Here is a 57,671-nt window from a genome sequence, read left to right on the forward strand (position 1 = left end):
GCCCGGTGCCGCGCGGGCTGCGCGACGCGCACTACGCCGGTGCCCGCGGGCTGGGCCACGGCACCGGCTACCGCTACCCGCACGACGACCAGCGCGGCGTGGTCACCCAGCAGTACGTCCCGGACGACCTGGTGGGCACCGACTACTACCAGCCCAGCCCGCACGGCGCGGAACGGTCGGTGGCCACCCGGCTGCCAGTGCTGCGCCGGATCGTGCGTGGCCTGCCGGCCCCGGCCGCCCGCCCGGACACTGGAACAGCCGAGCCGCCGGTAACGACGCGGACCGCGTCGGCGCTACCCGGTGAGGTCGGTCGCCCGACGACGGGCACGGGCGCCCCCGGCACGACGCAGGACAGCGGCGCTGACGCCGCAGGAGAGGGTCAACAGTGAGATCGCGTGGTGGGGACCGCCCGGACGAGGGCCCGGACGAGCGGCGCGATCGGAGCGCCAAGACGCGCCGGTGGGGTCGAGGCCGGGCGGCCGAGGTCGAGCCGGAGGAGCCGGTCGCCGGCGAGGAGTTCGGCTGGATCGACGACCTGCGGTCGGCCAAGCAGCAGCGCGGCGAGCTGGGCCCGGACGGCGCACCGGCGGAGTCGGCCGGGCCTCGTCAGGCGATGCCGCCGGAAGCCGCGGTGCCGCCTGCCCCGCGCCAGAACGGCCCCGGTGGCACCGCCGCACGTCGACCGGTCGACACCCCCTGGCCGGGGGATTCGCCACCGACCGGCCGCCGCCCGGACGACCGGCCGCCCGTCGCCGGCGCCGCGGCCCCCGTCCAGGGCCAGCCCGTGCGTCGCGGCGTGCAGCCGGCAGCCGGTGCCCGTGCCGCCGTACCGCCGGCACCGCCCGCCGCCCGCCCGGCTGGCGGCGACCCGGCCAGCCCGCCCGTGCCTCGCCCGACTGCCGACGCACCCGGCGGCCCGGCCCGGTCCCGCCCGGCGACGGCTCCTCCCGGCCCACCCGCAGGCCCACCGACCTCGGGCGCCCCGACCGGTCGTCGCCCGGAGGCCGCTGTTCCGCCGGGTCGTCATCCGGAGGCCGCTGTTCCGCCGGGTCGTCATCCGGAGGCCGCTGTTCCGCCGGGTCGTCGCCCGGACGCCGCTGTTCCGCCGGGTCGTCGCCCGGAGGCCGCTGTTCCGCCGGGTCGTCGCCCGGACGCCGCCGCAGCCGGGGTGAACCCGGACGCGATGCCGCCGCTGCGCCGTCCGGACGCCGGCTCGCCGGGACGCCGGCCGGGCCCGGAGTCCGTCGAGCCCGGTCGTCCACTGCCGCCGGCCGACGGAATGTCCGCTGGCCGACGCGTCGCGGCGGCACCCGATCCGACCCGGGGCGCCGGGCCACCTGTCGCCTCCGGCGCGGCCCGGGTGGACGGCCCACCGACCGGTGCCGTGCCGCCGGCCGCGGAGGGCCTGCGACCCGACCCCGCCATCGACCGCGACCCACGTACCGCGCGGCGTCGCCCAGGCCCGGTCGACCCGGGAGCCCCGGAGCCCACCGACGGTCGTCCCGCCGACCGCTCCCGTCCGGCAGCCGGCGGACGCCGCCGTGCCGCCGAACCCGACGAGGTAGCGGTGCCCCGCTCGGGCAACGCGCCGCCGATGCCCGAGGCCTCCGGCGGTCACAGCGGTGCCACGCCCACCATCGGGCCGGCCGACGGCACCGGTCGCCGCCGGGCCGTCTCCGCTGAGCCCGAGCGCCGGCCGCCGGCCGCCGGTGAGGCCCGGACCGACCGCCCCGAACGGCCCGCCGACTGGCTGCGCCAGGCCGGCCGCCTGCCACACACCGACCCCGGCCTGCCGGTGGTCAACCGCCGCGGTGGCACCCCGCCGGCCACGGATCGGCGTCCGGCACCGGCCACCGGCACCGGCGAGCTCGTCGACCACGCGTCCGGTCGCCTCGGCGTGCCCGACCCGGCCGCGGAGCGCACCGCCGCCCGCCGGCCTGCCGGCCCGCCGGCTGACCCGGGTGCGGACGCACCGACCGGTCGCCGTGCCGCCCGACCCGACGCGCCGAGCACCACCGGAGAACAGGCTCTGCCCCCTCCGCCGACGTCCGGCGATCGGCGCCCCCGCGGCCGAGACGCCACGGGACCCGTTGGGGACCCCGCCGGCGGGCGCGCCCGCGGCCGAGATGCCGGGGCACCCGTTGGGGACGCCGCCGGCGGGCGCGCCCGTGCGGTGGCCGGGCCCGGTCCCGACGCCCCGCCCACGCCCGACCCGACCGGCCGACGACGCCGGCCACCAGCCGAACCTGGCCCGGACGGACCGGGTCGACCCGGGCCGGCGAACGACCGCGGCGACGGCCCCTACGCCGGCGGACGACCCGCGCCCGGCGCCGATCCCGCCGCTCCGGTTCGGGGCGCCGCCCGCCCCGCCCCGCCCGGCCGGGCCCGACCCGTCCCGGCCGGCGCACCGGTCCCGGACGCCGGGCGCCGTGGCGCCGACGGTCCGCCCCGCCCCGCCCCGGGTGCCGAGGCGGCCCCCCGGGGCGCCGCCCGTCCGGACGGTACGGCTCGTGCCGCCGGCGTGGACGGCCCGGTTCGTGCCGCCGCCGCAGCGGGTGTGGACGGCCCGCCGCGTTCGCGTCCGGATGGTCCGGCTCGTGCCGCCGTCCGGCCACCCGGCGGCGCGCAACCGCCCCTCGCCGACGATCGAACCCACGGTGAGCCGGGTGCCGGTCCCGGTTCCCCGGCGCGTGGTGGCGCCGCGTCCGGACGAGCCACCCCCGCCGACCGTGCCGCCGGGCGTGCCCAGCCTCCGCACCGGGAGCCCGGCCGCGCCGAGCCGAGCGGCATCGCCCCGGTGCCACCGCCCGGCCGCTCCGGCGAGCCCGTCGGTGTGGCCCGTGTCGCCGCCGCCGTGCCGCTCCCGTCCGGCCCGGTGGACCACCCGACACCGGAGCCGTCCGGCGGGCCCGCGCTGCGCTCGGCTGGGCAGGACACGCCCGACGACGCGCCCGGTGCCCGATCCGAGGTACGCCGGCAGTCGCGCGAACGCCGTCGCCTCCGGGCGGCGGTGCTGGTGCTGGTCAGCGTCGTGCTGCTCGGCGCGGTGCCGCTCTTCTTCGGCATCCGCACGCTGAGCCGTGACCCGGTCTTCGACAACCTGGATCAACTCAACGTGCCCGGCTGGGCCGCCGCGAAGACGGTCGACGACGTCAGTGGCAGCCGGTGGTGCCTGCTCGACTGCCGGCTGCGGGAGCGCACCGTCACCTCGGAGAAGTCGCCACAGGACACGGCGCAGGTCTACGAGGACGCGCTGCGCCAGGACGGCTGGCAGCCGTGGAAGGTGAGCCGCTGCCCGGAGCAGAAGACGAAGGGCAGCTACACCTGCTGGCGTCGCGACGAGTTGACCCTCGACCTGTGGGTCCGCGAGCCGACCTGCGTACCGCCGCCGGTCGACGGTGAGCCGGCCGTCGTGCCGTCCACCGAACCGTCGGCCGCTGCGACGGAGTGCACCGGCTCGTTGGTGTCGGTGAAGGTACGCAACGCGATCGACGACGAGCGGACCAGGCCGCAGCCGACCACCGACCCGTCACTGACCGGAGAGGACCCGTTCCCGACGGTCAGCGGGGACCCGCTGGGCGAGCTGACACCCTCACCGTCGTGAGCCGGTCTCCATCACGGACGGTAGGGTCTGGGGCTGGCGGGCTCGCCCGCCACCGGTGACCGCCGACGGCTCGGCGGCCGGCACGGGTGCCATGGTTCTGCGTTCCGAGGACGTCGGGTCCTGCGGAACTCTGCTTGAGGAGGACAGGCGTGGGCGACATTGCAGCCATCGCGGCGCTGATCGCGGCGAGCGCGTTCGCGGTGCTGGTGCTCATCCTGACGCTGCCCATCCTGCGGCTGCGGCACACGGTGGACGCCACCACCCGGATGATCAACGACCTGAACGATCGGACCGGGCCGCTGCTCGGTGACGTGAACACCACGGTGAAGAACGTCAACACCGCCCTGGAGCAGGTGCAGACCTCGCTCGACGGCGTGAACCTCCAGCTGGCGAAGGTCGACACGATGACCAGCCACGCGCAGAACGTCACCGCGAACGTCGCCAACCTGGCCACCGTGGTCTCCGCCGCGGCCGCGAACCCGCTGGTGAAGGTCGCCGCGTTCGGCTACGGCGTGCGCAAGGCCGCCGCCGGTCGCCGGCACGCCGAGACCGAGCGCGAGGTCCGCGACACCATCAAGCAGCAGCGACGGGCCGCGCGGCGCGGCAACAGCTGACCGGCCGGCGTACCAGGAGGTAGCGAGACATGAGGCGCTTGTTCTGGCTCGGCATCGGCGTGGCCGTCGGTGTCATCGTGGTCCGCAAGGCGACCCGGACCGCCCAGGCGTACACGCCGGCCGGCATCGCCAGCTCGCTGACGGAATCCGCTGGCGGGCTCGTCGAGTCGCTGCGTAGTTTCGTGGAGGACGTCCGGGTCGGGATGGCCGAACGCGAGCAGGAGATCCACCACGCGTTCGCCCAGGGCGAGGCGTTCGACGATCAGTTCGCCGACCTGCGGGAAGACCCGCGCATCGGCGATCGAGAAATCTTTCCGGAGGAACACCAGCGATGAAGACGGCGGAGATCAAGCGGCGGTACCTCGCGCACTTCGAGGCGAATGGCCACACCGTGGTGCCGTCCGCTCCGCTGCCCGCCATCAGCGACCCGAACCTGCTGTTCGTCAACGCCGGCATGGTGCAGTTCGTTCCGTACTTCCTCGGTCAGCAGACTCCCGCGTACCAGCGGGCGGTCAGCGTGCAGAAGTGCATCCGTACGCCGGACATCGACGAGGTCGGCAAGACCAGCCGGCACGGCACGTTCTTCCAGATGAACGGCAACTTCTCCTTCGGTGACTACTTCAAGGCGGGCGCGATTCCGCTCGCCTGGGACCTGGTCACCAAGTCGCAGGCCGACGGCGGGTTCGGGCTGGACCCGGAGCGGGTCTGGCCGACGGTGTACCTGGACGACGACGAGGCGTACGAGATCTGGCGGTCGGTGGGCGTGCCGGCCGAGCGGATCGTGCGCCGGGGCAAGGCGGACAACTTCTGGTCGATGGGCATTCCCGGGCCGTGCGGTCCGTGCTCCGAGCTGTTCTACGACCGGGGCCCGGAGTATGGCCGCGAGGGCGGCCCGGCGGTCGACGAGGACCGCTACATGGAGTTCTGGAACCTCGTCTTCATGCAGTTCGAGCGGGGCCCGGGCACGACGAAGGACGACTACCCGATCCTGGGTGACCTGCCGGCGAAGAACATCGACACCGGCATGGGCCTGGAGCGGATGGCCTCGATCCTGCAGGGCGTCGACAACCTGTACGAGATCGACGAGGTTCGGCCGATCCTGGCGCGGGCGGCGGAGCTGACCGGTAAGCGGTACGGCGCGCACTCCGGCCACGTGGCCAGCGAGTCGCACCCGGACGACGTGCGGCTGCGGGTGATCGCCGACCACGTGCGGACCGCGCTGATGCTGATCGGCGACGGTGTGACGCCGTCCAACGAGGGTCGCGGCTACGTGCTGCGCCGCATCATGCGCCGGGCGATCCGGTCGATCCGGCTGCTCGGCTGGCAGGACCGGGCGCTGCCCGAGCTGCTGCCGGTGGCCCGGGACTGCATGTCCCCGTCGTACCCGGAGTTGGCGACCGACTTCGACCGGATCGCGGACTACGCGTACGCGGAGGAGGAGGCGTTCCTGTCCACCCTGCGTGCCGGCACGACGATCCTGGACACCGCGATCGCCGAGACCCGCACGGCGGGCGGCTCCGCGCTGTCCGGGGCGAAGGCGTTCCAGCTGCACGACACGTACGGCTTCCCGATCGACCTGACCCTGGAGATCGCCGCCGAGCAGGGCCTCACCGTCGACGACGAGGGTTTCCGCCGGCTGATGGCCGACCAGCGCACCCGGGCGAAGGCGGACGCGCAGGCGCGCAAGACGGGGCACACCGACCTGTCGGCGTACCGGTCGGTGCTCGACGCGGGTGGCCCGGTGACGTTCACCGGGTACAGCGAGGTGGCCCGCGAGTCGACGGTGCGGGCGTTGCTCGGCGCGGACGGCCCACGGCAGGCGGCGACCGAGGGCGACACCATCGAGCTGGTGCTCGACACGACCCCGTTCTACGCCGAGGGTGGTGGGCAGCAGCCCGACCAGGGCATGATCACCGTTGGTGGCGGGCAGGTCGAGGTGCTCGACGTGCAGCAGCCGGTGCCCGGCCTGATCGTGCACCGGGCCCGGGTGATCCGGGGTGAGGTGCGTGCCGGCGAGGCGGGTTACGCCGAGATCGACACGACGCGGCGGCGAGCGATCTCCCGGTCGCACACCGCCACCCACCTGGTGCACCAGACCATGCGGAACTTCCTCGGTGAGTCGGCCACGCAGGCGGGTTCGCTGAACGCGCCCGGCCGGCTCCGGTTCGACTTCAACACCCCGACCGGGGTGTCGCCGAGCGTCCTGCGTGACGTGGAGCAGCAGGTCAACGAGGTGCTGCTGGCCGACCTGGAGGTGCACGCCTTCATCACCTCGCTGGACGAGGCGCGGCGGATCGGCGCGATGGCGCTCTTCGGCGAGAAGTACGGCGAGGAGGTGCGGGTCGTCGAGGTGGGCGACTACGCCCGGGAGCTGTGCGGCGGCACGCACGTGGCCCGCTCGGCCCAGCTCGGCCTCGTGAAGATCCTCTCCGAGTCGTCGATCGGTTCCGGTGTCCGCCGGGTCGAGGCGCTTGTCGGCATGGACGCCTTCGGCTTCCTGGCCAAGGAGCACCTGCTGGTCTCCCGGCTGGCCGAGCTGTACCGGGTGCCCAACGACCAGGTCGCCGACCGGGTGGAGCAGACCGTCACCCAGCTCCGGGACGCGGAGAAGGAGCTGGAGAAGCTGCGCGCCCAGCTGGTGCTGGGCGGGGCGTCGGCGCTCGCGGCGCAGGCCAAGGATGTGCGCGGGGTCGCGTACGTGGGCACCGAGGCGCCGGAGGGCGCGGCCGGTAACGACGTGCGGACCCTCGCCCAGGAGATCCGGGGCAAGATCGACCCGGCGCGGCCGGCGGTGGTCGCGGTGGCGGCCCGGTCGAACGGCAAGGCGTCCCTGGTGGTGGCGGTCAACGCGACCGCGCGCAGCCGGGGTCTGGCCGCGTCGGACCTGGTGAAGGCGGCGTTCTCCGGGCGTGGTGGTGGCAGTCCCGACCTGGCCCAGGGCGGTGGCCTGCCCGCGGCCGAGGCGCCGACCCTGCTGCTCACCGTCGAGAAGGCGATCTCCGAGGCGTGATGGACGAGCATTGTCGGCCAGGGCGGACCAGCTGGTCCGCCCTGGCTCGTTCGGCCTCGGTGGTGACAGTCGGTGTCTGAATTGACACGTGGTGTGCGGATCGGGGTGGACGTCGGTCAGGTGCGGGTGGGAATCTCCCGCTCCGACCCGGACGGAATCCTGGCCACGCCACTAGTCACCCTGGCCCGGGACCTCACGGCCGCGCCGGATGCGGTGCCCAGCGATCTCGCCGAGCTGGCCGCCCTGGTGGCCGAGCACGAGGCCGTGGGGGTCGTCGTCGGCCTTCCGGTCAATCTCGCCGGTAAGCACGGCCCGGCGGCTGTCCACGTGAAGGCGTACGCTGACCGACTGGTCGATGTGATAGCGCCCGTTCCGGTAACGCTCACCGACGAGAGGATGTCGACCGTGGTCGCCTCTCGTAGGCTTGCCGAGCGTGGCGTCCGAGGTAAACGTCAACGTGCGGTTGTCGACCAGGCGGCCGCAGTGGAGATCCTGCAGAGCTGGCTGGACGCGCAGCGGAGGCGGCAGTAATGATCGACGATCTGGACCTTGGGTTCGACGAGGCGGAGCGGGGGGAGAAGGGCCGGCACCGGCGCAGCTTCCGCAAGCGCAACGGCGGGTCCGGCGGTGGCCGGGGCAAGACGTTCCTGGCACTGCTGATGGCCCTGGTCCTGCTGGGTGCCATCGGCGGTGGTGCCTACTACGGCTTCGACCGCATCCAGAACTACTTCGTCACCCCCGACTACGACGGTGCCGGTTCCGGTGAGATCACCGTCGAGATCAAGAACGGCGCGCTGCTGGCCGACATGGCCGACGCCCTCGTCACGGCCGACGTGGTGAAGAGTCAGAAGGCGTTCATCGAGGCGGCCGAGGCCAACTCCCGCAGCAAGAACATCCAGCCGGGCACGTACAAGCTGCGTAAACAGATGAGCGGCGCCAGCGCCGTGACCGCGATGCTCGACCTGAAGAACAAGATCGTCAACGGGTTGACGATCCCCGAGGGTCGCACCAGCCTGAACATCTACAAGCTGCTGTCCGACAAGACCAAGATCCCGGTGAAGGACTTCCAGACCGCCGCGAAGGACCCGGAGGCGCTCGGCGTCCCGGACTGGTGGTTCAAGCGCGACGACGGCAAGAAGGTCGTCAAGTCCGTCGAGGGCTTCCTCTTTCCGGACACCTACGAGATCCCGCCGAAGTCCACCGCCGAGAGCATCCTCAAGCTGATGGTGAACCGCTTCCTCTCGGTGACCGGTGAGATGAAGTTCGCCGACACGGTGCAGGAGAAGCGCAAGGTCAGCCCGTACGAGGCGCTGATCGTGGCGTCGCTGGCCCAGGCCGAGGCGGGCAACGCCGACGACCTGGGCAAGGTCGCCCGGGTCGCCTACAACCGGGTGTACGGCGAGTTCTTCTGCAACTGCCTGGAGATGGACGTCACGGTCAACTACTACCTGGAGTCGATCGGCAAGCCGACCAAGTCGTCCAAGCAGATGACGGCGGCCGAGATGGACGACCCGAAGAACCCGTACAACCGCAAGCTGCCGGGAATGATCCCGACCCCGATCAACAGCCCCGGCAAGCAGGCCCTGGTCGGGGCGATGGACCCGCCGCCGGGCAAGTGGCTCTACTTCGTGGCGATCGACAAGCAGGGCCACTCGGCGTTCGCCGAGACGTACGAGCAGCACCAGCGCAACGAGGCCAAGGCCCGGGAGGCCGGCATCATCTGACGGCATCCGATCCGGCGCACACGCGAGAGGGCAGGGAGTGATGACAACCGGCGGTGGGCGTGTCGACCCGTAGGGCCGCGGTGCTGGGCAAGCCGATCACGCACTCCCTCTCCCCGGTGATCCACAACGCCGGGTACGCCGCCGCCGGGCTGACCGGGTGGTCGTACACCCGGATCGAGTGCGGGGCCGCGGAGCTGCCGGATCTGGTCGCCGGCCTGGGCCCGGAGTGGGCCGGTCTGTCGGTGACCATGCCGGGCAAGGAGGCGGCGCTCGCTGTGGCCGACACCGCGTCGCCGGTCGCCGTCGCCGTCGGTGCGGCCAACACGTTGGTACGCCGTCCGGGTGGCTCCTGGTACGCGGACAACACCGACGTCGCCGGCATGGTCCAGGTGCTCACCGACGCTGGGGTGCTTCCCGGTGCCGCCGTGACGGTGCTCGGCGCGGGTGGCACGGCCCGCGCCGCGCTGGCCGCCGCCGCGCGGCTGGCCGGCACCTCGGTCACCGTGGTGGCCCGTCGGGCGGCGGCGGTCGACGAGCTACGGCCGGTGGCCGACGCGCTCGGCGTCGCGCTGGTCCCCGCCGACTGGGCCGACGCCCGCCAACACCTCGCCGCCGCCGACGTGGCGGTCTCCACCGTGCCGAAGGGAGTCGCCGACCCGTTGGCCGACGCGGTGGCCTGGCGGTCGGGCGCGGTGTTCTTCGACGCGCTCTACGATCCGTGGCCCACCCCGCTGGCCGCCTCCGCCGCCGCGGCCGGCCTGCGGGTGGTGTCCGGTCTGGACCTCCTGCTGGCCCAGGCGGTCGGGCAGTTCGAGCAGTTCACCGGCGTGACCGCGCCGGTCGAGCCGATGCGGGAAGCGATGCGACGGGCGACCAGTGGCGGCGTTCTTTAGCTGACGGTTAAGACGCGCTTACGGGAAACTGTCCTCTCTGCGTTGTGCCCTGCTCATGGATACGCTGCTCACCGTTACGGCCGCAGACACAGGGAGTTTCCTTGACCAGGCACGGACTGCACCGCATCACCCGGTTCCGCTCCGGACCCCGGCGCAAGGCGATCGCCATCGGCGTGGTCGGCGGATCGGTGGTGGCCGGCATCGTGGCGACCATGATGCCGATCTTGGCCAGCGACGACCTGTCGATCCGGGCGGCGGCCGACACCACCGCGACCGCGGTGACGCAGGACGGCGACAACGCGACCAAGACGACGTTGGCGACCTGCCCGACGCGCTGCGACGGCAATCCGCGTGGTGGCCGCGAGGCGGTGATCGAGTTCGCGGTGACCACCGTGCCGGCCGCCGCGGTCAACGTCCGGGCGACGTTGCGGGTGCACGCCTGGCAGCAGTTTCCCGCCACGGTGACGGCGCACGCCTCACCGCTGAGCGCCCGCGAATCACGGCCGCCGCTGGCGACGGCCGGTGCCGTACTGGACAGCGTGTCCGGTGTGTCCAAGGGCTTCAACGAGTGGGACGTCTCCAAGCTGGTCACCGGCAACGGCACCTGGACTGTCGCGCTGGCCCAGAGCGGCCTGGAGAGTCGGGTCTACTGGGCGTCGGCCGACAACCGTAACGCGGACCTGCGTCCCAACCTGCTGATCAGCTACGACATCGGCAGCCGGCCGTCGCCGGTGACGACCACCAAACCCGCGCCGCCGCCGAGCGCCGCGCCGACCACCGCCGCGCCGAAGCCGTCGGCCACCATCGCTCCGAGCCGGACGGCGACGCCGAGTGCTAGCGGTACCCTGCCGTCCGGTCGGTGTGGGTCCGTGTCGGACAAGCTCGTGCCGTCCTGCGGCGCCTGGTGGGGCATGTACTCGCCGGCGGGGGCGGGCGGTGGCTGGGACCACGGCAAGGCCGTCACCAATGTGGAGGCGCAGGTCGGGCGCAAGTTCGACATCGTGCACCGCTACCACGACTTCTCCAACGCCGGCAGCAACGGTGCCTTCCCGGACGCGTACGAGACGCAGCAGATGCGTGAGGGCCGGTTGATGTTCTTCGCCTGGGAGTCCCGGGACTTCTCCGCCGGCACCACCCTGAAGTGGTCGGATGTCTACGGTGGTCGGCAGGACGCGACGATCGACGCGGTGGCGGGCCGCATCCGCGCGGCGGGCGTGCCGGTCTTCATGGGCTTCGACCACGAGCCGGAGGACGAGCCGAACAAGGGCAGCGACGCCGACTTCGTCCGTGCCTGGCGCTACGTCTACGAGCGGTTCGCCAAGGCCGGCGCGACCAACGCGGTCTGGGTCTGGACGATGATGGGCTGGTCCGGCCACTACTCCCGCTACGCCGGCCTGTACCCCGGTGACCGCTACGTCGACTGGGTCGCCTACGACCCGTACAACTTCCACGTCTGCAACGGCAGCACGGTGTGGAAGAGCCCGAGCACGACCGTGGGTGGCTTCTACGACTGGTTGGACGACAGCGGCATCGGCGCCGGCAAGCCCCGGATGCTCGCCGAGTTCGGCACCAACTTCAACGCCGCCGACCTGGGCGCCAAGCAGCGCTGGTTCCAGGAGTTCCCGGCCGCGCTGAAGGAACACCCGAAGATCAAGGCCGCCATCTACTTCAACTCGGCGGGCATGACCAGCCGCACGGCGACCTGCGACATGACGATGAACCACGACGCCGCGGCGGTGGCCGGCTTCGCGAAGGCGGGGCAGGACCCGTACCTGCGTCAGCCTACCGGGGGGAGCCGCTGACGACTGACGCACGCCAGACAGAACGCCGTGCGGCGGGGGTCGGACATCCGATCCGCCGGCGTTCTGTCGGCTAGCGGATTCATGCACCGCCCAATCGGCGGATTTCGTTGACCAAGCTGGACGAGGCACGCTACCTCGGGTTCTCATCCATCTTGGAGGCGCAGCGTGCCCAAACTCTCGCACTTGTGGCGTTTCGCAGGACGACGTCGTACCAGGGCGGGGATGGTCGCGTTGGCGATCGTCGCCGCAGTTCTAGGCGTACCCACCACCGCCTCGGCCGCGGTCGTGCCGGTCCCGACGACGGCGACCCTGGTGTCGGCCAACCCCGCCGATGTGACTCCGCACGCGCGAGACGGTGAGACCCGCGCTTTCGCCCAGGTGGGCAACACGGTCTTCGTCGGCGGCAGCTTCACCCAGGTCCGGCAGACCGCCAGCTCCGCGTGGGTCGTGCAGCGCTACCTCTTCGCGTACGACCGGATCACCGGCACCATGTCCACCACGTTCCTGCCGGTGCTCGACGGCGCGGTCAACACGCTCGTCGCCGGTCCCGGCGGCACGCTGATCGCCGGCGGCAGCTTCAAGACCGTCAACGGGGTCTCCCGCAGGAACCTGGTCGCGCTCGACCCGGCCACCGGCGCGATCATCGACAGCTGGGTGGGCCGTTCCGACGGCGGCACGGTCCGTGACCTGGCGCTGCACGGCAACTGGTTGTACGTGGCCGGCGCGTTCAACTGGCTCAACGGCACCGCACACGTCGGTCTTGGCCGGCTCAACGCGACCACCGGCGCGATCGACCCGAGCTTCGTCATCGACGCCACCGTGGGGCGGCACGGCACCACGTCGTACGTCTGGACCCTCGACGTCGCACCGGACGGCAACACGCTCGTCGTCGGTGGCAACTTCACGCTCGTCAACGGCCTGGCGCGTAACCAGATCGCGCTCGTGGACGTCTCCGCGACGCCCACCCTGCACGACTGGAGCACCGAGAAGTACGCCTCGCCCTGCGCGTCGCCGACGACCTTCGTGCACTACGTGCAGGACGTGAAGTTCGGCGAGGACGGCAGCTGGTTCGTCGTCGGCAGCAACGGCGGCGGTGGCTGGCCAACCGCGTACTGCGACGTCCTGGTCCGGTTCGAGACCGGGGCGCGGGGCAGCGGCCTCGTGGCCACCTGGGCCGACTTCACCGGCAACGACACCATCACCTCGGTCGAGGTGGCGGACAACGTGATCTATCTGGGCGGTCACTTCCGCTGGATGAACAACCCGAACGCCAGCGACGTCGCCGGCCCGGGTGCGGTGGACCGGCTCGGTATCGCCGCCGTCACCCCGGCCACCGGGATGCCGGTCAACTGGAATCCGCGCCGCAGCGGCGGCGCCTCGATGCCCGCGGGCACCAGCAGTTGGGGCTCGGCGGTGCCGGTGCTCTGGCGTGGCTCGGACGGCCTCTACTTCGGGCACAACTCCGACGGCATGGGTGAGGAGTACCACGGCCGGCTCGGCATGTTCCCGCTTGCCGGCGGACGTACCTTCGCCCCGATGAACCCGCCCACGGCCACCACCGGCAACCTCTACCTGAACACCGGCCCGGGCACGGTGGCGAAGGTGCCGTTCGACGGCACCGCGCTGGGCACCGCGACCACGGTCAGCCAGCCCGCCTACACCGAGGCCGGCGCGACGTGGCGGGTGAACGACCGGATCTACTGGGCGCACACGGTGGCCGGCACGCCGACCGGCAGTCGGATCGACGTCTCGCTGTACAACGGCGGTGCGATCGGTTCGCCGTGGGAGGCGTCCGGCTACAACGACTGGTACAACCCGGCGGTGTTGACCGGCGCCTTCTTCCTCGATGGCCGGCTTTACTACACCCGCACCGGGGCCAACAATCTCTACTACCGCTACTTCGAGATCGACGGCAACTGTCTCGGCGCCACCGAGTTCGTCCTGCCGACCACCGGGGTGACCTGGTCCGGAGTGCGTGGCATGGCCTGGGTGGGCGGTCGGATCGTCTACGGTGGCACCGACGGCACCCTGCGCAGTGCACCGTTCGACCCGACGTTCGCGGCGAGCATGGCGGTCGATGGCACGACGGCGACGGTCATCAGCGCCGCGACGCCCGAGTTGTCCTGGTCCACCCCATCGACGTTCTTCTCCGTACAGTGATGGTCAAGCGTTCGTAACGGAGCGTCGGTAGATTGTTCACGTTGGGTCGGTGGCGGGCAGCACCGCCACCGGCCCCGTGACGTGGGGGAGGCTCGTTGCTCGGCGCCGTTGGCATTCGGATGAGACGCGCCGTGCGTCTGGTCTTCGCGGTCAAACGTGGGTGGTACAGGGTCCGCTACCGGCGGTTGACGCTCGGTCGGGACGTGGAGATCCGTGGTCGGATCCGGCTGCGCCGTGGCGTGCGGGTGACCATCGGCGACCGCACCCGCATCAACAAGCTCGTCCGCTTCGCGGGTCCCGGTGAGGTACGCGTCGGCGCCGACTGTCTGCTCAACGCCACCTGGATCGGCACCTGGACATCGGTGACGGTGGGGGACCGGTGCCTCCTGTCGGATTGTGAACTTCTCGACAACGACTTTCACAACCTGCCGCCCGCGCAACGGCACGCACCGCCCGGCCCGGCCACCCGCGCCCCGATCGTCCTGGAGGACAACGTGTGGGTCGGTGCGCACGCCCTGGTGCTCAAGGGTGTGCGGGTCGGCCGGGACAGCGTCGTGGGCGCGGCGACGGTGGTCCGCTCGGACGTCCCACCCGGCGTCGTGGTCGTCGGCAATCCTCAACAGACGGTGAAGAAGTTCCATGACTGATACGACCCCCGGCTCCTGGCCCACGGGCGGCCCGTCCCCCGCGACCCCCGGCGCGGTGACACTGACCGACCTGCTGCGGGTGCCGATGCACCGGCTGCGGCTGGTCGGTGCGGTGGCCCTGGTCGGTCTGCTCGCCGCACTCGGCTACGTGCTGCTGGTACCGGCGGCGGTGACCGCGAACGCCGTGGTGGCGGTCCGGCCGGTGGTGACCGACGCGTTCACGCCCAGCGGTGCGGGTGCCGACCGGGCGGTCAACATGAACGTGGAGAGCGGCATCGCCACCGGCACCGAGGTCGTGCAGCGGCTCGCCGACGCGGCCGGCGGGCACCCACGGGACGTCCGTGGCGCGCTCGAGGTCGAGGTGCCCACCGGTGGGCAGATCCTGCGCTTCACCTACCAGGCGGGCGACGCGCAGCGGGCCGTGCAGAGCGCCAACCTGGCCGCCCAGGCCTACCTCGACGTGCGACGCACGATGTACGAGCAGCAGCGCGCCGAGATGCTGCGCTCCTACGACACCAGCATCACCAAGGTCGCCGCCCAGCAGGCCGCCCTGCAGAAGCGGGCCAGCACCGTCAAGGACACCGCTGCCGGCGACGCGGTGGTGGCCGAGCTGGCCGGGATCAACAACCAGCTCACCCAGCTCAACTCCGCCCGTACCGAGATCGCCGCGGTCGACGTCAACCCCGGCTGGGTGACCCAGACCGCCGAGAAGTCGCTTGCCACCTCCGCCGGGCACCGGCCGCTCTACCTGGTTGCCGGCCTGCTCGGTGGCGCGCTGATCGGCATCGTGCTCGCGTACGCCTGGGAGTCGGCCGACCGGAGGGTCCGCTCCGTCGCCGACGGCCGGGACGCCACCGGTCTGCCGCTGCTCGGCACCGTGCGTCGGCCGGCGTTCCGGGGCAGCCCCCGGGCGGTCGACGCCGACGTCCGGTACGTGGCGATGGCGGTCGCCGAGCGGGTCCGTCCGCCCGCCCGGGTGGCGCTGCTCAGCACCCGGGAAGACGCCACCGCGCTCACCGCCGGGCTCGCGGTGGCGCTCGCCGCCGACGGCCGCGAGGTCTTCGTCGCCGACGACAGCGGGCGCACCGAACGGCTGCGCGCCACAGTGCTCGCCGACCGGGGACGGCTGCCCATCGATCCGTCCCGACCGCTGGTGCCCAAGCCCCGCCCGGCCGGCAGCCCCGCGCCGGTCGCCGGCGGGGAAGCCGCGGCCCAGCGGCGACCCTCCCCGCATCCGCCCGGCGCCCGCCCGTCCACCGACGCGGACGCCACGCTGACGATTCCCCGGGTGTCGTCCGCCCGCCCGGACAACGGTCGGGTCGTCGACCCGGACGAGGTGAGCGTCGGGGTGGGCAGCGTCCGGTTCGGCACCTGGCGACAGGGCGCGGACCACGGCCTGGTGCTGTTCAACGCCCCGCCCGCGGAGTCCGACGAGCGCGGCGTCGCCGTCGCCCGGCAGGGCGGCGCGGTGGTGATCGTCGAGCGGGACCGCACCCGGCAGAGCGACCTGCGACGCCTGGTGGAGCGGCTGCGCGCCGCCGGGGTCACCCCGCTGGGCTTCGTGCTCACCCGAAACGGCCGGGCCTGAGCGTGTCGGTCACCCGCGCCCCGGCGACCGACCCGCCGCCCGGCGGCGCCCCCGTCGCCGTCGCCCCGGTGTCGCTGCCGGTGCCGCCCCGGCTGCCGCTCTGGCCCCTGTCCTTGATGTTCGGCCTGGTGCCGCTCTGGTGGCTGTTCGGTGCGTTCTACCTCGGTTGGCCGCTGCTGGGCGCTGTGCTGCTCGCGCTGCTGCTCACCCGGGGGCGGGTGCCGCTGCCGCCGGCGGCCGGGATCTGGCTGCTGTTCCTCGCCATCGTGGTGGTCAGCGCCACCCAACTGCCGTCGCCCGCCTCGCTGCTGACGTTCGCCCTGCGCCTGGCGTTCTACCTGACCGCGCTGGTGGTCGGCGTCTACGTCTACGTCGCCGCGCGGGAACGCACGAGCCTGGTGGCGGTGCTCAGCCCGCTGTGCGCGTTCTGGTTCGCGCTGGTGGCGCTCGGCTGGCTCGGGGTGCTGGTGCCCCGGCTGGCCATGGCCACCCCGATGGAGGTGCTGCTGCCCGCCGGGGTGGCCCGCACCCCGTTCATCCAGGACATGGTCCACCTGACCACGGCGGAGTACAGCGCCCGGTCGCTCAACCCGATCTACCGGCCGGCCGCGCCGTTCGCGTACACCAACAACTACGGCAGCGCGTACGCCATGACCCTGCCCTGCGTGGTGGCCTACACGATGCTGCGCCGGCGGGGTCTCCTGCGCTGGGCGCTCATCGCGTCGTTGCCGCTGTCGCTCGCGCCGGCGTTCCTCACGCTCAACCGGGCGATGTTCCTCAGCCTCGGCGCCGGGCTGGCGGTGCTCGGGCTGCGGGCCAGCCTGCGCGGCAACGTCCGGGTGGCCGCGTCCATCGTCGGCGTGGTGGTGATCGGCGCGTTGGCCACAGTGTTCATTCCCATCACCGAGCTGATCAACAAGCGGGTCGACTCCAGCGACACCAACACCGACCGGCTCTCGCTCTACAGCGAGGTGATCCGCCGGGTGCAGGAGTCGCCGTGGTTGGGCTACGGCGCGCCGGTGAACGTCGACACCGTGTCGGCGGACGCGCCGATCGGCACCCAGGGGCAGCTCTGGATGGTGCTGTTCAGTCATGGCGTACCAGCGCTCGTCTGTTTCCTCGCCTGGTTCGTCGCCGCCGCGGTGATCTGCGCGCGGGCGACCTCGGCGGCCGGGCAGTGGCTGTCGGTGGTGCCGGTGGTCTGCCTGGTGCAGGTCCCGTTCTACGGCATGGCGAACCAGAACCTGGCCGTCGCGTTCTTCGCGGTCGGGTTCGCGATGGCGCTCACCGAACGGGAACGCGCGACCGGGCCGCCCCGGGTGGCCGGGTGGCCGGCACCCGCCGTGGCGGTGCCGGCATGACCGCCGCGACCCGACCGCCGGCCGACCCGGAACACCCGACGCCGGTGCCCGCCGGTCCGGACCAGCCGGTCGCGGGCGCGACCGCGGGCGCGACCGAGACCCGACGCAGCGCGCGCAGTGGCGTGGCCGGGCTGCTCGGCGCGGCCACCAGCGGCCTGTTCGGCTTCGTGCTGGCCGTGGTGATCACCCGGGGGTACGGCACGGCTGGCGCGGGCGCGTTCTTCGCGGCGATCGGGGTGGTCACCGTGGCCACCGCGATCTGCACCCTCGGCGCGGAGACCGGCCTGATGTGGTCGCTGCCCCGCCGTACCACCGGCGCGCGCGGGGACGCGGCCCGGGTGCTTCCGGTGGCGCTGATCCCGCCGCTGCTGGCCGGGTTCGTGGTCGCCGGAGCCGGCGTGCTGGCCGCCGACGCGCTCGCGCCCCGGCTGTTGCGTGGCTCCGGTACGGCCGCCGAGGCGCTGCTCACCGTCACGTTCGCGGCGGTGCCGGTGGTGGTCGCCATGACCCTCCTGCTGGCCGCGTTGCGTTGTGTGCGGTCCATCCGGGCGTACGTCGGGGTGCAGTTCCTCCTGCTGCCGGTCGCCCGGCCGGTGCTGGTCGGCGCGGCCGCGCTGGCCGGCGGAGGTCTGCTCGCCGGCATGACCGGCTGGTTGGTGCCGGCGGCGTTGGCGCTGCTGGTCTGCCTCGTCCTCGTGGCCGGTCCGCTCGGGCTGCGCCGGGGCGCGGTGCTGCGGCCGAGCCCGAGCGACTGGTCGACGTTCTGGCGCTTCGCGTTGCCCCGGGCCGCGTCGGCGGCCATCGACGCGGGCAGCATGTGGGTGGGTGTGCTGCTCACCTCGGTGTTGGCCGGGCCGGCGGACGCCGGCGTGTTCGGCGCGGTCGGCCGGTACGTGCTGGCCGGCCAGCTCGCCATGCAGGGGTTGCGGGTGGCGGTGTCGCCGCAGTTGTCCCGGCTGCTCGGGCGCGGCGAGCGGGCCGCGGCGGCCGCCGTGCACCGGCAGCTGACCGTCTGGGGTCTGGTGCTGTCCTGGCCGGTGTACCTGCTGCTGGCGGTGTTCGCGTTGGCCTTCCTTCAGTTGTTCGGGCCGGAGTTCACCGCCGGTGTGCCGGCGATGACAGTGCTCGCGCTGGCGATGCTCGTCAACACCGGGGTCGGCAACGTGCAGAGCCTGCTGCTGATGGGCGGGCGCAGTGGTCTGCACCTGGTGGCCACCGTGGCCGGGTTGACGGTGACCGTCTCGCTGGGCCTGTGGCTGATCCCCGGTCACGGCGCCACGGGCGCGGCGGTGGCCTGGGCCGCGGGCATCGCCACCGAGAACCTCACCGCCGCCGGGTTCGCCCGGGCGGTGGTCCGGGAGCCACTGTTCGACGCCGCGACGGTGCGTGCCGCGGCGGCCACGGCCACCGGGGTGGGCCTGGCCGCCGGTGCCGGTGTGCTGGCGGGCGGACGCGGCCTACCGGGCCTGGCGGTGGCGCTGGGTGTACTACTGGCCGGCTGCGTCGGCATGTTGACGTTGCCCCGGGTGCGCGCCGGCATCCGGGGGACCATGAGGCAGGTCCGTGGACGGGACGACGCGGCCGTGGCCGCCGATCCCGGCCCGGCATCGACGAGAGGCAGGTGAGGTCCGTCGTGGCGTCCATCCGTGACCGGGTCAAGCAGTTGGTCCCGACCCAGGTGACCGTGCGGGTGAAGGAGTCCCTGGTGGACTACGGGGTCCGCACGAGTGACCGGCGGCCCCTGCCGGACTTCCTGATCATCGGCACGAAACGGGGCGGCACCACCTCCCTGTGGAACTACCTCATCCAGCACCCGCTGGTGCCCCGCCTCTTTCCGGCCTGGAACACCAAGTCGGCGCACTACTTCGAGGAGCACTGGGGGCGCGGCGAGGCGTGGTACCGCTCGCACTTCCCGACGCAGCGTCACCGTGACGCCCTGTCCAAGCGGCACGGCGGGCCGGTCCGGGTCGGCGAGGCCGCACCGCTGTACATGTTCCACCCGCTCGCCGCCCAGCGGGTCGCCGCGCTGCTGCCGGCGGTGAAGCTGATCGTGCTCCTGCGCGACCCGGTGGAGCGGGCGTACTCGCACTGGAAGGAGCGCCGCACGCACGGCATCGAGCCGCTGGACTTCGCCGACGCGCTGGCCGCCGAGCCGGAGCGGACGGCGGGGGAGCGGGAACGGTTGATCGCCGAGCCGGAGTCGTTCAGCGAGGCGTACGACTGGTACACGTACCGGGCCCGGGGGCGCTACCTGGAGCACCTGGAGCCGTGGTTGGAGCGTTTCGACAGGCAGCAGATCCTCTTCCTGCCCAGTGAGGACCTCTACCGGGACTCCCGCGCGACCTACCGGCGCACCCTCGACTTCCTCGGGCTGCCCGCGTACGACCTGCCGCACTTCAAGGTCTACAACGACCGGCGCTCGGCGCCGCTGGAGCCGGCGGTGCGCGCGGAGCTGACCGACTACTACCGGCCGCACAACGACGCGCTGCGCCAGCGGCTCGGGCTGGACCTCGACTGGGCGGACCGGCCGGCGTGACGACACGGGTCGGCTCGGCCACGGACCCGCGGTCGCGGGTGGACGGCCTGGGCTGGGTGAGTCGCGCGGTCTTCCCCGACGAGCGGGTCAACCTGACCGTGGGCGGTGGCGCACCGCCCGGTCACCGGGCGGTGGCCCGGTACGCGGTGGTGCCGTCGGTCGCCCGGGCCCGGTTCCTGGTGCCGTTGGGCGCGCCCGCGGCCGGGGCGGCGTCGCTGCTGGCGTACAACGCCCTGCGACCACCGAAGGTGCGCGCGTTGCGGGCGGTGCTCGGCGGGCTGGCCCGGCTCGGTGCGGTGGGGCTCGCGCCCTTTCCGACGTTGACCGTCTCGGTGCCCGCCGGGGCGGTGGCCGCGGAGTTGCTGCTGACCGAGCGACTCGCGGCCGAGTTGGGCGGCACGCCGCTGCTGGCCGCGTGCGGGGTCCGACCACCCGACCCGAACGTCAAGCCCACCCTGCAACTCTTCAGCGCTGACGGCCGACCGCGCGGCTACGCGAAGATCGGCTGGAACGACGCGACCCGCGCGTTGGTCACCGCCGAGGCGGCGGCGCTGCGCGCGTTGGGCGCGGTGGCCGGCGTCGCCGACCACCCGACGCCGCCGAGGCTGCTCACCGAGACGACGTGGGCGGGCCAGGTGGTCGCGGTGATCGAGCCGCTGCCCCCGGCGGTACGCGGCGTGCCGGTCGACGACGCCCCCCGGATCGCGGCGCTGCTCGCGGTCGCCCGACGCGGCGGCCCGGCGGACCCGCCCCGAACACTCGCCGGGTCGACCTTCCTGTCCCGGCTGGCCGGGCAGGCCGACCGGGCCGCCGCGGCCGGGGAGAGCGGTGCGCGGGCGGTGGCCGCGGTCGCCGCGCTGGCTCGCCGGCACGGCGACACAGCTGTCGAGTTCGGCCACTGGCATGGTGACTGGGTGCCGTGGAACCTGGGCCAGCACGACGGCGGGTTGGTCGCCTGGGACTGGGAGCACAGCGCGGCGGACGTGCCGGTCGGCTTCGACCTGGCGCACGACGCGTTCCAACGAGCCCTGGTGCTGCGGGGCGAGTCGGCGGCCGTCGCGGCGTCGGCCGTCGACACGTACCTGGACCGGCACGGCGGCCGACTCGGCCTTGGCGCGGCACAGCGCCGGCTGGTCGCCGACGCGTACCTGGTGGAGATGTGGTTGCGGACCTGGCGGCTGGCCGACGCGGGCGCGGGCTGGAACGCCGCGCTGCATCCCGCACTCTTGGACGTCATCGAGAAAAGACATAGCGGCTGATCCGGAGGAATCGCGGTGCCGGTGGCGCCGCAGAGTGACGACAAAAACGCAGGTGGTGATGACGATCGATGAAGTTCGGACGTTCGACGTGCAGGACCGTCCGACATGGAGATCGATGTCTCGTCCGATCACGCTATTCAACGACCACAGAACGTGTGATCTGCTTCTGCGTGGCGTGAACTGGAATTCCAAGCGAACTTGTGGGGAGTCGCGTGGACACGAAGAACGACGACGATGCCGCGCCAGTGCTCCTGCTGGTCGGCTCCAGCGGTGGCCATCTGGCCCAACTACTCGCCCTGCGGCCCTGGTACGAACAGTGGCGGCGCTGCTGGGTCACCTTCGACACACCGGAGGCAGTGTCCCTGCTGACCGGCGAGGATCTGGTGCCTGCGCACCACCCGACCACCCGTAACGTACCGAACCTGCTGCGCAACGCACGGTTGGCCTGGCGGGTGCTGCGGGCACGGCGGGTCGCCGCGGTGGTCACCACCGGCGCCGGGGTGGCGGTGCCGTTCGTGGTGCTGGCCCGGCTCTGGCGCATCCCGACCGTCTACATCGAGGTGTACGACCGGATCGACACCCCGACGCTCACCGCCCGGCTCTGCCGGCCGTTCCTGTCCGCGATGCTCGTGCAGTGGGACGAACAGCGCCGGCAGTATCCCGAGGCGACTGTCGTCGGGACACTCCTGTGACCGGGGAGGCCGGCACCGCCCGGCGTCCGCAACCCCGGTCGTCCGACGAGGAGGCCCGGCTGTCGCGCCAGCGCGACACCCCGGCCGGCCAGCTCCGGCTGCTGGTCGCGGTCGGCACCGACAAGCACCCCTTCGACCGGCTCGTCGACTGGCTGGCGCAGTGGCACCAGCAGGCAGGTGACCCGATCGGGCTGACGCTGCAACACGGGCACACCACCGCTCCGCACCTGCCCGGCGCGGTGGCGTTCCTCGGTCACGACGCGCTGCAACAGGCGATGGACGAGGCCGACCTGGTGGTCTGTCACGGCGGCCCGGCGACCATCCTGGAGGCACGCCGGCACGGCCACCTGCCCATCGTGGTGCCCCGCGACCCGGCCCGCGGCGAGCACGTCGACGACCACCAGCTCCTCTTCGCCCGCCGGCTCGGCGCCGCCGGCCTGGTGGCCCTCTGCGAGACCCGGGAGGCGCTGCACGACGCGTTGGCCGAGGGGCTGGCCGACCCGTCCCGGTACGCGGTGGCCGCCGACCCGGCGGCGCACGAGGCACGACGGGCGGCGGTGGCCCGGGTCGGGCGGATCGTCGACGAGCTGGTGGCCCGTTCGACCCCGCGCCCACACCGGCGGCGGGCCTGGTCCCGGCCGCGCCGGGGTGCGAAGGAGATCCGATGACCCACCAGCCGAGCGTCAGCGTCGTGGTGCCCACCCGGGACCGCCCCGAGCTGCTGCGGTCCGCGGTGCGCGCGATCCTGGCACAGGAGTACCCGGGCCGGATCGAGGTCGTGGTGGTGTTCGACAGGTCCGTGCCGGACGAGTCGCTGACCGAGCTGGGGGACGGCCCGGCCCGCGCGGTGCGGGTGATCGGCAACACCCGTACCCCGGGGTTGGCCGGCGCCCGCAACAGCGGCACCCTCGCCGCCGAGGGTGAGCTTGTCGCGTTCTGCGACGACGACGACGAGTGGCTGGCCGGCAAGCTGGCCGTGCAGGTCGACGCGTTGGCCGCCGATCCGGGTGCCGAGTTCGTCTGTTGCGGCATCCGGGTCAGCTATGACGGGCACACCGTCGACCGGGTGCTGGACATGGACCGGATCACCCTGGACGACCTGCTGCGTGACCGGTTGACGGAGCTGCACCCGTCGACCTTCCTGATGCGCGCCAGCGCGCTGCGGGACGGGTTCGGGCTTGTCGACGAGGAGATCCCGGGCAGCTACGCGGAGGACTACGAGTTCCTGCTCCGGGCCGCACGCAGCGCGCCGCTGATCAACCTGCGGACACCCTCGGTGCTGGTGCGCTGGCACAAGCGCTCGTACTTCTCACAGCGCTGGGACACCATCTCCGAGGCGTTGCAGTGGCTGTTGCGGCGCTACCCCGAGTTCGACAGCCAACCGGCCGGTGCGGCCCGGGTGACCGGGCAGATCGCGTTCGCCCAGGCCGCGTCCGGCGACCGTCGGGGCGCGCTGCGGTGGGCCCGGCGCACCCTGCGGAGTAATCCCCGCGAGCCGCGCGCCTATCTGGCCCTCGCCGTCGCCGGTCGGGTGGTCCGGGCCGACGCGGTGCTGCGCACCCTGCACAAGCGGGGCCGGGGGATCTGACCTGCCGCCGGTGCCCGGGCGACCGGGCACCGGCGTCCGCAGGGCGGGACGCGGTGGGCAGCGTGCCGGGTCGGTGGCGCGCCGTGACAGACTGATCGCTGTGTTGCGTTGGCTGACTGCAGGTGAATCGCACGGTCCCGCCCTCGTCGCGATGATGGAGGGGGTGCCGGCCGGCATCGAGGTGACCACCACCGTGATCGCCGACGAGCTGGCCCGCCGGCGACTGGGCTACGGCCGGGGTGCGCGGATGTCGTTCGAGCGGGACGAGATCGAGGTGCTCGGCGGCCTGCGCCACGGTGTCACCCTGGGCAGCCCGGTGGCGATCCGGGTCGGCAACTCCGAGTGGCCGAAGTGGCAGACCGTCATGGCCGCCGACCCGGTCGACCCCGACGAGCTGGCCCGGCAGGCCCGCAACGCCCCGCTGACCCGCCCCCGGCCGGGCCACGCCGACCTGGCCGGCATGCAGAAGTACGGCCACACCGACGCCCGGCCGATCCTGGAACGCGCCAGCGCCCGGGAGACCGCCGCCCGGGTGGCCGTCGGCGCGGTCGCCAAGGCGCTGATCCGACAGGCGCTCGGCATCGAAATCGTCTCGCACGTCATCGAGCTGGGCCCGGTGGCCGCGAAGCCCGGGCTGCGTCCCGTCCCGTCCGATGCCGACCGCATCGACGCGGACCCGCTGCGCTGCCTCGACCCGGAGGCCAGCGCCCTCATGGTCGCCGAGGTCGACGCCGCGAAGAAGGCCGCCGACACGCTCGGGGGCGTGGTCGAGGTGCTGGCGTACGGGGTGCCGCCGGGGTTGGGCAGCCACGTGCAGTGGGACCGCAAGCTCGACGCCCGACTGGCCACCGCGCTGATGTCCATCCAGGCCATCAAGGGCGTGGAGATCGGCGACGGCTGGCAGCAGGCCCGGTCCCGGGGCTCGGAGGCGCACGACGAGATCATTCCGTCGGCGACCGGTGTCCGCCGGGTCACCGACCGGGCCGGCGGGCTGGAGGGTGGCATCACCACCGGTGAGCCGCTGCGAGTCCGTGCCGCGATGAAGCCGATCTCCTCACTGAACCGGGCGCTGGCGACCGTGGACATCACCACCGGCGAGCCGGCCACCGCGATCAACCAGCGTTCCGACGTCTGCGCGGTGCCCGCCGCGGCGGTGGTCGCCGAGGCGATGGTGGCGCTGGTGCTCGCCGAGGCGGCCACCGAGAAGTTCGGCGGCGACTCGATCGCCGAGATCCGCCGCAACCTCGCCGCCTACCTCGACGCCCTGGTGATCCGCTGATGGCACCGGTCGTCGTGCTGGTCGGCGCGCCGGGCTGTGGCAAGACCACCGTGGGCCGGGCGCTCGCCGGCACCCTCGGGGTGGAGTTCCGCGACACCGACCTCGACATCGAACAGTTGGCCGGCAAACCGATCCCGGAGATCTTCATCGACGAGGGCGAGGCCCACTTCCGTACCCTGGAGCGGGCCGCGGTGGCCGCGGGGCTGGCCTCCGGCACCGGTGTGCTCGCCCTCGGCGGCGGCGCGGTGCTGGCCGAGGAGACCCGGGCCGCCCTGGTCGGGCACCGGGTGGTGTACCTCTCGGTCGAGTTGCCGGACGCGGTGAAGCGCGTCGGGCTCGGCGCTGGCCGGCCGCTGCTGGCGATCAACCCGAGGGCCACGCTCAAGCACCTGTTGGACCAGCGCCGGCCCCTCTACGTCGAGGTGGCGACCGAGACGGTGGTCACCGACGGCAAGGCCCCGGCGCAGGTGGTCGCCGAGGTAGCCGCCGTGCTCCCCCACTGACGCCACCGGGCCCTGCCGGGGGGTTGCTCAGCCTCGGGCGGCGGCGTCGAGCAACTCGGCCAGGGCCTTCGGCTCGCTGAGCATCGGCCAGTGCCCGGTGGGCAGCTCGAACAGCTGCCCGTCGGCCAACCCGGTGAAGAACGGGTGCCCCTCGCCGATCAGCTGCCGCACCACGCTGAGCGGGAAGGTGCTGGCGACCAGCGCGGTCGGCACCGGGCGCCCACCGGTGCGACGCACCGGGTCGGTGGCCGCCGCCAGCGGCTGCGGGGTGGCCCGGGCCCGCAGCAGGGCCAGCGTCGGCTCGTCCAGACCGGCCAGGTTGGTGGGGTCGGCAGCCGGGTCCCACGCTGGCGGCGGCAGCAGGTGACCGGTGCCGATCGCGGCGCGTAGCCGCTGCTGCTCCTCCGGTGGCAGCGTGTCGAACTGCGCGACGCCGTCCGGCAACGGCCCACTCTCCACATAGATCACCCGGCCGATCCGGTCCGGGATGCGGTCCGCCGCCTGGGCTGCCGGCATCCCGCCGCCCGAGTGGCCGACCAGCAGCACGTCGCGCAGATCCTCGACCTCGATCAGCCGGACGATGTCGGTGGTGTGCGTCTCCAGGCCGATCTCCGGCCCGGCGAGATGGTGGCGTTCGGCCACCCCGGTCAGTGTCATCGGGTGGACCTCGTGCCCCTGCGCGCGCAGCGCCGAGGTCACCTCCCGCCACGCCCACGCGCCCAACCAGAACCCCGGTACCAGCACGAACGTCGCCATCTGTCGCTCCTTCTCTCGGCTACCGGAATGACCGTACGATCGCAACCGGACAGAATCCGCCCGGTTTGAAGGAGTGCTCTGTGTCACATCCCGCCGGCCGGGTGCTGGCCCTGCTCGAACTGCTGCAGACCCGGCACCGGTCGACGGCCGTCGAGCTCGCCGGCCTGCTCGGCGTGGACGAGCGGACCGTGCGCCGGTACGCCGCCACCCTTGTGGAGTTGGGCATCCCCGTCATCGCCGACCGGGGCCGCTACGGCGGCTACCGGCTGCACTCCGGCTACAAGCTGCCGCCACTGATGCTCACCGACGACGAGGCGCTGGCGGTGCTGCTCGGCCTGGTCGTCGCCGAACGGGTCGGGCTGGCCACCGAGCTGCCGGGCACCGCCACCGCGCTGGCCAAGATCCGCCGGGTGTTGCCGGTGCCGCTGGCCGACCGGCTGACCGCCGTGCAGGAACACCTCGGGTTCACCCTGCGGCGCACGGAGCCGGAACGGGGGCCGGCGTCGGGCACCCTGCTCACCCTGGCCGCCGCCACCCGGCACCGGCAGCGGGTGGCACTGGACTACCGCTCCTGGCGGGGCGAGCAGTCGCGCCGTGAGCTCGACCCGTACGGGCTGGTCTTCCACGCCGGCCGCTGGTACGTCACCGGCCACGACCACCGGCGCGGGGAGGTCCGCACCTTCCGGCTGGACCGGATCGGCACCGTGACCCCCACGTCGGCGACGTTCACCGTGCCGGACGGCTTCGACCCGGTGGCCCGGGTGACCAGGTCGCTGGCCGGCGTGCCGTACACGCACGAGGTCGAGGTGCTGCTGGAGACCGACCTGGTCGCCGCCCAGCGCCGCATCCCGCCCAGCGTGGCGGAGTTGACCGCCACCACCGACGGGGTGCTGCTGCGGGCCCGGGCGGAGAGCCTGCCCGGCATGGCCGCGCTGCTCGCCGGGATGGGTTGTCCGTTCACCGTGCGGCACCCGGAGGCACTGCGTGCCGCGGTGGCCGAGCACGCCCGCCTGCTCGCCGACTGGGCGACCCGACCAGCAGGTGGGCAGACGCCGTTGCCGCGCCGTCCGCTCGACTAGGCTGCCGGCGATGGACGAGGTGACCCGGATTCCGGTCGGCGGCGATCGGCCGTACGACGTGTTGGTGGGACGTGACCTGCTGGGCGCGTTGCCCGGCCTGCTGCCCGGCGCGACCCGGGCGGCGGTGCTGCACACGCCCCCTCTGAAGGCTCTCGCGGACGCGCTCGGCGAGCGACTGCGCGCGGCCGGCGTCGAGCCGTTGCCGATCGAGGTGCCCGACGCCGAGTCGGGCAAACAGATCGACGTGGCCGCCGCCTGTTGGGACCGGCTCGGGGCGGCCGGCTTCACCCGTACCGACGCGGTGGTCGGGGTGGGCGGCGGCGCGGTCACCGACCTGGCCGGCTTCGTCGCGGCCTGCTGGTTGCGCGGGGTGCGTTGGGTGCCGGTGGCGACCTCGCTGTTGGGCATGGTGGACGCGGCGGTGGGCGGCAAGACCGGCATCAACACGGCCGCCGGCAAGAACCTGGTGGGCGCCTTCCACCCGCCGGTCGGTGTGCTGGCGGACCTGGCCACCCTGGACAGCCTGCCCGCGGTCGACCTGGCGGCCGGGCTCGCCGAGGTGGTCAAGTGCGGGTTCATCGCCGATCCGGCGATCCTGGACCTCGTCGAGCGCGACCCGGTGGCCGCCACCGACGTGCGCGGGCCGGCGACGCGGGAGCTGATCGAGCGGGCGATCCGGGTCAAGGCCGACGTGGTCGCGGGCGACCTGCGTGAGTCGGGCGTACGGGAGGTGCTCAACTACGGCCACACCCTCGCCCACGCGATCGAGCGGAACGAGGGCTACCGCTGGCGCCACGGTCACGCCGTCGCGGTCGGTCTGGTCTACGCGGCCGCGCTGGCCCGGCTCGCGGGCCGGCTGGACCCGCCGACCGCCGACCGGCACCGGGCCACGTTGAGCACGCTGGGCCTGCCGGTGAGCTACCCGGCCGACGCCTGGCCGCGGCTGCTGGCCGCGATGCGGGTGGACAAGAAGGCACGGGGCAGCCGACTGCGCTTCGTGGTGCTCGACGGGCTGGCCCGCCCGGCGATGTTGGAGGGCCCGGACGACGCGCTGCTGGAGGCCGCCTACCGGGAGGTGTCCGCCTCGTGAGGGTGTACGTCCTCAACGGGCCGAACCTGGGCCGGTTGGGCACCCGGGAGCCGGCGGTGTACGGCTCGACAACCTACGCCGATCTGGTGGCGCTCTGCGAGAGCACCGGCCGGGAGTTGGGGCTGGACGTGACGGTCCGCCAGACCGACGCCGAGCACGAGTTGCTCGGCTGGCTGCACGCCGCCGCTGACGAGGGCGTCGCCGTGGTGCTCAACCCGGCCGCCTGGTCGCACTACTCGTACGCCGTGCGGGACGCGTGCGCCATGCTGCGGGGGCCGCTGGTGGAGGTGCACCTGTCCAACATCCATGCCCGCGAGGAGTTCCGGCACCACTCGGTGGTGTCCGCGGTGGCGACCGGGGTGATCTGTGGGCTCGGCGTGGACGGCTACCGCCTCGCTCTGCATCATCTGGCTGCGCTGGATCTGGCTGCGCTGGATTTGGCTGCGCCAGGCGACGGCAGCTGACAGCGGACCGTCACGGCGGCTTCGCACGTACTCCTGTTTCCCTGATCTCACACTGAGTGGCGACGGCCCCGGTCGATCCCGACCCACCGCCTCCCTTTGCTCTGCTGCCCTATCTGCACCACCCCGACTGAACTGCGCTTTCGCCCGACGATGCCCGCGGCGGTCGAGACCAGGACGGAACTCATCGTGACCGTCGCCTCGGCGGGTGCAGAGCAAAGGGTGTGGGCGGTGTGGGTGGGGTCTGTCCAGGCGGGTACGGAGGGTGCCGCACCCGGGCGAGGCCGTCGGTGCCGAGACGGTGGCGGCCAACCTCCGGCGCGGAGAGTAGACTTCCCAGGTCTGTCCGCCAATTGATGATCAAGGCAGGAAATGGCCTCCACCAACGACCTCAAAAACGGCCTGGTACTCAACCTTGACGGCGAGCTCTGGGCCGTCGTCGAGTTCCAGCACGTCAAGCCCGGTAAGGGTGGTGCCTTCGTGCGCACCACGCTGAAGAACGTGCTGTCCGGGAAGGTGGTCGACAAGACCTTCAACGCGGGCACCAAGGTCGAAACCGCGACCGTGGACAAGCGCACGATGCAGTACCTGTACGCCGACGGTGAGGACTTCGTCTTCATGGATCTGGAGACGTTCGACCAGATCACCGTGCTCGGCGGCACGGTCGGCGAGGCAGCCAACTACCTGCTGCCCGAGGCGGAGGCGACAGTCGCCCAGCACGAGGGTGTGCCGCTCTACATCGAGCTGCCCACCAGTGTCGTGCTGGAGGTCACCTACACCGAGCCGGGCCTGCAGGGCGATCGCTCGACCGGCGGCACCAAGCCGGCGACGGTGGAGACCGGCGCCACCGTGCCGGTGCCGCTGTTCATCACCACCGGTGAGAAGATCAAGGTCGACACCCGCGACGGCCGTTACCTCGGCCGCGCCTGATGGCTGAGGGTTCCAAGCAGCAGATGCCGGCGCGCCGCAAGGCGCGCAAGCGGGCGCTGGATGTCCTCTACGAGGCCGACCTGCGGGACAAGCCTCCGGTGGAGGTGCTGGCCGGCTACGTGCAGCGGATCGAGCAGCCCCGACCGGAGCACCTGGGCTACGCGGTCGGCCTGGTCGAGGGCGTCGCCGAGCACCTCAACCGGATCGACGAGCTGATCGCCAGCTACGCCGAGGGTTGGACGCTGGAACGGATGCCGGTCGTCGACCGTAATCTGGCCCGGATCGCCGTCTACGAGTTGCTCTACGTCGACGAGATCGACGACGCGGTGGCGATCAGTGAGGCCGTGGAGCTGGCCCGGCAGATGTCGACAGACGATTCGCCGCGCTTCCTCAACGGGGTGCTCGGCCGGATCGCCGAGTACGCCACCCGCTGACCGTCGCACCGCACGTCGTAACACGAAAGGGCCCGTGCCGATCGGCACGGGCCCTTTCGGTACAGCGACAGCTCAGGAGGCGAAGAACGCCCGCGGGTCGGCCACCAGCACACCGTGCTCGGTGAGCCGCTCGATCAGCCCCGACGGTGAGGCGTCGTAGACGATCGCGAGCGCCCGCAGGTCGTCGGCGCGGATGGAGAGCACCCGGCCGTTGTAGTCACCACGCTGCTGCTGGATGGCACGCGCGTAGCGGGCAACGTAGGCCAGGTCCTCGGAGGCCTCGTCGTAGAGCCGCTCCAGGTCCAGGACGATCTTGCTGGTGGGCTCGTGACGGACACCACTGCCGTCAGGCAGCAGCTCCGAGACGGGGACACGGTAGAACTCGGCCAACTCGGCCAGACGGGACACCGTCACGGCCCGGTCGCCGCGCTCGTACGAGCCGACCACCACGGCCTTCCACCGCCCATTCGACTTCTCCTCCACACCCTGCAGGGAGAGACCCTGCTGCTGGCGGATGGAGCGCAGGCGGGCGCCCAGAGACTTGGCGTATTCAGAGGGCATTCGGACACTCCCAGTGCTGCTCGGGGTTCTCCCGTCGATCGCTACGGAGCGTGACGGTACGGGGAATGCGACACCTGGTCAAGTGGTCGAGACCCGACCGTTGGGGAGCGTCCGGGAAGTTATCCCCTTTTCCTGGTCCTGATCCGGTGGTCAGCGGCCGCCGTCCATCGGCCCGGTGACCACTGGTAACGTGGCGTGAAGCCCCGGTCTGGTCCGCTGCGCGGTCCGGCCGGAGGTGCCCGACATCCTTTAACGACCCGTCCCGTGAGGCGGGGAAGGAGGTCCGCCGTGGCATACCCACCGGCTGCCCATCCGTCGCCACCGCGACAACCCTCGGTGAAGGTGATCCTCGCCAGCGCCGACGTGCAACGCGTGGTCGACCGCATCGCCCACCAGATCCTGGAGAAGACCCAGGGCGCCGCCAACACGGTGCTGCTCGGGATTCCCACCCGGGGCACCCCCCTCGCCCGGCGGCTCGCCGACCGGATCAGCACCTTCGAGGACGTCGCCGTTCCGGTCGGTGTGCTCGACATCACCCTGTACCGCGACGACCTTCGTCGGCACGCCACCCGCGCCGTGGGCCCGACCGAGCTGCCGTCCGGCGGGATCGACGGCAAGCGGGTCATCCTCGTCGACGACGTGCTCTTCTCCGGCCGCACCGTCCGGGCCGCGCTCGACGCGCTCAACGACGTGGGCCGCCCGGCGTCGGTGCAGCTCGCCGTCCTGGTCGACCGTGGCCACCGGGAGCTGCCGATCCGTGCCGACTACGTCGGCAAGAACATCCCGACCTCACTCGCCGAGAGCGTGAAGGTGACGTTCGCCGAGACCGACGGGACGGATGAGGTCAAGCTGTACGGGGGAACCGCCTCATGATCAAGCATTTGCTCTCCGGCGCCGACCTGGACGCCGACACCGCCACCGAGATCCTGGACACCGCCGCCGAGATGGCCACCGTCGCCGGCCGGGAGATCAAGAAGTTGCCCGCGCTGCGCGGCCGGACCGTGGTGAACCTCTTCTACGAGGACTCCACCCGTACCCGGATCTCCTTCGAGGCGGCGGCGAAGCGGCTCAGCGCCGACGTGATCAATTTTTCCGCGAAGGGGTCCAGCGTCACCAAGGGCGAGAGCCTGAAGGACACCGCGTTGACGCTGCAGGCCATGGGCGCGGACGCGGTGGTCGTCCGACACCCCGCCTCGGGTGCGCCGCACCGGCTGGCCAACTGGGTGGACGGGTCGGTGGTCAACGCCGGCGACGGCACCCACGAGCACCCCACCCAGGCGCTGCTGGACGCGTACACCATGCGCTCCCGGCTGGGCCGGCTCGCCGGCCTGTCGGTCGCGGTGGTCGGGGACGTGCTGCACTCCCGGGTGGCCCGCTCCAACGTGCTGCTGCTCTCCACCCTCGGCGCCAAGGTCACCCTGGTCGGCCCGCCGACGCTCATCCCGGTGGACATCGCGGGAGCCCTCGCCCCCGGCACCGACGTCTCCTACGACCTCGACTCCGTGCTGCCCAACATCGACGTGGTGATGATGTTGCGGGTGCAGCGGGAGCGGATGAACGACTCCTACTTCCCCTCCGCGCGCGAGTACGCCCGCCGCTACGGGCTGGACGGCCCGCGGATGCGCCGGCTGCCCGAACACGCGATCGTCATGCACCCCGGCCCGATGAACCGGGGGATGGAGATCACCCCCGAGGTCGCCGACTCACCCCGCTCCACAATCGTCGAACAGGTCACCAACGGGGTCTCCGTGCGGATGGCTGTTCTTTACCTGCTGCTCGGAGGGAACAACCGGTGAGCGCGTACCTGATCACCAGCGTGAGTGTCGTCGGCGCCGCGCCGACCGACCTGCTGATCCGCGACGGCGTGGTGGCCGAGGTCGGCCCCGGCCTGTCCGCGCCGGACGCCACAGTCGTCGACGGCACCGGCCTGGTCGCCCTGCCCGGCCTCGTCGACCTGCACACCCACCTGCGCGAGCCCGGCCGGGAGGACGCCGAGACCGTCGAGTCCGGTTCCCGCGCGGCGGCGCTCGGTGGCTACACCGCGGTCTGCGCGATGGCCAACACCTCCCCGGTCGCGGACACCGCCGGTGTGGTCGAGCAGGTCTGGCGGCTCGGCCGGGAGGCCGGCCTTGTCGACGTGCAGCCGATCGGCGCGGTCACCGTCGGGCTGGCCGGCGAGCGCCTGGCCGAGCTGGGCGCGATGGCCGACTCGGCGGCCCGGGTGCGGATCTTCTCCGACGACGGGCACTGCGTCGCCGACCCGAAGCTGATGCGCCGGGCCCTGGAGTACGTGAAGGCGTTCGACGGGATCATCGCCCAGCACGCCGAGGAGCCCCGGCTCACCGAGGGCGCCCAGATGCACGAGGGCGAGGTCTCCACCCGGCTCGGCCTGATCGGCTGGCCGGCGGTCGCCGAGGAGGCGATCATCGCCCGGGACGTGCTGCTCGCCGAGCACGTGGGCAGCCGACTGCACGTCTGCCACGTCTCCACCGCCGGCAGCGTCGAGGTGCTGCGCCAGGCAAAGGCCCGCGGGGTACGCGTCACCGCCGAGGTGACCCCGCACCACCTGCTGCTCACCGACGAAGTCGTGAGCGGGAGGAGTGAGCTTGCGAGCCCCGCACTCGCGAACAACTGGAGCCCAGCCGGAGTTTACGACCCGGTCTTCAAGGTGAACCCGCCGCTGCGGACGGCCGCGGACGTCGCCGCGTTGCGTGCCGCCCTCGCCGACGGGGTGATCGACGTGGTCGCCACCGACCACGCCCCGCACGCCGTGGAGGACAAGGAGTGCGAGTGGGCGTACGCCCGGCCGGGGATGCTCGGCCTGGAGACGGCCCTCTCCATCGCGCTGGACGTGCTCGGCCCGCAGTGGGATCTGATCGCGGAGCGGATGTCGCGCACCCCCGCCCGGATCGCCGGGCTCACCGGGCAGGGCGTCGACCCGGCGCCGGGTGTGCCGGCCAATCTGACCCTGATCGACCCGGCCGAGCGCCGCACCATCGACCCGGCGGAGCTGGCCAGTCGCAGTCGCAACACCCCGTACGCCCGCATGACGCTGCCGGGTCGCATCGTGGCGACCTTCCTGCGTGGCGAGCCGACGGTCCTGGACGGAAAGGCTGTCAAGTAATGGTCAAGCGCAGACCCGCAATCCTGGTGCTCGAGGACGGGCGCACGTTCCCCGGTGAGGCGTACGGCAGCGTCGGGGAGACCTTCGGCGAGGCGGTCTTCAACACCGGCATGACCGGTTACCAGGAGGCCCTGACCGACCCGTCCTACCACCGGCAGGTGGTGGTGCAGACCGCCCCGCACATCGGCAACACCGGCGTCAACGGCGAGGACGACGAGTCCGGCCGGATCTGGGTGGCGGGTTACGTCGTCCGCGACCCGGCCCGGATCGGCTCGAACTGGCGCGCCACCGGTGGTCTCGAGGACCGCCTCGCCACCGAGGGTGTGGTGGGCATCAGCGGGGTGGACACCCGGGCGCTGACCCGGCACCTGCGCGAGCGGGGCGCCATGCGGGTGGGCATCTCCAGCATCGACAACGACCCGCAGAGCCTGCTGGCCCGGGTCCGTCAGGCACCGCAGATGGTCGGCGCGGACCTGTCCGCCGAGGTGAGCACCGCCGAGCCGTACGTCGTCGAGGCTCTCGGCGAGCACCGGTTCACCGTTGCGGCACTGGACCTGGGCATCAAGCGCAACGTGCCGCGCCGGCTGGCCACCCGCGGGGTGACCACCCACGTGCTGCCCGCCTCGTCGAGCATCGAGCAGTTGCTCGCCACCGGCGCCGACGCGATCTTCCTGTCGCCCGGCCCGGGCGACCCGGCCACGGCCGACGCCCCGGTGGCGCTGGCCCGGGAGGCGCTGCGGCGGCAGGTGCCGCTGTTCGGCATCTGCTTCGGCAGCCAGATCCTCGGCCGGGCGCTCGGCTTCGGCACCTACAAGCTGGGCTACGGCCACCGGGGCATCAACCAGCCGGTGCTCGACCGGGCCACCGGCAAGGTCGAGGTGACAAGCCACAACCACGGCTTCGCGGTCAAGGTGCCGGGCGCGGGTGCTGGCGCGGTGGTTCCCGACCAGGTGATCGACACCGACTTCGGTGGTGTCCGGGTGTCGCACGTCTGCCTCAATGACAACGTGGTCGAAGGGCTGCGGGCCGTGGACGTGCCCGCCTTCACCGTCCAGTACCACCCGGAGGCGGCGGCCGGCCCGCACGACGCGGACTACCTCTTCGACCGTTTCGCCGATCTGATCGAGGGGCGCAGCAATGCCTAAGCGGACCGATCTCAAGCACATCCTCGTGATCGGCTCCGGGCCGATCGTCATCGGGCAGGCCTGCGAGTTCGACTACTCCGGCACCCAGGCGTGCCGGGTGCTGCGCAGTGAGGGGATCCGGGTCAGCCTGGTCAACTCCAACCCGGCGACGATCATGACGGACCCGGAGTTCGCCGACGCGACGTACGTCGAGCCGATCACCCCGGAGTTCGTGGAGTTGGTCATCGCCAAGGAGCGCCCGAACGCGATCCTGGCGACCCTCGGTGGGCAGACCGCGCTGAACACGGCAGTCGCCCTGCACGAGGCCGGCGTCCTGGAGAAGTACAACGTGGAGTTGATCGGCGCGAACATCGACGCCATCAACCGGGGCGAGGACCGGCAGCTGTTCAAGGAGATCGTGGCGAAGGCCGGCGTACGCCTGGGCGTCGAGGACCCGACCGGGCTGGTGCCCCGCTCCCGGGTCTGCCACTCGATGGACGAGGTCGAGGCGACAGTCGCCGAGCTGGGTCTGCCGGTGGTGATCCGGCCGTCGTTCACCATGGGCGGCCTGGGCTCCGGCATGGCGCACACCCCGGAGGACCTGGCCCGCATCGCCGGCGACGGCCTGGCCGCCAGCCCGGTGCACGAGGTGCTCATCGAGGAGAGCGTGCTCGGCTGGAAGGAGTACGAACTCGAGCTGATGCGCGACCGGCACGACAACGTGGTGGTCGTCTGCTCGATCGAGAACATCGACCCGATGGGTGTGCACACCGGCGACAGCGTCACCGTGGCCCCGGCCATGACGCTCACCGACCGGGAGTACCAGCGCCTGCGGGACCTGGGCATCGCGGTGTTGCGCGAGGTCGGGGTGGACACCGGCGGCTGCAACATCCAGTTCGCGGTCAACCCGGTCGACGGCCGGATCGTCGTGATCGAGATGAACCCGCGGGTGTCGCGCTCCTCGGCGCTGGCCTCCAAGGCGACCGGCTTCCCGATCGCGAAGATCGCCGCGAAGCTGGCCATCGGTTACACCCTCGACGAGATCCCCAACGACATCACGTTGAAGACCCCGGCGGCGTTCGAGCCGACCCTGGACTACGTGGTGGTGAAGATCCCCCGGTTCGCGTTCGAGAAGTTCCCCGGCGCGGACCCGGAGCTGACCACCACGATGAAGTCGGTGGGCGAGGCGATGAGTCTCGGGCGTAACTTCACCGAGGCGCTGAACAAGGCGATGCGCTCGATGGAGACCCGATCATCTGGTTTCTGGACCACTCCAGACCCGGCGGGCGTCACCCTGGCGGACACCCTCGCCGCGCTACGGATCCCGCACGACGGCCGGCTGTACACGGTGGAGCGGGCGCTGCGCCTCGGGGCGTCGATCGCCGAGGTGGCCGAGGCGTCCGGCGGGATCGACCCGTGGTTCCTGGACCAGATCGCCGCGCTGATCGAGCTGCGCGCCGAGATCGTCGACGCGCCGGTGCTCGACGCCGAGCTGCTGCACCGGGCCAAGCGGGCCGGTCTGTCCGACCGGCAGCTCGCCGCGCTGCGCCCGGAGCTGGCCGCCGAGGACGGCGTCCGCACCCTGCGGCACCGCCTCGACGTACGCCCGGTCTACAAGACGGTGGACACCTGCGCGGCCGAGTTCGAGGCGACCACGCCGTACCACTACTCGACGTACGACCTGGAGACCGAGGTCGTGCCGTCGGACCGGCCGAAGGTGCTGATCCTGGGCTCCGGCCCGAACCGGATCGGGCAGGGCATCGAGTTCGACTACTCCTGCGTGCACGCGGTGCAGGCGTTGCGGGCGGCCGGCTACGAGACCGTCATGGTCAACTGCAACCCGGAGACGGTCTCCACCGACTACGACACCGCCGACCGGCTCTACTTCGAGCCGCTGACCTTCGAGGACGTGCTGGAGGTCTGGCACGCCGAGGACTCGTCCGGCCGGGCGGCCGGCGGGCCGGGTGTGGTCGGGGTGGTCGTGCAGCTCGGCGGGCAGACCCCGCTGGGGTTGGCGCAGCGGCTCAAGAACGCCGGTGTGCCGATCGTCGGCACCTCCCCGGAGTCGATCCACCTGGCCGAGGAGCGCGGCGCGTTCGGCGCGGTGCTGGCCCGGGCCGGGCTGCGCGCGCCGGCGCACGGCATGGCCACGTCCTACGACGAGGCCAAGACGATCGCCGACGAGATCGGTTACCCGGTGCTGGTCCGGCCGTCGTACGTGCTGGGCGGGCGGGGCATGGAGATCGTCTACGACGACCCGACGCTGCGCGACTACATCGGTCGGGCCACCGACATCTCCCCGGATCACCCGGTGCTGGTGGACCGGTTCCTCGACGACGCCATCGAGATCGACGTGGACGCGCTGTGCGACGCCGACGGCGAGGTCTACATCGGCGGCGTGATGGAGCACATCGAGGAGGCCGGTATCCACTCCGGCGACTCGTCCTGCGCGCTGCCGCCGATCACCCTCGCGGGCTCGCACCTGGCCGAGGTGCGCCGCTACACCGAGGCCATCGCCCGTGGCGTCGGCGTCCGGGGCCTGCTCAACGTGCAGTACGCGCTCAAGGACGACGTGCTCTACGTGCTGGAGGCCAACCCGCGGGCGTCACGGACCGTGCCGTTCGTCTCCAAGGCGACGGCGGTGCCGCTGGCCAAGGCGGCGGCCCGGATCGCCCTCGGCGCGCGCATCGCCGAGCTGCGGGCCGAGGGCCTGTTGCCGGCGACCGGGGACGGGGGCACGATGCCCGCCGACGCGCCGGTCGCGGTCAAGGAGGCGGTGCTGCCGTTCAAGCGCTTCCGCACCCGGGCCGGCAAGGGGATCGACTCGCTGCTCGGGCCGGAGATGAAGTCGACAGGCGAGGTGATGGGCATCGACACGAACTTCGGGCACGCCTTCGCCAAGAGCCAGTCGGCCGCGTACGGCTCGCTGCCGACCGAGGGGAAGATCTTCGTGTCGGTGGCGAACCGCGACAAGCGCGGCATGATCTTCCCGATCAAGCGGCTGGCCGATCTGGGCTTCGAGATCGTGGCGACCGCCGGCACGGCCGAGGTGCTGCGTCGACACGGCATCGCCTGTGAGCAGATCCGCAAGCACTACCAGGCTGGCGAGGGTGACGACGCGGTGTCGCTGATCGGTGGCGGCCAGGTGGCCCTGGTGATCAACACGCCGCAGGGCTCGGGTGCCAGTGCCCGCTCCGACGGCTACGAGATCCGCAGCGCGGCGGTCACCGCCGACATCCCCTGCATCACCACGGTTCCCGGCGCCGCCGCGGCCGTGATGGGCATCGAGGCGCGGATCCGCGGTGACATGCAGGTCCGCCCCCTGCAGGACCTGCACGCCACCCTGCGGGCGGCCCAGTGACCCTGTTCGAGCGGGTGGTACGGCCCCAGTTGTTCCGGCTCGGGGGTGGGGACGCCGAGGTGGCGCACGAGTGGACACTGCGGCGGTTGAGCGCGCTGTCGCGGCGTCCGGTTGCGCTGGCGGCGCTGCGGGCCCGCTACGCGATCGACGCGCCACGCACGGTGTTCGGGGTGCGCTTCCCCAACCCGGTCGGGCTGGCCGCGGGAATGGACAAGGACGGCGCGGCGCTGCCGGCCTGGCCGGCCCTCGGCTTCGGTTTCGTCGAGGTTGGCACGGTCACGGCGCACGCCCAGCCGGGCAACCCACGGCCACGGCTGTTCCGTCTGCCGGCCAGCGAGGCCGTGGTCAACCGGATGGGCTTCAACAATGCCGGGGCCGCCGCGCTGGCGGCCCGGCTGGCGGCGCTGCCCCGCCCGCTCGGGGTGCCGCTGGGCATCTCGCTGGGCAAGTCCAAGGTGACCCCGCTCGACGAGGCGGTCGAGGACTACCTCACCTCGTACCGGGCGCTTCGCGGCCACGGCGACTACTTCGCGGTCAACGTGTCCTCACCGAACACTCCAGGGCTGCGCTCGTTGCAGGACCGTGCCCACCTGGACGCGCTGCTCGGCGCGCTGGTGGGGGAGAAGCCGGTGCTGGTCAAGATCGCGCCCGATCTGACCGAGGCGGCGATCGCCGAGTTGCTGGAGGTCTGCCTGGCCCGTGGGGCCGCCGGGGTGATCGCCACCAACACCACGCTGTCGCGTGCCGGGCTGGCCACTGTGGACGCCGAACGCGGCGCCCAGCCGGGTGGTCTCTCCGGTCGGCCGCTCACCGGGAGGGCTCGGGAGGTGGTCGACTTCGTCCACTCCGAGACCGGTGGCCGGCTGCCGGTCATCGGTGTCGGCGGTGTGCTGGACCCGGACGACGCGGCGCGGATGTTCGACGCCGGCGCCGCCCTGGTGCAGCTCTACACCGGCTTCATCTACCGGGGTCCGGCCCTGGTCCGCGCCGCAGCCCGCGCCGCCGCCCGCGCGACTGCCACGTCGCAGGCACCGGACCCCGTCGCGGGACGGTGAGCGCCTCCGGCCCGGTGCTGGCCCGGCGCGGCCGGATGCCGGGTCCGCGCCGGGCCGAGGAGCACATGCCCACTGTTGCCCCTTTGCTCTGCACCCGTGGCTGCACCACCCGGAGCGCGACGCCCGGCCACCGGGTGTCGCATCCGCGGGTGCAGAGCAAAGGCGGCCGTGGTGGTGCTGGTGGTGGTGGAGGAGGGGTTGGACCCCGCTGCCGGACGTCCGCCGTCCGGACCGCTTGAGGCGCAGAGGAGTACGTGTGACACCCGAGGAGATCCTGACCGCCGATCGGGCGCACGTCTGGCATCCGTACGCCGCGCTGCCGCCGACGAACCCGCCGTACGTGGTGGAGAGCGCCGCGGGGGTGCGGCTGCGGCTGGCCGACGGGCGGGAGCTGGTGGACGCGATGTCGTCCTGGTGGGCGGCGATCCACGGCTACCGGCACCCGGTGCTGGACGCGGCGGTGACCGACCAGCTGGGCCGGATGAGCCACGTGATGTTCGGCGGGCTCACCCACGAGCCCGCCGTACGGCTCGCCCAGACCCTGGTCGAGCTGACCCCGGAGGGCCTGGAGCACGTGTTCCTGGCCGACTCCGGCTCGGTCAGCGTCGAGGTGGCGGTGAAGATGTGCCTGCAGTACCAGCGGGCCGTCGGTCGGCCGCAGCGGCGGCGGTTGGCGACCTGGCGGGGCGGCTACCACGGCGACACGTTCCACCCGATGAGCGTCTGCGACCCGGAGGGCGGCATGCACCACCTCTGGGGCGACGTGCTGCCCCGGCAGGTGTTCGCCCCGGTCCCACCCGGCGGCTTCGACGACCCACCCGACGACGCGTACGTGGCGGCGTTGGTGCGGACCGTCGAGCGGCACGCCGACGAACTGGCCGCGGTGATCGTCGAGCCCGTCGTCCAGGGCGCCGGGGGGATGCGTTTCCACCACCCGGGTTACCTGCGGGTGCTGCGCGAGGTGACCCGTGCGCACGGGATTCTGCTGATCTTCGACGAGATCGCCACCGGGTTCGGCCGTACCGGCGAGCTGTTCGCCGCCGAGCACGCCGGGGTGACGCCGGACGTGCTGTGCCTGGGCAAGGCCCTCACCGGCGGTTACCTGACGCTCGCGGCGACCCTGTGCACCCCGGAGGTCGCCCGGGGCATCTCCGCCGCCGGCGTGCTGGCGCACGGACCGACGTTCATGGGCAACCCGTTGGCCTGCGCGGTGGCGAACGCCTCCATCGGCCTGCTGCGGGCCGGAGACTGGGCCGGACAGGTCGCCAGGGTCGGCGCCGGCCTGCGCGCCGGCCTGGAGCCCCTGCGCGGTACGCCGGGCGTGGCCGACGTGCGGGTGCTCGGCGCGATCGGGGTGGTCCAACTCGACCACGAGGTCGACCTGGGCGCGGCCACCGCGGCGGCGGTGGACCACGGGGTGTGGCTGCGTCCGTTCCGCGACCTGGTCTACACGATGCCGCCGTACGTCACCGACGACGCCGACCTGGCCCGGATCACGGCCGGGGTGGCGGCGGCGGTGGCGGCGGGCTGAGCCGCCGTCGTCAACGGACACCCGGGAGGCGGCCCGCCGCCCGGCAGGAGAGAGGGAGTACCGGATGGAGAGCTTCGGAACCCGGCTGCACCGGGCGATGAGCGAGCGGGGGCCGCTCTGTGTGGGCATCGACCCGCATCCCGGTCTGCTGGCCCGCTGGGGCCTCACGGACGACGTCCACGGGTTGGACAGTTTCACGCGGACGGTCGTCGAGGCCCTCGGTGACCGGGTTGCGGTGGTGAAGCCTCAGTCGGCCTTTTTCGAGCGGTTCGGATCCCGCGGAGTGGAGATTCTTGAGTCAACTATCCGACAGTTACGGGATGCCGGCTCGCTCGTTCTCCTCGACGTCAAGCGCGGCGACATCGGCTCGACGGTGAGCGCGTACGCCTCCGCGTACCTCGATCCATCCAGCCCCATGTATGTCGACGCGGTCACCGCGAGCCCCTACCTGGGAGTAGGTTCGCTGGCCCCGATGTTCGAACTTGCCGCCGAGCACGGCGGCGGTGTGTTCGTGTTGGCGCTCACCTCCAACCCCGAGGGCGCGGCCGTGCAGCGGGCCCGCACGGCCGACGGCCGCACCGTGGCGCAAACCGTGATCGACGAGATTTCGCAGCTCAACAGGGGTGCGACCCCGCTCGGGAGCTTCGGGTTGGTGGTCGGCGCGACCATCGGCGACACCGGTCACGACCTCTCCGGAGTGGGGGGTCCACTGCTCGCCCCGGGGCTCGGCGCACAGGGTGCGGGTGCGGCCGATCTGCGTACCGTCTTCGGTTCGAGCCTCGCCTCGGTGCTCCCGTCGTACTCCCGGGAGGTGCTCTCGGCCGGGCCCGATGTCGCCGCCCTGCGCGCCGCCGCGGACCGCGTCCTGGTCGACTGCCGGGCCGTTCTGCCTGCCCGGTGACTGACTGACGGGTCGGTCACCTTACGGTGATCATGCGGCCCCCACGTTGCCGAAAGCTCCGTTGGCCGCTAGTTTTCCCCGCGCTGGGAACCATGGACCCCTTGGTTCACAGCGACACCACGTTTCACAGATGCGGCGGTGCGCCCCGCCCGCCGCGATAGGGACCTGAGGAGAACTGGTGCCGCTCCCGTCACTGACCCCCGAACAACGCGCTGCCGCGCTCGAGAAGGCCGCGGAGATCCGCAAGGCCCGTGCTCAGCTGAAGGAGCAGCTCAAGCAGGGCAAGACCACTCTCGGTGCCGTCCTCGAGCGCGCCGAGAGCGACGACGTCGTCGGTAAGCTCAAGGTGTCGGCCGTCCTGCAGGCCATGCCGGGTATCGGCAAGATCCGGGCGACCCAGATCATGGAGAAGCTCAAGATCGCCGACAGCCGTCGCCTGCGTGGCCTCGGCGAGCAGCAGCGCAAGGCACTGCTTGGAGAGTTCGCCGCCAACTGAACCTGGCAGCGTGTAGAAACAAGCAGTGAGCACGGATGACGAGGCGCGCCCGGCTGCTCGGCTCACTGTCCTGGCTGGACCTTCGGGTTCCGGCAGGGAGAGTGTCGTCGAGTTGGTCCGGGCGCGTTCTCCGTCCGTGTGGATCCCGGTGCCGGCAACCACCCGGCCGCGCCGGGAGGCGGAGATCGACGGGGAAGACCGTGTTTTCCTCGCCCCCGCCGAGTTCGATCGCCGGCTCGCCGGCGGCGAGCTGTTGGAGTGGTCCCGGGTCGGTGCCTACCGCCGGGGCACTCCGTACCCACCGCTGCGCGCCCGGCTCGACGCCGGGCAACCGGCGCTGCTCCCGCTCGACCTGCGCGGCGCCGCGCAGGTGGGTGCGCGCCTGCCCGATGCCCGGCTGGTGCTGCTGAGCCCACCCGGGTACGAACCCGACGCCAGCGTGGCGGCCGCCGTCGAGCACACGCTGACCCACGACCGCACCGAGCGGGTGGTCGACGAGCTGGTAGGCTTACTCGGTTCTTCTTATCCGGACCCGGCCTGGTCGCGCGTGCTGCGCGGCTGAGCGCCGGCCGTTGAGACTCAGCACCGCGTCCGCGCGGCTCGAAAGACGCAGAGGTTAATTCGTGGGATCCATCGCCAACCCCGAAGGCATCACCAACCCGCCGATCGACGAGCTCCTCGAGAAGACGACGTCGAAGTACGCGCTGGTCATCTTCGCCGCCAAGCGCGCGCGCCAGGTCAACGCCTACTACAGCCAGCTCGGCGAGGGCCTGCTGGAGTACGTCGGCCCGCTCGTCGAGACCACCCCGCAGGAGAAGCCCCTCTCCATCGCCATGCGCGAGATCAACGCGGGTCTGCTCACCGCCGAGCCGACCGACCAGCCGTAACCACTCACCGGCCGATGTCCGCCTCGATCGTCCTCGGTGTCGGCGGCGGCATCGCTGCCTACAAGGCGTGTGAGCTGCTGCGACTCTTCACCGAATCGGGTCACCAGGTCCGGGTCGTGCCCACCGCGTCGGCGCTCCGGTTCGTCGGGGCGCCGACCTGGGCGGCGCTCTCCGGGCAACCGGTCGCCGACGACGTCTGGACCGACGTCCACGAGGTGCCGCACGTCCGGCTCGGTAAGCGGGCCGACCTGGTGGTGGTCGCGCCGACCACCACCGACCTGCTCGCCAAGGCCGCACACGGGCTCGCCGACGACCTGCTGACCAACACGCTGCTGACCGCCCGCTGCCCGGTGCTGCTGGCGCCGGCCATGCACACCGAGATGTGGGAGCACCCGGCCACCGTGGCCAACGTCGCCACGCTGCGCTCCCGGGGTGTGCGGGTCATCGAGCCCGCCGTCGGGCGACTCACCGGCGCCGACACCGGCAAGGGTCGGCTGCCCGACCCGGCGGAGATCTTCGCTGTCGCCCGTCGGCTCCTGGCCCGGGGTGACTCCGCCCCGGCCGACCTGGCCGGTCGCCGGGTGGTCGTCACCGCCGGCGGCACCCGGGAGCCACTGGACCCGGTCCGCTTCCTGGGCAACCGCTCCTCGGGCAAACAGGGGTACGCGTTCGCCCGCGCCGCGGTCGCCCGGGGTGCCCGGGTCACCCTGGTCGCGGCAAACGTCTCCCTCGCCGACCCCGCCGGCGTCGACCTGGTCCGGGTCGGCACCACCGCCGAGTTGCGGGAGGCGACGCTGAAGGCCGCCGTCGAGGCCGACGCCGTGGTGATGGCGGCGGCTCCGGCCGATTTCCGGCCGGCGACGTACGCGGCTGGCAAAATCAAGAAGTCGGACGACGGCGTCGCACCCACCATCGAGCTCGTCACGAACCCGGACATCGCAGCGGAGCTCGGCCAGCGCAAGCGACCGGAGCAACTGCTCGTGGTGTTCGCCGCCGAGACCGGCGACGCCGAGGCCAACGGCCGAGCGAAACTCGCCCGGAAGCGGGCCGACCTGATCGTGGTCAACGAGGTCGGTCCCGATCTGGTCTTCGGTGCCGACACCAACACGGTGACGGTCATCGGCGCTGACGGCTCGGTCAGCCGGCTGCCCGAGCAGGCCAAGGACGCGGTGGCCGACGCCGTCTGGGATCTCGTCGTGGCGCGACTGCCGGGCCGCCGCTCCTGACGGGTGGAACGGAGCGCGACCGGGCCATACACCGGCCGCAGTGGTGATTAGACTGCCGCGGAACGACCTCACACGCTTAGGAGTGCCGTGACACGCCGCCTCTTCACGTCCGAATCGGTCACGGAAGGCCACCCGGACAAGATCGCCGACCAGATCAGCGATGGCATCCTCGACGCGTTGCTGACCGAGGATCCGCACAGCCGGGTCGCGGTGGAAACCATGATCACCACCGGCCAGGTGCACATCGCCGGTGAGGTGACCACCAAGGCGTACGCCGACATCCCGACCATCGTCCGGCGGACCATCCTCGACATCGGCTACGACTCGTCGAAGAAGGGCTTCGACGGCGCGTCCTGCGGCGTCAGCGTCTCCATCGGCGCCCAGTCCGAGGACATCGCGCAGGGCGTGGACAACGCCTTCGAGCTGCGTACCGGGGCGTCGGAGAGCGCACTGGACGCACAGGGCGCCGGCGACCAGGGCATGATGTTCGGCTTCGCCTGCTCGGAGACGCCCGAGCTGATGCCGCTGCCGATCGCCCTCGCCCACCGGCTCGCGCGCCGCCTGGCCGCCGTCCGCAAGGACGGCACGATTCCCTACCTGCGGCCCGACGGCAAGACCCAGGTGACCATCGAGTACGAGGGGCTGCGCCCGGTCCGGCTGAACACCGTGGTCGTGTCCAGCCAGCACGCCGCGGACATCTCGCTGGACTCGCTGCTCACTCCCGACGTGCGCGATCACGTGATCGCGCCGGAGCTGGAGAGCCTGGGTCTGGACACCGAGGGCTACCGGCTGCTGGTCAACCCGACCGGCCGGTTCGAGATCGGTGGCCCGATGGGTGACGCCGGGCTGACCGGCCGCAAGATCATCGTCGACACGTACGGCGGGTACGCCCGCCACGGCGGCGGCGCGTTCTCCGGCAAGGATCCGTCCAAGGTGGACCGCTCGGCCGCGTACGCGATGCGCTGGGTCGCCAAGAACGTGGTCGCCGCCGGTCTGGCCGAGCGGTGCGAGGCGCAGGTCGCCTACGCCATCGGCAAGGCCCACCCGGTGAGCCTGTTCATCGAGACGTTCGGCACCGAGACCGTGCCGGTCTCCTCGATCGAGAAGGCCGTCACCGAGGTGTTCGACCTGCGTCCGGCCGCGATCATTCGGGACCTCAACCTGCTCCGCCCGATCTACCAGCAGACCGCCGCGTACGGCCACTTCGGCCGCGAGCTGCCGGACCTGTCCTGGGAGAGCACCGACCGGGCCGCCGACCTCAAGTCGGCCGCGGGAGCCTGACCGCCACCAGGCGTAGCGACCGGCGACCCGCGGATGGGTCGCCGGTCGCGCGCGTCTGCGTGGATGTGCCGCTGGCGCATCTGGACCGGCCGTTCGACTACCTGGTGCCCGCCGAGCTGGACGAGGCGGCGGTGCCCGGCACCCGGGTGAAGGTGCGCTTCGCGGGGCAGCTCGTCGACGGGTGGCTGCTGTCGCGCGCCGACGACTCCGGGCACACCGGCCGGCTCGCGTACCTGGAGAAGGTGGTCTCACCGGAGCCGGTGCTGGCGCCCGAGATCGCCCGGCTGGCCCGCGCGGTCGCCGACCGGTACGCGGGCAGCCTCGCCGACGTGCTCCGGCTCGCCGTTCCACCCCGGCACGCCCGGGTCGAGAAGGAGCCGCGCGGCGACCAGCCCACCCCGGCGGTCACGCCCGGGGCCGCAGCGGTCGACCCGCGTGGGTGGGGGGACTACCCGACGGGCCCGGCGCTGCTGCGGGCGCTCACCGACGGCCGGGCGCCCCGCGCGGTCTGGTCGGCGTTGCCCGGCGAGGACTGGGCGGCCCGCTACGCCGACGCGGTGGCCGCCACCGTCGCCGGTGGGCGCGGAGCGGTGGTCGTGGTGCCCGACGCCCGCGACCTGGACCGGCTGGACGCCGCGCTCACCGCCGTGCTCGGCCCGGGGCGGCACGTCACCCTCTCGGCCGCCCTCGGGCCGGCCCGGCGCTACCGGGCGTTCCTCGCCGCCCGCCGTGGGCAGGTGCCGGTGGTGATCGGCACCCGGGCGGCGATGTTCGCCCCGGTGGACCGGCTCGGCCTCGTCGCCATCTGGGACGACGGCGACGACCTGCACTCCGAGCCCCGGTCGCCGTACCCGCACGCCCGCGATGTGCTGCTCACCCGCGTCCAGTTGGCCGAGGCCGGTGCGTTGGTCGGCGGGTACGCCCGCACCGCCGAGGCGCAGCTGCTGCTGGAGACCGGCTGGGCTCGGGAGGTGGTCGCCGACCGGGCCACCGTGCGGGCCCGGATCCCGGCCATCGCGCCGACCGGCGACGACCCACAGCTGGCCCGTGACCCCGGGGCCGCCACCGCCCGGCTGCCCAGCCTGGCCTGGACGGCCGCCCGTGACGCCCTCCGGCAGGACCTGCCGGTGCTGGTGCAGGTGCCCCGACGCGGCTACCTGCCGTCGATCTCCTGCGCCGAGTGCCGCACCCCGGCCCGTTGCGCGCACTGCTCGGGGCCGCTCGCGCTGCCCTCGGCCGGTGGCATCCCGGCCTGTCGGTGGTGCGCCCGGGTGGCGGCCGCGTACGCCTGCCCGGAGTGCGGTGGGCGGCGGCTGCGGGCCGCGGTGACCGGTGCCCGGCGGACCGCCGAGGAGCTGGGTCGGGCGTTCCCCGGGGTGCCGGTACGCACCTCGGGGCGCGAGGAGGTGCTGACCGACGTACCCGGTGGGGCGGCCCTGGTGGTGACCACACCCGGCGCCGAGCCGGTCGCCGCGGGCGGTTACGGCGCGGTGCTGCTGCTCGACTCGTGGGCCCTGCTGACCCGGGCCGACCTGCGTGCCGGCGAGGAGGCGCTGCGGCGCTGGCTGGCGGCGGCGGCGCTGGCCCGTCCGGCACCGGCCGGCCGGGTGGTGGTGGTCGCCGACGGCGCGCTCGCCCCGGTGCAGGCGCTGCTGCGCTGGGACGCCGCCTGGTTCGCCGGCCGGGAGCTGGCCGAGCGTCGGGAGTTGGGTTTCCCACCGGCCGTCCGGATGGCGAGCGTCACCGGCCCGGCCGAGGCGGTGGCCGACCTGCTCGCCGCGGCCCGGCTGCCGACCGACGCCGAGGTGCTCGGGCCGGTGCCGGCCGAGGCGGGCCGGGAACGGATGCTGGTGCGGGTACCCCGGTCCCGAGCTGCCGCGCTCGCCGAGGCGCTGCACTCGGCCGCCGGTGCCCGCGCCGCCCGCAAGGCCGCCGACCCGGTTCGTCTCCAGGTCGATCCGCTGAGCCTGTTCTGAGGTGTTTCGGCCGGTGCCGACGTCGGCCGCCCCGGCCCGCGCGGGATGGCCCTCGCACACCGCGTCCGGCAAAGCGGTGGCGCTCAAGTGGTAGCATCGCCCGTCATGTCAGGCGTACGACGGCTCCGGGTCGCAACGGAGCGTCACAGCCGCCGAGCTGGGGCCGCGCGGGTTGGCGCGACGAGGGCGGGAACGCGTCGGTCGGACGCGATGTCGATGATGTCTTTGAGCCGGTGATCAGGGGTGGACCAGTCGTGACCGTTGGACAATCGATCGTCTTCAACGGCGACCTCGGCAGCGGCAAGAGCACCGTGTCGGTCGAGATCGCCAAGCGGCTCGGCATGCGGCGGGTCAGTGTGGGTGACCTCTATCGGGAGATGGCGCAGCAGCGGCAGATGACCGCTCTGCAGCTCAACCTGCACGCCGAGCTCGACCAGGCCGTCGACGGCTACGTCGACCAGCTCCAGCGGGACATCGCCGCCACCGGTGAGCCCCTCGTCATGGACTCCCGGCTGGCGTGGCACTTCTTCACCGACGCGCTCAAGGTTCACATGATCACCGAGCCGGGCGAGGCGGCCCGCCGGGTGCTCGCCCGCCCGTCCGGGCCGGCGGAGAGCTACGCCTCCCTGGAGGAGGCCAAGGCCAAGCTCCGGGAACGCAGCGCGAGCGAGCGCAGCAGGTTCATCGTCCGGTACGGGGTGGACAAGGCCCGCCTGCGCAACTACGACCTGATCTGTGACACCACCCGTGCCTCGGCGGCCGAGGTGATCGAGCACATCGTGGCCGCGTACGAGGGCACGCTCGGTGCCGAGGTGCTGCGCGACGGGCCGCCGCTGCTGCTGCTGGACCCGGCCCGCGTCTACCCGACCGAGGACATCGCCACCCTGCGGGGTCTGTGGGACACCGACTTCGTCGGCGACGTGGCCGAGGCCGGTGACGAGGCCCTCGAACCGCTGAAGATCGGGTTCACCGGCGAGTACTTCTTCGTCGTCGACGGTCACCGCCGGCTCAGCGCCGCCCTGCAGAACGGCTTCTCGCTGGTCCCCGCCCAACTGGTCGCCGAGGTCGACGAGCCGGTGGTGGGTGGCATGACGGCGATCGACTACTTCGCCGCCCAGGTCCGCCCCGGCCTGATCTACGACTGGGAGGCGGCCCACAAGATCCAGCTGCCGCTGCCCGAGCCCGCCCTGCTGCGCGGTGACGCGGTGCTCGCCGGGGACCCGGCCGCCAGCGCCTGAGCCCAGCGGTGGGCCGGGCCGGCACGCGGGATGCGCGCCGGCCCGGCCACCTGTTGCGTCGAGGCGACGCCTCAGCTTCGGTCGTTGCGTTCAGGCGATGCCTCAGCCGAGGACCACGCCGGAGGCGCCGACGCCGGCCATGCCGGAGAGGATGTCCTCGTAGTAGAACCGCCAGGCGCAGACCCGACCGGTGGGGACGTAGCCGGTGCAGGCCACCGAGGTGTTGGTGTCGTCGATGGCGGTGTTGGTTCCGGTCGCCCAGACCTGGAGGGTGTTCGCCGCGTTCACGATCTCCACCGGGCCGCCGCTGTCACCCTGACCGACGGCGTTGGTGTGGGTGGTGTTCTCGGCCTGCACCTGACCGCAGACCGTGCCGAAGTTGCGCACGTTGATGCACAGGTTGCGGGCCTTCACCTGGATCGAGCAGCGGGTCCCGGAGTACGCGCCGGAGGTGCAGACCCAGTTGCCGACCTGGCTGGCCGACGCGCCGATCACCTGGTTGTTGAACTCACTGACCACCGCGCCGGCCGCGTCGGTGCTGTTGTTGAAGACCCGGCCGCCCCCGCTGCCGTTGAGCAGCAGGGTGTCGGTGCTGACGTTGCGGGTGCCGACGGTGCCGATCGTCTGCCCGGTCGGGTCGGTCGCCAGGACGTTCAGGTTGGCGCAGTGCGCGGCGGAGAGCACCCGCGTCACCCCGCCCTGGTAGACACCGAAGCCGGTCGAGCAGCCACCGCCGGTGGCGGTGTTGCGCCACGCGGCGCCACCCCACCACGGCGGCGAGTCGTCCCATCGGGTGGCCGGCGCGGCGGCGACGCCGGTCTGCACGGTCACCGGGACACCGGCGAGTGCCGTCGCGCCGAGCAGACCGTCCTGGGTGCCGACGAGCAGGCCGGCGCCGTCGGCGCGCGGCCCGACCGTGGTGATCTGGTTGCCGACCTTGGCCAGCAGCCGGTCGGCCGCGGCGACGAGTTCCCGCTGTGAGTACGGGGCGGGCAGCACCTTCGTCGCGACGGTGGCCCGGGTGGTGGCCACCAGGTGGGCCGGCGGCTCGCCCTTCCAGTAGACCTGGAGCTGTCGTGTGGTGGGATCGGCGACGATTCCGGCGAAGCCGGAGTTCGCGCTGCGTTCGGCGACCTTCGTGATCCGCGCGGCGGCGGTGTTCATGCGCTCCTGCAGCCGGAGCAGCTCCGACCAGGAGGTGAAGCCGCCGGGCACCGGAGTGCTGTCGACGAACGAACCGGTGGTGGCGGCCTTGCCTCCGGGTGCGGCGGTGGCCGGTGCGGCGGTCACGCCCGCGACGAGCAGCGTGAGGCCGAACGCGGCGACGGCGGCGCGCCGCAACAGCGACGGGGACCGCCGGGCGGTCAGATGTGGACGGATCATCAGGTACCTCTTCCCCCAGGGGTGATGGAGCGGGTCGAACCCGCACCAGGACGGTGGCATGTGACGTCGGCGCCGCGAGCCGGATCCTGGACGGCACTGGACACCACCGGACACCACCGGACACCGCCGGACGGTCCACGCTCCACCGTGGAACTGTCAGACATCGGCGCTCGGCTATCGAACGGCGCGCGGGCGGAATTAGCCTGCCCCTGCGCATCCGGGGCGGCTGGGTGCACGGGGGGGTGGGAGCCGCATGTCCGACCAACGGGTACCTCCCGTTCGACAGGCGGCGCAGGAATCGCCCGGGGCGTTCGAGGTGGCTCGCGGCGGCGCCGAGGCGCAGACACTGCCGGAGCTGGCCGGGTTGCTGCGCCAGTTGCGCCGTCGGGAGGCCCGGCAGCAGGGCGAGACCCAGCTGACGTACCGGCAGTTGGCCGCGAAGACCGGCTGGTCGCGCGGGATCATCGGGGAGTATTTCGCCGGCAACATCCTGCCGCCGCCGGAGCGGTTCGACGCCCTCATCCGGCTGCTCGGGGCAACTCCCGCCGAGCAGGGAGTGCTGGCCACGGCACGGGACCGGATCGAGGAGCGCCGTCGGAGCCCGAACCGGGACCACGCCACCACCGGGCGGGCGAGCGCCGGGGCCGTCCGCGCCAGGGCCGGCGGCCCGCGCCCCGCCGCGGCGTCGGCCCGCTTCCCGGTGCCCCGGCAACTGCCCCCGGCGCTGCCGGGCTTCGTCGGCCGTGCCGCCCAGCTCGCCCAGCTCGATGCCGCCTGCGCCGACTCCGCCGGGTCCGGGGACGGCGACCTGGCGCCGGGCACCGTCCTGACGCTGTCCGGCACGGCCGGGGTCGGCAAGACGACACTGGCGGTGCACTGGGCGCACCGGGTCGCCGACCGTTTCCCGGACGGGCAGCTCTACGTCGACCTGCGCGGGTTCGACGCCTCCGGAGTGGTGGTGACGGCCGTCGAGGCGGTACGAGGCTTCCTGGAGGCCCTTGAGGTGCCGCCGGAACGGATCCCCACCCACCTGCCCGCGCAGGTGGGCCTCTATCGCAGCCTGCTCGCCGGCCGCCGGATGCTGGTGCTGCTCGACAACGCCCGCGACATCGACCAGGTCCGCCCCCTGCTGGTCGGCAGCCCGAGCTGCCTGGTCCTGGTCACCAGCCGCAACCGGCTCGCCGGCCTGATCGCCGCCGACGGCGCCCGGCCGATCAACGTCGGCCTGCTCAGCACCGACGAGGCCTGGCAACTGCTGGCCCGGCGACTCGGCGGGGACCGGTTGGCGGCCGAACCGCGGGCGGTGGACGAGATGATCGAGCGGTGTGCGCGGCTGCCGCTGGCGCTGGCCGTGCTCGCCGCCCGGGGTGCGGGCGATCCCACCTTCCCCCTGGCCACCCTCGCCGACGAGCTGCGCGAGGCGCCCCACCCGCTGGACTCGTTCGACTGCGGTGACACCGGCACCGACGTGCAGGCGGTCTTCTCCTGGTCGTACCGGAGCCTGACGCCCGCGGCGGCACGCCTGTTCCGGCTGTTCGGCTGCCATCCGGGGCCGGAGATCGGGGTGGCGGCGGCGGCCAGCCTCGCCGGGCTGCCCCGGGGGCAGCTGCCTCGTCTGCTGGCGGAGCTGGCCCACGCCCACCTGGTCACCGAGCATGCCCCCGGCCGGTTCGGCGCGCACGACCTGCTCCGGGCGTACGCGGCGGAGCAGGCGGAACGTCTGGAGCCGCCGGAGGCCCGGCGGGCCGCGATTCGGCGTGGGCTGGATCACTACCTGCACACCGCGCACGCGGCGGCGCTGCTGCTGCAGCCGGGTCGCGACCCGGTCACCCTGGCCGCCGCTCCGCCGGGTGTGCTGCCCGAGGAGATCACCAACCACGGTCAGGCACTCACCTGGTTCACCGTCGAGTACCCGGTGCTGCTGGCGGCGGTCACCCACGCCAGACGTGCCGGGTTCGACGGCCATGCCTGGCAGTTGGCCTGGACACTCGTGGACTTCCTGCAACGCCGGGGGCGGTGGACGGATCTGGCCGTCGCCCAGCGGGCCGCCCTGGCCGGGGCGCGGCGGGCGGGCGACCGACTCGGGCAGGCGAACGCCCACCGCGACCTGGCCCGGGTGCTCTCCCGGCTGGGCCGGGTGGACGAGGCGGCGAAGAACTACCGCCAGTCCCTGCTGATCTTCGAGGCGTTGGGTGACCACACCGGGCAGGCGCGGACCCACCGGGCGTTCGGTGCGATGTTCGACGGGCTCGGCCGGTACGCCGAGGCGCTGGAGCACGGTCAGCGGGCTCTCGCGCTGTACCGGGCCGCCGGCCACGCGGCCGGGGAGGCCAGCGCCCGCAACGCGGTGGGCTGGGCGCACGCCCAGCTCGGCCAGTACGGGCCCGCGCTGGTGCACTGCCGGCAGGCGTTGGCGCTGCTGCGCCCGACCGGGGACCGGCACGGTGAGGCGAACACCTGGGACAGCCTCGGCTTCATCCACGCCCAGCTCGGTAACCACCGCCAGGCGATTCGCTGCTACCAGCGGGCACTGGGGTTGTACCGGCGGATCAGCGACCGCTACGACGAGGCGGACACCCTGTCCCGGCTCGGCGAGAGCCGGCAGGCGGCGGGGGACACGGCCGGCGCCGTACGGACCTGGCGGCGGGCCCTGGGCATCCTCGACGACCTCGGCCACCCCGATGTCGAGCGGGTCCGTCACCTGCTGGGCCGGGCGGCAGACGGGTGCTCGGCGCGGGGCTGACGGTCGCCCGCGAGCTGCTCGGACGGCGGCGAGGCGCCGCCGCCGGGCGCGCTCGGCGGCCGGTCGGTGACGCTTGGCACACCGGCGGTGGCCGATCGAGGTACGCCGGCCAGCGCGCGGCCGGGCACTCCGTAGACTGGTACGGCACGGCCCGTCCCACCTGTCGAAGGAGCCTTCCCGCGTGACCGTCCAGCCCATCCGTCTTTTTGGGGATCCGGTGCTGCGCACGCCGGCCGATCCGGTGGTCGACTTCGACGCCGAGCTGCGTCGGCTCGTCGCCGACCTCACCGACACGATGCGTGAGCAGAACGGCGCCGGCCTGGCCGCGCCGCAGCTCGGCGTGAGTCTGCGGGTGTTCACCTTCGACGTCGACGACGTGCTCGGGCACCTGGTCAACCCCGTGCTCGAGTTTCCCGACGAGGAGGAGCAGGAGGGCCCGGAGGGCTGCCTGTCGATCCCCGGGCTCTACTTCGACACCAAGCGTCGGCAGAACGTCATCGCCAAGGGCTTCAGCTCGTTCGGCGACCCGATGCAGATCGTCGGCACCGGCCTGATGGCGCGGTGCGTCCAGCACGAGACCGACCACCTCGACGGGGTGCTCTTCCTCGACCGGCTCGACGCCCAGGGGCGCAAGGACGCCATGAAGGCGATCCGCCAGGCCGACTGGTACGACGCGGCGGCCCCACCGACGGTCAAGCTGAGCCCGCACATCAGCGACCCCTTCGGGCTGGGTCGGTGACCCCGATGCGAGTGGTCTTCGCCGGTACGCCGGCCGTCGCCGTTCCCGCCCTGGCCGCCGTCGCCGCCTCCGGGCACGACCTGCTCGCCGTGGTCACCCGGCCCGACGCGCCCGCCGGGCGAGGGCGTGGCCTGTCCCGTTCCCCGGTCGGCGAGTGGGCCGACGCGCAGGGCGTCGAGGTGCTCACGCCGGCCCGCCCCCGCGACCCCGAGTTCCTCGACCGGCTGCGGGCGCTCGCACCGGACTGCGTGCCGGTGGTCGCCTACGGCGCGCTGGTGCCACCGGCGGCCCTGGAGATCCCCCGGCACGGCTGGATCAACCTGCACTTCTCGCTGCTGCCCGCGTGGCGCGGCGCCGCGCCCGTGCAGCATGCCGTGCTGCACGGTGACGAGTTGACCGGAGCCAGCGTCTTCCAGTTGGAGGAGGGCCTGGACACCGGCCCGGTCTTCGGCACCCTCACCGACGAGATCCGGGCCGGCGACACCTCCGGTGACCTGCTGGAACGGCTCGCCGACTCCGGTGCCGGGCTGCTGGTGGCGGTGCTCGACGCGATCGCCGACGGCACCGCCCGGGCCGAGCCGCAGCCCGCCGACGGGGTGTCGCTGGCGCCGAAGTTGACCGTGGACGACGCCCGGGTGCGCTGGGGTGACCCGGCCTTCGCCGTCGACCGGCGGATCCGGGCCTGCACGCCCGCGCCGGGTGCGTGGACCACGTTGCGGGGCGAGCGGGTGAAGCTCGGCCCGGTGGTGCCGGTGCCCGACGGCCCCGAGTTGAAGCCGGGGGAGTTGCTTGTGGAGAAGTCGCGGGTGTTGGCCGGCACGGCGACCGTGCCGGTGCGCCTCGGTGAGGTGCGTGCCGCCGGCAAACGGGCCATGGGCGCGACCGACTGGGCGCGCGGCGTCCGGGTCGGCACCGGCGAGGACTTCGCGTGACGGCCCCGGAGGGCACGCGCCCGACACGCTCCGGCCCGCCGACCGGTCGTGGCGGAGACCGCCGTCCGGTCCGGCCACCACTGGATCGACCGCGCCGCGCGGCGTACGAGGCGGTCGCCGCCGTGCACCGCGACGACGCGTTCGCCAACCTGGTGCTGCCCACCATCCTGCGCGACGAGGGGCTGTTCGGCCGGGACGCGGCCTTCGCCACCGAGCTGACCTACGGCACCCTGCGCAACCTGGGCACGTTGGACGCGATCCTGACCGACGCCGCCGGCCGGGACGTGGCCCGGATCGACCCACCGGTCCGCGACGCGCTGCGCCTCGGGGCGTACCAGCTGTTGCACACCCGGGTGCCGGCGCACGCCGCGGTGTCGTCGACCGTCGACCTGGTCCGTTCGGTCGCGCCCGGCGCCACCGGCTTCGCCAACGCGGTGCTGCGCGAGGTGTCGACCCGGGACGCGGACGCCTGGGTGGCGAAGCTCGCCCCACCGATGGAGACCGACCCCGTCGGGCACCTGGCACTGGCGTACAGCCACCCGCAGTGGATCGTGCGGGCCTTCTCCGAGGCCCTCGGTGGCGACCTGGGTGAGACCGCCCGCCTGCTGATCGAGGACAACGAGCGCCCGCCGGTGCACCTGTGCGCGCGGCCGGGGCTGATCGACCCGATCGAGCTGGCCGACCAGGTCGGCGGGGCGCCCGGCGCCTTCTCGCCGTACGCCGTCTATCTGCCCGGCGGCGCGCCGGGCGACATCCCGGCGGTGGTCGACGGCCGTGCCCACGTCCAGGACGAGGGCTCCCAGCTGGTCGCCGCGGCACTCACCAACGCGCCACTGGACGGCCCGGACGGGCGTTGGCTGGACCTGTGCGCCGGCCCCGGCGGCAAGGCCGGCCTGCTCGGCGCGCTGGCCGCGCAGCGTGGTGCGCGGGTGACCGCGGTGGAGGTGGCCGAACACCGCGCCCGGCTGGTGTCCCTGGCGACCCGTGACCTGCCGGTGGCCGTGCTGGCGATGGACGGCCGCGACGTGGGCGCCGACCCGAAGCTGCCGGAGCAGCACTTCGACCGGGTGCTGGTGGACGCCCCGTGCACCGGGCTGGGCTCGTTGCGGCGCCGACCGGAGTCGCGGTGGCGCCGCCAACCGTCCGACCTGCCGCCGCTGACCCGGCTGCAACGGGAGTTGCTGGGTGCGGCGTTGCGGGCGGTCCGCCCGGGTGGTCTGGTCGCCTACGTCACCTGCTCGCCGCACACCGTCGAGACGCACGTGACGGTGACCGAGGCGGCCCGCCGCAGTGGTGTCGCGGTGGACTTCGTGGACGCCCGGCCGCTGCTGCCGGCCGGCATGCCCGGTCTGGGCGACGGGCCGACGGTGCAGCTCTGGCCGCACCGCCACGGCACCGACGCGATGTTCCTCGCCGTCCTGCGCCGAGGCTGACGAACCGCTCCGGCCGGTCACCCGACCGGCCGGACGCGGGAGCGCTCAGGTGACCGGGAGCCCCTTGGTGCCGGCGTTGCGCATCGAGCGGGTCAGGTTCCGGTCGGAGATCCAGAGGAAGCACTGCACGCCGCGGTTGCCGTTGCGCCACTCCTCCTCGTACGGCTGGTAGAAGATCGTGCCGGCGCGGAACTCGAGCTGGGAGTTGTCCGGCACCTTGGCGTACTTGGCGATCATCGTCTGGCAGGCCCGGTGGGCCTTCGGCACACTGCGGGCAAACGCGCTGTAGCTGATCTCCGGGGCCTGCCAGACCCCGACGAACTCGGCGTGGTGCTTGGCCGTGCAGGAGACCGGCAGCATCTCGTCGATGTCGTCCTTGACCAGCTTGGGGTTGAAGCAGCGGTACGCCAGCGGCGCTGCGCCCGACAGCGCACCCTTCAGGCTGCCGGTGCGCAGGCCGACAGTGGTGTCGTCGATGCTGGCGATCTCGCTGACGTCGCAGCGGTACCACCGGGCCCCGCCCGCCCAGGCCTGCGGTGACGGCAGCACGACGCTCAGGCCGAGCCGCCCGGAACGCCAGTCGGCGCCCACCGCCTTGTTGACCACCGTGCCGCACGCGGCGTGCGCGGCCCGCATGCCGGCCGAGCCGGGCTGCGGGGGAGTGCCCGGCTCGGCGTTCGCTCCGGTGAGCGTGCCGACATGCATCGTCTCCACCAGGTGCGACTCGGTGCACGCCGTCGGGTTGTAGCCGGTCAGGAAGCCGACCTGCTGAGCGGTCAGGTGGCAGACGTCGGCGGCGGGCACGAACTGCTGCGCGGCGACCGGCGCCGGCCAGTCGTCGACGAGGTCCCTGTCGATTCCGGCGGGTGCGCTACACCCGGCCAGCACCAGGGCCAGGGCCGCACCCCCGGCGTACGCCGCCAACCACCGTCGCATCCCTGACCTCCCGCCACTGTGGCCTCCGGCCGGACCCAGCCGGTCGGTAGCGCCACGGCGCAGCAGCATACGGCACAGGCCCTAAGGCCTGTTTCATAAGAACTGGCCGGCCTGCGGCGGGCCGGGTCGCCGCCCGGACTCCGCCTCGGCACGACCGCCCTTGTGAAACCGGCCTTAGGCGGCGGGCAGTCCCGCGGGGCCGGCGCCGCGCATCGAGCGGGTGAGTTTGCGGTCGTCGCTCCACAGGAAGCAGCGCACCCCACGGTCACCCTCCTCCCACTCCCGTTGCGACGGCGGGTAGTAGATGGAACCGGCCCGGTACGGCAGGTCCTTGTCGTTCGGCACGGCGGCGTACTCGGCGATCAACTCCATGCAGCGTTGGTGCGACCGCGCGGCGGAGCGGGCGAACGTCGCCCAGTCGGCGTCCTGTTCCTGGTAGACGCCCACGAACTCGGCGCGGTGTGGCTCGGTGCAGAGCACCGGCGCCATGTAGTTGAGGTTGTCGCCGATCAGCTTGGGGTCGAAGCACCCGTGGGTCAGCGGGTTGTCGCCGATCAACGCCCCGCGCAGGCTGCCGGTGCGGTTCACCGGGCGGGTGTTGTCGATGCTGCCGGTCTCGCTGAGGTCGCAGCGGAACCACCGCGCACCGCCGGCCCAGGCCGGTGCCGACGGCAGCGCGAGGGACAGCGTGAGCCGGGCCGTGTGCCAGTCGCCGCCGAGCACCTCCCGGGCCC

General features: G+C 72.8%; 50 protein-coding genes (2 of these 50 cut by a window edge). 45 read left to right on the forward strand and 5 right to left on the reverse strand.

Translation table 11 applies throughout. From position 1 onward, the window contains the following. The 21 genes from AB0B57_RS15045 to AB0B57_RS15145 all read left to right on the forward strand — a co-directional run. A protein-coding gene (locus AB0B57_RS15045) for a replication-associated recombination protein A (RefSeq protein WP_357069283.1) crosses the window boundary here: on the forward strand, positions 1-389 show its end. Its footprint begins 1,150 nt before the window's first position; the window shows 389 of its 1,539 coding nt (coding positions 1,151-1,539); its start codon lies off the left edge, out of view; its stop codon occupies positions 387-389. Between the two features lie 2,525 nt (positions 390-2,914). Continuing rightward, entirely contained in the window at positions 2,915-3,604 is a 690-nt protein-coding gene (locus AB0B57_RS15050) for a hypothetical protein (protein WP_357069449.1), read from the forward strand. A 149-nt stretch (positions 3,605-3,753) separates the two neighbouring features. Further along, positions 3,754-4,218, forward strand: coding sequence for a DUF948 domain-containing protein (locus AB0B57_RS15055; protein ID WP_357069285.1), 465 nt, complete (start codon positions 3,754-3,756; stop codon positions 4,216-4,218). A gap of 29 nt (positions 4,219-4,247) precedes the next feature. Beyond that, the gene (locus AB0B57_RS15060; RefSeq protein ID WP_357069287.1) at positions 4,248-4,553 is read left to right on the forward strand and encodes a hypothetical protein; all 306 of its coding nucleotides are present in this window, start codon (positions 4,248-4,250) and stop codon (positions 4,551-4,553) included. Continuing rightward, on the forward strand, positions 4,550-7,228 hold the full coding sequence (gene alaS / locus AB0B57_RS15065; RefSeq protein ID WP_357069290.1) for an alanine--tRNA ligase: 2,679 nt from the start codon (positions 4,550-4,552) through the stop codon (positions 7,226-7,228). Before AB0B57_RS15060 ends, alaS begins: the two co-directional genes overlap by 4 nt. 72 nt (positions 7,229-7,300) lie before the next feature. After that, complete coding sequence (ruvX, locus tag AB0B57_RS15070) at positions 7,301-7,759, forward strand: Holliday junction resolvase RuvX (RefSeq protein ID WP_357069292.1); 459 nt, start codon at positions 7,301-7,303, stop codon at positions 7,757-7,759. After that, positions 7,759-8,952 (forward strand): endolytic transglycosylase MltG, encoded by a 1,194-nt coding sequence (gene mltG, locus AB0B57_RS15075; RefSeq protein ID WP_357069294.1) that lies wholly within the window; start codon positions 7,759-7,761, stop codon positions 8,950-8,952. The genes ruvX and mltG overlap by 1 nt, the downstream gene beginning before the upstream one ends. A 53-nt stretch (positions 8,953-9,005) precedes the next feature. Beyond that, on the forward strand, positions 9,006-9,845 hold the full coding sequence (locus AB0B57_RS15080) for a shikimate dehydrogenase (RefSeq protein ID WP_357069296.1): 840 nt from the start codon (positions 9,006-9,008) through the stop codon (positions 9,843-9,845). 101 nt (positions 9,846-9,946) lie between these two features. Beyond that, positions 9,947-11,647: a glycosyl hydrolase gene (locus tag AB0B57_RS15085; protein ID WP_357069298.1), complete on the forward strand. Its 1,701-nt coding sequence runs from the start codon at positions 9,947-9,949 to the stop codon at positions 11,645-11,647. 222 nt (positions 11,648-11,869) lie between these two features. After that, positions 11,870-13,807 carry a hypothetical protein gene (locus AB0B57_RS15090; protein ID WP_357069300.1) on the forward strand — a complete coding sequence of 646 codons (1,938 nt, stop codon included), beginning with the start codon at positions 11,870-11,872 and terminating at the stop codon, positions 13,805-13,807. Positions 13,808-13,926: 119 nt separating this feature from the next. After that, positions 13,927-14,454 (forward strand): acyltransferase, encoded by a 528-nt coding sequence (locus AB0B57_RS15095; protein WP_357069302.1) that lies wholly within the window; start codon positions 13,927-13,929, stop codon positions 14,452-14,454. Then, a complete protein-coding gene (locus AB0B57_RS15100) occupies positions 14,447-16,042 on the forward strand; it encodes a lipopolysaccharide biosynthesis protein (RefSeq protein WP_357069304.1) in 1,596 nt (531 codons plus the stop codon). Before AB0B57_RS15095 ends, AB0B57_RS15100 begins: the two co-directional genes overlap by 8 nt. A 68-nt stretch (positions 16,043-16,110) precedes the next feature. Further along, positions 16,111-17,403: an O-antigen ligase family protein gene (locus AB0B57_RS15105; protein WP_357069451.1), complete on the forward strand. Its 1,293-nt coding sequence runs from the start codon at positions 16,111-16,113 to the stop codon at positions 17,401-17,403. Continuing rightward, entirely contained in the window at positions 17,400-19,028 is a 1,629-nt protein-coding gene (locus AB0B57_RS15110) for a lipopolysaccharide biosynthesis protein (protein ID WP_357069306.1), read from the forward strand. The genes AB0B57_RS15105 and AB0B57_RS15110 overlap by 4 nt, the downstream gene beginning before the upstream one ends. A gap of 8 nt (positions 19,029-19,036) precedes the next feature. Beyond that, positions 19,037-19,939, forward strand: coding sequence for a sulfotransferase domain-containing protein (locus AB0B57_RS15115; protein ID WP_357069308.1), 903 nt, complete (start codon positions 19,037-19,039; stop codon positions 19,937-19,939). Then, entirely contained in the window at positions 19,936-21,198 is a 1,263-nt protein-coding gene (locus tag AB0B57_RS15120) for a hypothetical protein (RefSeq protein ID WP_357069310.1), read from the forward strand. Before AB0B57_RS15115 ends, AB0B57_RS15120 begins: the two co-directional genes overlap by 4 nt. Positions 21,199-21,410: 212 nt before the next feature. After that, the gene (locus AB0B57_RS15125; RefSeq protein WP_357069312.1) at positions 21,411-21,890 is read left to right on the forward strand and encodes a UDP-N-acetylglucosamine--LPS N-acetylglucosamine transferase; all 480 of its coding nucleotides are present in this window, start codon (positions 21,411-21,413) and stop codon (positions 21,888-21,890) included. A gap of 98 nt (positions 21,891-21,988) precedes the next feature. Further along, on the forward strand, positions 21,989-22,558 hold the full coding sequence (locus tag AB0B57_RS15130; RefSeq protein WP_357069453.1) for a glycosyltransferase: 570 nt from the start codon (positions 21,989-21,991) through the stop codon (positions 22,556-22,558). Then, on the forward strand, positions 22,555-23,478 hold the full coding sequence (locus tag AB0B57_RS15135) for a glycosyltransferase family 2 protein (protein ID WP_357069314.1): 924 nt from the start codon (positions 22,555-22,557) through the stop codon (positions 23,476-23,478). Before AB0B57_RS15130 ends, AB0B57_RS15135 begins: the two co-directional genes overlap by 4 nt. A 100-nt stretch (positions 23,479-23,578) precedes the next feature. Beyond that, positions 23,579-24,757: a chorismate synthase gene (gene aroC, locus AB0B57_RS15140; RefSeq protein WP_357069316.1), complete on the forward strand. Its 1,179-nt coding sequence runs from the start codon at positions 23,579-23,581 to the stop codon at positions 24,755-24,757. Next, positions 24,757-25,260, forward strand: coding sequence for a shikimate kinase (locus tag AB0B57_RS15145; RefSeq protein ID WP_357069318.1), 504 nt, complete (start codon positions 24,757-24,759; stop codon positions 25,258-25,260). The genes aroC and AB0B57_RS15145 overlap by 1 nt, the downstream gene beginning before the upstream one ends. Before the next feature lie 27 nt (positions 25,261-25,287). Here AB0B57_RS15145 and AB0B57_RS15150 read toward each other — a convergent pair whose 3' ends face one another. After that, positions 25,288-26,016: an alpha/beta hydrolase gene (locus AB0B57_RS15150; RefSeq protein WP_357069320.1), complete on the reverse strand. Its 729-nt coding sequence runs from the start codon at positions 26,014-26,016 to the stop codon at positions 25,288-25,290. A gap of 80 nt (positions 26,017-26,096) precedes the next feature. Here AB0B57_RS15150 and AB0B57_RS15155 point away from each other — a divergent pair, with 80 nt between their 5' ends. The 5 genes from AB0B57_RS15155 (at position 26,097) to nusB (ending at position 30,010) form a co-directional block, all read left to right on the forward strand. Next, a complete protein-coding gene (locus tag AB0B57_RS15155; RefSeq protein WP_357069322.1) occupies positions 26,097-27,095 on the forward strand; it encodes a YafY family protein in 999 nt (332 codons plus the stop codon). Between the two features lie 10 nt (positions 27,096-27,105). Beyond that, on the forward strand, positions 27,106-28,185 hold the full coding sequence (aroB, locus tag AB0B57_RS15160; RefSeq protein ID WP_357069324.1) for a 3-dehydroquinate synthase: 1,080 nt from the start codon (positions 27,106-27,108) through the stop codon (positions 28,183-28,185). Next, positions 28,182-28,649 (forward strand): type II 3-dehydroquinate dehydratase, encoded by a 468-nt coding sequence (aroQ, locus tag AB0B57_RS15165; RefSeq protein ID WP_357069326.1) that lies wholly within the window; start codon positions 28,182-28,184, stop codon positions 28,647-28,649. The genes aroB and aroQ overlap by 4 nt, the downstream gene beginning before the upstream one ends. A gap of 369 nt (positions 28,650-29,018) precedes the next feature. After that, a complete protein-coding gene (gene efp / locus AB0B57_RS15170) occupies positions 29,019-29,576 on the forward strand; it encodes an elongation factor P (RefSeq protein WP_210793018.1) in 558 nt (185 codons plus the stop codon). 23 nt (positions 29,577-29,599) lie between these two features. After that, on the forward strand, positions 29,600-30,010 hold the full coding sequence (nusB, locus tag AB0B57_RS15175; protein ID WP_184188983.1) for a transcription antitermination factor NusB: 411 nt from the start codon (positions 29,600-29,602) through the stop codon (positions 30,008-30,010). Positions 30,011-30,082: 72 nt separating this feature from the next. On the opposite strand, the gene AB0B57_RS15180 is transcribed toward nusB, so the two are convergent. Beyond that, on the reverse strand, positions 30,083-30,571 hold the full coding sequence (locus AB0B57_RS15180) for a transcriptional regulator (RefSeq protein ID WP_007458348.1): 489 nt from the start codon (positions 30,569-30,571) through the stop codon (positions 30,083-30,085). Between the two features lie 288 nt (positions 30,572-30,859). Between AB0B57_RS15180 and pyrR the strand changes: the two genes are divergently transcribed. The 15 genes from pyrR (at position 30,860) to AB0B57_RS15255 (ending at position 48,771) form a co-directional block, all read left to right on the forward strand. Beyond that, positions 30,860-31,444, forward strand: a complete 585-nt coding sequence (gene pyrR, locus AB0B57_RS15185; protein WP_357069328.1) for a bifunctional pyr operon transcriptional regulator/uracil phosphoribosyltransferase PyrR — start codon at positions 30,860-30,862, stop codon at positions 31,442-31,444. Continuing rightward, a complete protein-coding gene (locus tag AB0B57_RS15190; RefSeq protein ID WP_357069330.1) occupies positions 31,441-32,367 on the forward strand; it encodes an aspartate carbamoyltransferase catalytic subunit in 927 nt (308 codons plus the stop codon). The genes pyrR and AB0B57_RS15190 overlap by 4 nt, the downstream gene beginning before the upstream one ends. Beyond that, entirely contained in the window at positions 32,364-33,695 is a 1,332-nt protein-coding gene (locus AB0B57_RS15195) for a dihydroorotase (protein WP_357069332.1), read from the forward strand. The genes AB0B57_RS15190 and AB0B57_RS15195 overlap by 4 nt, the downstream gene beginning before the upstream one ends. After that, positions 33,695-34,840: a glutamine-hydrolyzing carbamoyl-phosphate synthase small subunit gene (carA, locus tag AB0B57_RS15200; RefSeq protein WP_357069334.1), complete on the forward strand. Its 1,146-nt coding sequence runs from the start codon at positions 33,695-33,697 to the stop codon at positions 34,838-34,840. Before AB0B57_RS15195 ends, carA begins: the two co-directional genes overlap by 1 nt. Next, the gene (carB, locus tag AB0B57_RS15205; protein WP_357069336.1) at positions 34,833-38,180 is read left to right on the forward strand and encodes a carbamoyl-phosphate synthase large subunit; all 3,348 of its coding nucleotides are present in this window, start codon (positions 34,833-34,835) and stop codon (positions 38,178-38,180) included. Before carA ends, carB begins: the two co-directional genes overlap by 8 nt. Further along, positions 38,177-39,235 (forward strand): quinone-dependent dihydroorotate dehydrogenase, encoded by a 1,059-nt coding sequence (locus AB0B57_RS15210; protein WP_357069338.1) that lies wholly within the window; start codon positions 38,177-38,179, stop codon positions 39,233-39,235. The genes carB and AB0B57_RS15210 overlap by 4 nt, the downstream gene beginning before the upstream one ends. 256 nt (positions 39,236-39,491) lie before the next feature. After that, positions 39,492-40,766 carry an adenosylmethionine--8-amino-7-oxononanoate transaminase gene (locus AB0B57_RS15215; RefSeq protein WP_357069340.1) on the forward strand — a complete coding sequence of 425 codons (1,275 nt, stop codon included), beginning with the start codon at positions 39,492-39,494 and terminating at the stop codon, positions 40,764-40,766. A 64-nt stretch (positions 40,767-40,830) separates the two neighbouring features. Next, positions 40,831-41,667, forward strand: coding sequence for an orotidine-5'-phosphate decarboxylase (pyrF, locus tag AB0B57_RS15220; protein WP_357069342.1), 837 nt, complete (start codon positions 40,831-40,833; stop codon positions 41,665-41,667). 178 nt (positions 41,668-41,845) lie between these two features. Continuing rightward, positions 41,846-42,163 carry an integration host factor, actinobacterial type gene (gene mihF, locus AB0B57_RS15225; protein ID WP_030335662.1) on the forward strand — a complete coding sequence of 106 codons (318 nt, stop codon included), beginning with the start codon at positions 41,846-41,848 and terminating at the stop codon, positions 42,161-42,163. Positions 42,164-42,188: 25 nt separating this feature from the next. Next, a complete protein-coding gene (locus tag AB0B57_RS15230; protein ID WP_357069344.1) occupies positions 42,189-42,725 on the forward strand; it encodes a guanylate kinase in 537 nt (178 codons plus the stop codon). A 61-nt stretch (positions 42,726-42,786) separates the two neighbouring features. Next, positions 42,787-43,050, forward strand: a complete 264-nt coding sequence (gene rpoZ / locus AB0B57_RS15235) for a DNA-directed RNA polymerase subunit omega (protein ID WP_007075826.1) — start codon at positions 42,787-42,789, stop codon at positions 43,048-43,050. 14 nt (positions 43,051-43,064) lie between these two features. Then, a complete protein-coding gene (coaBC, locus tag AB0B57_RS15240; protein WP_357069346.1) occupies positions 43,065-44,276 on the forward strand; it encodes a bifunctional phosphopantothenoylcysteine decarboxylase/phosphopantothenate--cysteine ligase CoaBC in 1,212 nt (403 codons plus the stop codon). 87 nt (positions 44,277-44,363) lie between these two features. Continuing rightward, positions 44,364-45,557: a methionine adenosyltransferase gene (gene metK, locus AB0B57_RS15245; protein WP_357069348.1), complete on the forward strand. Its 1,194-nt coding sequence runs from the start codon at positions 44,364-44,366 to the stop codon at positions 45,555-45,557. Positions 45,558-45,616: 59 nt separating this feature from the next. Beyond that, a complete protein-coding gene (locus tag AB0B57_RS15250) occupies positions 45,617-47,533 on the forward strand; it encodes a primosomal protein N' (RefSeq protein WP_357069350.1) in 1,917 nt (638 codons plus the stop codon). Between the two features lie 254 nt (positions 47,534-47,787). Beyond that, complete coding sequence (locus AB0B57_RS15255) at positions 47,788-48,771, forward strand: AAA family ATPase (RefSeq protein WP_357069352.1); 984 nt, start codon at positions 47,788-47,790, stop codon at positions 48,769-48,771. Between the two features lie 102 nt (positions 48,772-48,873). Here AB0B57_RS15255 and AB0B57_RS15260 read toward each other — a convergent pair whose 3' ends face one another. Next, positions 48,874-50,154 (reverse strand): hypothetical protein, encoded by a 1,281-nt coding sequence (locus AB0B57_RS15260; RefSeq protein WP_357069354.1) that lies wholly within the window; start codon positions 50,152-50,154, stop codon positions 48,874-48,876. A gap of 253 nt (positions 50,155-50,407) precedes the next feature. On the opposite strand from AB0B57_RS15260, the gene AB0B57_RS15265 reads away from it, so the two are divergent. The 4 genes from AB0B57_RS15265 to AB0B57_RS15280 all read left to right on the forward strand — a co-directional run bounded on the left by AB0B57_RS15265 (position 50,408) and on the right by AB0B57_RS15280 (position 56,001). Continuing rightward, positions 50,408-52,897: a tetratricopeptide repeat protein gene (locus AB0B57_RS15265; protein WP_357069356.1), complete on the forward strand. Its 2,490-nt coding sequence runs from the start codon at positions 50,408-50,410 to the stop codon at positions 52,895-52,897. 181 nt (positions 52,898-53,078) lie between these two features. After that, positions 53,079-53,636, forward strand: a complete 558-nt coding sequence (gene def / locus AB0B57_RS15270; RefSeq protein ID WP_357069358.1) for a peptide deformylase — start codon at positions 53,079-53,081, stop codon at positions 53,634-53,636. Between the two features lie 5 nt (positions 53,637-53,641). After that, positions 53,642-54,568, forward strand: coding sequence for a methionyl-tRNA formyltransferase (gene fmt / locus AB0B57_RS15275; RefSeq protein ID WP_357069456.1), 927 nt, complete (start codon positions 53,642-53,644; stop codon positions 54,566-54,568). Further along, on the forward strand, positions 54,523-56,001 hold the full coding sequence (locus tag AB0B57_RS15280; protein WP_357069458.1) for a transcription antitermination factor NusB: 1,479 nt from the start codon (positions 54,523-54,525) through the stop codon (positions 55,999-56,001). The genes fmt and AB0B57_RS15280 overlap by 46 nt, the downstream gene beginning before the upstream one ends. A gap of 45 nt (positions 56,002-56,046) precedes the next feature. On the opposite strand, the gene AB0B57_RS15285 is transcribed toward AB0B57_RS15280, so the two are convergent. Further along, positions 56,047-56,937 (reverse strand): septum formation family protein, encoded by an 891-nt coding sequence (locus AB0B57_RS15285; protein WP_357069360.1) that lies wholly within the window; start codon positions 56,935-56,937, stop codon positions 56,047-56,049. A 174-nt stretch (positions 56,938-57,111) separates the two neighbouring features. After that, on the reverse strand, positions 57,112-57,671 hold the 3' portion of the coding sequence (locus AB0B57_RS15290) for a septum formation family protein (RefSeq protein ID WP_357069362.1). 331 nt of this gene lie beyond the right edge of the window; 560 of the gene's 891 nt are visible here — the last part of the coding sequence; the start codon falls outside the window, past its right edge — the gene reads right to left on this strand; the stop codon is at positions 57,112-57,114.

This window comes from Micromonospora sp. NPDC049101 (genome assembly GCF_040648675.1).
GTDB lineage: Bacteria > Actinomycetota > Actinomycetes > Mycobacteriales > Micromonosporaceae > Micromonospora.

What these genes read in the sequence shown, in the direction of transcription:
- AB0B57_RS15060 (WP_357069287.1), top strand. Translation starts at nt 4,248, where the DNA reads ATGAGGCGCTTGTTCTGGCTCGGCATCGGCGTGGCCGTCGGTGTCATC.
- alaS (WP_357069290.1), top strand. Translation starts at nt 4,550, where the DNA reads ATGAAGACGGCGGAGATCAAGCGGCGGTACCTCGCGCACTTCGAGGCG.
- mltG (WP_357069294.1), top strand. Translation starts at nt 7,759, where the DNA reads ATGATCGACGATCTGGACCTTGGGTTCGACGAGGCGGAGCGGGGGGAG.
- AB0B57_RS15090 (WP_357069300.1), top strand. Translation starts at nt 11,870, where the DNA reads ATGGTCGCGTTGGCGATCGTCGCCGCAGTTCTAGGCGTACCCACCACC.
- AB0B57_RS15095 (WP_357069302.1), top strand. Translation starts at nt 13,927, where the DNA reads ATGAGACGCGCCGTGCGTCTGGTCTTCGCGGTCAAACGTGGGTGGTAC.
- AB0B57_RS15100 (WP_357069304.1), top strand. Translation starts at nt 14,447, where the DNA reads ATGACTGATACGACCCCCGGCTCCTGGCCCACGGGCGGCCCGTCCCCC.
- AB0B57_RS15110 (WP_357069306.1), top strand. Translation starts at nt 17,400, where the DNA reads ATGACCGCCGCGACCCGACCGCCGGCCGACCCGGAACACCCGACGCCG.
- AB0B57_RS15135 (WP_357069314.1), top strand. Translation starts at nt 22,555, where the DNA reads ATGACCCACCAGCCGAGCGTCAGCGTCGTGGTGCCCACCCGGGACCGC.
- AB0B57_RS15145 (WP_357069318.1), top strand. Translation starts at nt 24,757, where the DNA reads ATGGCACCGGTCGTCGTGCTGGTCGGCGCGCCGGGCTGTGGCAAGACC.
- AB0B57_RS15150 (WP_357069320.1), bottom strand. Translation starts at nt 26,016, where the DNA reads ATGGCGACGTTCGTGCTGGTACCGGGGTTCTGGTTGGGCGCGTGGGCG.
- aroB (WP_357069324.1), top strand. Translation starts at nt 27,106, where the DNA reads ATGGACGAGGTGACCCGGATTCCGGTCGGCGGCGATCGGCCGTACGAC.
- efp (WP_210793018.1), top strand. Translation starts at nt 29,019, where the DNA reads ATGGCCTCCACCAACGACCTCAAAAACGGCCTGGTACTCAACCTTGAC.
- nusB (WP_184188983.1), top strand. Translation starts at nt 29,600, where the DNA reads ATGCCGGCGCGCCGCAAGGCGCGCAAGCGGGCGCTGGATGTCCTCTAC.
- AB0B57_RS15180 (WP_007458348.1), bottom strand. Translation starts at nt 30,571, where the DNA reads ATGCCCTCTGAATACGCCAAGTCTCTGGGCGCCCGCCTGCGCTCCATC.
- AB0B57_RS15190 (WP_357069330.1), top strand. Translation starts at nt 31,441, where the DNA reads ATGATCAAGCATTTGCTCTCCGGCGCCGACCTGGACGCCGACACCGCC.
- carA (WP_357069334.1), top strand. Translation starts at nt 33,695, where the DNA reads ATGGTCAAGCGCAGACCCGCAATCCTGGTGCTCGAGGACGGGCGCACG.
- carB (WP_357069336.1), top strand. Translation starts at nt 34,833, where the DNA reads ATGCCTAAGCGGACCGATCTCAAGCACATCCTCGTGATCGGCTCCGGG.
- pyrF (WP_357069342.1), top strand. Translation starts at nt 40,831, where the DNA reads ATGGAGAGCTTCGGAACCCGGCTGCACCGGGCGATGAGCGAGCGGGGG.
- coaBC (WP_357069346.1), top strand. Translation starts at nt 43,065, where the DNA reads ATGTCCGCCTCGATCGTCCTCGGTGTCGGCGGCGGCATCGCTGCCTAC.
- AB0B57_RS15260 (WP_357069354.1), bottom strand. Translation starts at nt 50,154, where the DNA reads ATGATCCGTCCACATCTGACCGCCCGGCGGTCCCCGTCGCTGTTGCGG.
- AB0B57_RS15265 (WP_357069356.1), top strand. Translation starts at nt 50,408, where the DNA reads ATGTCCGACCAACGGGTACCTCCCGTTCGACAGGCGGCGCAGGAATCG.
- fmt (WP_357069456.1), top strand. Translation starts at nt 53,642, where the DNA reads ATGCGAGTGGTCTTCGCCGGTACGCCGGCCGTCGCCGTTCCCGCCCTG.
- AB0B57_RS15285 (WP_357069360.1), bottom strand. Translation starts at nt 56,937, where the DNA reads ATGCGACGGTGGTTGGCGGCGTACGCCGGGGGTGCGGCCCTGGCCCTG.